This window comes from Mesorhizobium sp. M0615, from assembly GCF_040320805.1.
Taxonomy (GTDB): Bacteria; Pseudomonadota; Alphaproteobacteria; order Rhizobiales; family Rhizobiaceae; genus Mesorhizobium.
Genome location: NZ_JAMYQI010000001.1, coordinates 277,923 through 333,096, shown reverse-complemented (window position 1 = coordinate 333,096; position 55,174 = coordinate 277,923). Strand labels below are relative to the sequence as shown.

Genomic DNA, 55,174 nt, shown 5'->3' with positions numbered 1-55,174 from the left:
TGCCTGGTACGCCTTCCATCTTGGCGGGCGGCCGGCGACGGTGCGCCTCACCTACGGCTTCGGCCGAGTCAAGACGCTGGTTGCCTACACCAACGGCATTGCCATCTTCGCCATTGCGCTGTGGATCGTCTACGAAGCCTGGGGCCGGCTGATGACGCCGGCGCCGGTGCTGGGCGGGCCGATGCTGGTGGTGGCGATCGCCGGCCTTCTGGTAAACTTCGCCTCGTTCTTCGTGCTGCATGGCGGCGACCACGACAGCCTCAACATGCGCGGCGCCATCCTGCATGTGCTGGGCGACCTGCTCGGTTCGGCGGCGGCGATCGTGGCGGCGCTGGTCATCCTGGCCACCGGCTGGACGCCGATCGATCCGATCCTGTCGGTGCTGGTCTCCCTGCTGATCCTGTCCACCGCATGGTCGCTGATGCGCGAAGCCGCCCATGTGCTGCTCGAAGGCGTGCCGGCAAGGCTCGACCGCGATCTCATCGCCAAGGATATTGCCGGTACGATCAAGGGCGTGCGCGAGGTGCACCATATGCATGTCTGGTCGCTGGACGGGTCGAGCAACATGGCGACGCTGCATGCCTGCCTCAACGATGGCGTCGATCCGCACCAGGCGGTCAGCGCCATCAAGAAGCGGCTCGCCGCCGAACACGGCATCAGCCACGCGACGGTCGAACCGGAATTCGGCCAGTGCGCCGACAGCCATGACGAGCACGATCATGACCACGACCATGGTGCGCCACCGCATCACGGCCATTATCACTGACAGGGAATTTCATGGCATTGGCATCCGAGTTGACGAGTTCCCGCTGTGGCGGGACGGCATGATGGATCGCGACACGCGAAACGCGCTGATTGCCGCAGCCTGGATCATGCTGCTGTTCGGCATCGCGGCGTTCTATCTGCCGACCGTGATGCTGGCCGTCGGCAATGTCTCGACCGTACTTGCCGGCATCGTCGGCATCGCCTTCGTGCTGGCATTCTTTCTGGTGTTCTGGTTGCGGGGCCGCAGCCAGAACAAGGGCAAATAAGAGGCTTTGAAATGCGCATCCTGATTACTGGCGCCGCCGGCATGGTCGGCCGCAAACTTGTCGACCGGCTGGCCAAGGACGGCACGCTCAACGGCCGCAAGATCACCGGGCTCGACCTGCACGACATCGTGCCGCCGCAGGCGCCCGCGATGGATGGCGTCAGCATCGCCACGCATACGGGCGACCTTGCCGACGCCGGTGCTGCCGAGAGCCTGGTGGCGTCACGCCCCGACGTCATGTTCCATCTCGCCGGCATCGTGTCGGGTGAGGCGGAGGCGAATTTCGATCTCGGCTACCGCGTCAACCTCGACGGCACACGGGCGCTGTTCGACGCCGTGCGGCTGGCAGACTTTGCGCCGCGCCTCGTCTTCACCTCGTCGATCGCCGTGTTCGGCGCGCCGTTCCCCGATGTCATCCCGGACGACTTTCATCCGACGCCGCTGACCTCCTACGGCACGCAGAAGCAGATGAGCGAAGCGCTGCTGGCCGACTATTCCAGGCGCGGCTTCTTCGACGGCATCGGCATAAGGCTGCCGACCATCTGCGTGCGGCCCGGCAAGCCGAACAAGGCGGCGTCAGGTTTCTTCTCCGGCATCATCCGCGAGCCGCTGAGCGGCCACGAGGCGATCCTGCCGGTGCCGCGCTCGGTGCTGCACACCCATGCCAGCCCGCGCTCTGCGGTCGGTTTCCTGATCCATGCCGCCGGGCTCGACGGTGCCGCTGTCGGGCCGCGCCGCAACCTCACCATGCCCGGCGTTGCCGTCACCGTCGGCGAGCAGATCGAGGCGCTGGAGCGCACTGCAGGCGCCGAGGTGGCGAGCCTGATCCGTGAGGAGCCCGACGAGACGATCTGGGCGATCGTCAAGGGTTGGCCGACGCGCTTCGAGGCGCGCCGTGCAAGGGACCTCGGCTTCAGCGCCGAAAACAGTTTCGATGAAATCATCCGCGCTCATATCGAGGATGAGCTGGGCGGAATGATCGCGGGTCAGGCCTGACCCGCCGAGGTCACACAGCTCCGGACAGGCTCGCCGACAACAGCAACAGCCCGAACAGGAAGACGAAGGCGGCGCCGCCGATTTCGACGACTGTGTGGATGCGGTTGCCCATGCGGCCGTCGCCGGCGAAATAGACCGCCCAGTTCTTGGCGGTGACTGCGATCGTTGCCAGCGCCGAGACTGTGATGGCGGTTCCAATCGACATCGCCAGCACCGACAGCAGGCCGCCGAGCCACAGGCCGTTGAGCAAAGCGAAGCTCAGCACAATCAGCGCGCCGGAGCAGGGGCGGATGCCGACGGCGGCTACAGCCGACCAGGCCGTGCGCCAGTCGAAGCGGTCGCCCGACAGCAGCGCCGGATCGGGCGCATGTGAGTGGCCGCACGTATCACAGACCTCGCCGGCTGGGTGATCGTGAGCGGCGTGATCGTGATGAGCGTGGTCGTGATGGGAACGATCGTGTGTGTCGTGGTCGTGCGCAGCGTGATCGTGATGATCATGCGAATGGTCGTGATGCACATGCAAGGCATGCGAATGCGCATGCGCCGCGTGGCTGTGAGCGGCATGCGAATGGCCGCCATGGGAATGACCGGCGTGGGCTGCCGACAGGCTGTAGGCGGGCGCCTTGCCGAACCAGCGCAGGACCGTAGGCCCGAGCTTGCGCCACAGCAGCCAGGCGCCGAACAAAGTGACGAAGACATAGCTCATGATCTCCATGAACCAGGCTGCGTCGGTCATCGAGATGGCGGTGCCGCGCAGGACGAAATAGGCAAGCAGCATCACCAGGATCGCGGTCAGGCCCTGCAGCAGCGCCGAGACGAAGGACAGCAGGATACCGCGCCTGAGCGCCACTTCATTGGCCACCATGTAGGACGAGATCACCGCCTTGCCGTGGCCGGGGCCGGCGGCGTGGAAAATGCCGTAGGCGAAGGACAGGCCGATCAGCAGCCACATCTTGCTGCCGTCCTCGCGCATTGCTTTCATCGCCGTAGCCAATGCGCGGTAGAATTCCTGCTGGCGCAGATTGATCCACATCAGGATGTGGGCGAACGGGCCGGTGGTGGGCGCCATGCCGTCATTGACACCGATGCCGAGTGAGCTCTGGGCATGGGCCTGCCCGAGAAAGTGCGTCATCAGCAGGGCAGCGGCCACGAGGCCGAATGCCAAACGCAGGGACGGTTTCATCACCGGATATATCCTTCTGGCGGGCAATTCAGTTCGAGCTTGGTGGCGAAGATCTTGCTCATGTCGGTGCCTGTCGGGTCGTTGAAGAACGCGTCCGTCAGGGTCTTCTGGTTTTCCTTGATCGCCTCGTCCGGGTCGGGCCGGATGACGCTCTTGGTGCAGTTCGAGGGCAGGCCTTCCACCGTGATGTTGCTATCCTCGGTGAAGTCGATCGCCGTATAGAAGGTTGGATCGTAGACGCCGAAATCGATCTTGCCGGCGAGCTTGATCGGCATCTTGGGTTCGGATTCGAACAGGATGATCAGCTGGTCGTTTTCGAAATTGGCCATAAGATGCGGTGGCGGCGTCATCGGCACGTCCTTGCCGTCGACGGTGACGAGCTGGAAATAATTGAACTCGGCCAGCGAGGCATGAACGGTGTCGGCGACATCCTTCAGCTCCTTGTCGTCAAGCTTCAGGTCGGAGTTCTTGTCGAACTCCATCATCACCGTACTCGAAAACAGATCATCGAAACGCCAGAGGTGACGCAGCGCTTTCACACTTTGGTGATCCGGAGAGAGGATCACGTCGAGGCGGGCCTCGGCGAAGACATGAGGATGCGCGCCAGCCGCTCCGACGGCGGCAAAAGGCGCCGCCAAGGCCGAAGCCAGCATGATTGCGTGCCGTTTCAGATGCATTCTCGGTCGCTGTTCCATCGGCCTCGGAGAGATGTCGAGAGGTTACCAGAAACGGGGCGAAATTGGGACCGCGGCACGGCAAGACCGGGTCAGGCGCTCTCGCGGTTCTTGAACCACTGCACCAGGAAATCGACGAAGACACGGACCTTGGCCGGCAGATAGCGACGGTGCGGGTAGACGGCGAAAATCCCGCTGCCCGACTGGATGCGGTCGTCGAGCAACGACACCAGCAGCCCGGATGCGAGGTCGGGGGCGGCGATGAAATCGGGCAGGATGGTGAAGCCCAGGCCGGACACGGCGGCGGCTCGCGCTGCCATCGGGCTGTTGACCTCGATGGGACCCGATACGTTGACGCTGACTGACTCCTCGCCATCGCCCCTGAAGCGCCAGTTGGCGAGCGAGCGGCCATTGGTGTCGACGATGCAGGGCAAGTTGGCGAGATCCTGCGGGCGCGTCGGCTTGCCGTGCTTGGCGATCAGCTCCGGCGAGGCGCAAAGCTTGATCGAAAACGGCCCCAGGCGGCGGGCGATCAGCGATGAGTTCTCCAGCCGCGAGATGCGCACGGCAAGATCGAAACCTTCCTCGACCAGATCGACAAAGCGGTCGTCGAGATGGATGTCGAGGACGATGTCGGGATGCTGCTTGGCGAAGTCGATGAGCGACTGGCCAATCGGCGCATCGGCGAAGGTGCGCGCCGCCGACAGCTTGATCCTGCCGCGCACGTCGCCGGAGGATTCGCGCACGGCGTCGGCCAGGCTGTCGACCTCGCGCACGATTTCCGAAGCGCGGCTGTAATAGGTATGGCCGGCCTCGGTCAACGAGAACTGCCGCGTGGTGCGGTTGAGCAGCAGCGCGCCGAGTTCGTCCTCGAGTTCGCGCACATATTTCGACAGCAGCGCCTTGGAGCGACCGATCTTGCGCGCGGCCGCCGAAAAGCCTTCGGCCTCGACGACGTCGATGAAGGCGCGCATGCGGGTCAGTGTATCCATCATCAGGCCTTTCGTGCCGCATCGAGAATTCGCCGGCCGAGCCGTATCAGGGCAATGTCGCTGCCGGGAGGGCCGAGCAGCGAGAGGCCGAAAGGGGCACCGTCAACCGAGCCCAGCGGCAGGGTGATTTGCGGAAAGCCTGAAAGACCCGAAAGGCACAAAAGATGCAAGGCCCTTTCGCGGTAGGCCTGGAGCTGCTGCGGCTCGCTTTTGACCAGAGGTGCGGGGCCTGGAACGGTGGGCAGGACAAGAAACCCGTCCTGGCCGAGCAGCGCGGCTAGCTCGGAGCGGAACGTCAGGCGGCGCACCGCCTCGGCCCGCGCGGTCTTTTCGTCGATCGTGCGGCCAAAACCAAAGCGCTCCTCGACGCCCGGCCCGAGATCGCGCTCGCCAGAAATGATCCAGGCGCCATGCTGCTGCCATGCCTCGGCGGCCTGGAGGCGGCGAAAGCACCAGTAGAGCTCGTCGGGGAAGGAGGCGAAGCTGTACTCTACCGGCGCCGGCTCACCGATAAGACTGGCGGCCAGCGCTCTCATCCTGGCATATTCGGCTGCCTCAGCGGGGCCGGCCACGAAAGCGTCCAGCCAGCGGATCGAAAGCGGCCGGGTGAGCGGATACGGATGCGGGTCGCGGCCGAGCAGCAATTTGCCGATTGTCTCATAGGTCTCGATGTCGTCGGCGAACCAGCCGAATGTGTCGAAGCTCGGCGCCAGCTTCATCGTGCCTTCGAGCGAAATGCGGCCATGCGTGGTGCGCAGCCCGATCAACCCGCAAAAGCTCGCCGGGGCACGGATCGAGCCGCCGGTGTCGGAGCCGGTGGCGATATCGGCAAGCTTGCCGGCCACCGCCGCCGCCGAGCCTGACGAGGAACCGCCGGTGACGCGATCGGGAGCGGCCGGGTTCACCGGAAACGGAAAATGCGCGTTCTGGCCCATCAGCGAGAAAGCGAACTCGTCGGTCTGCGTCTTGCCGATGAAGCGCGCGCCGGCGTCGAGAATCATCTGCACGGCCGGTGCCGTGCTGGACGCGGCATGCGCCTCGTCGAACTTCACCGGATTGCCGCAACCGGTGCGGTAGCCGGCGACGTCGTAAATGTCCTTTACCGCCAGCCTGAGCCCGGCCAGCGGCCCCAGTTCCGCATTGGCGACCGGCATGCGGCGCAGGTCAAGAAAGGCGTTGAGCGGGCCGTGCGTGCCTGGCATCGTTCGATATCCGTATACAGTAGGCCCAGCATTGTTCGATGCCGGAAATTTTACAACCTGGGATACGATTTTTATTGATTGTGAAATCTTTCGATCTTATATCGCGCTTGCCCAAAGTCGCACGTGCCTGTGGGTGTCCGCCGATCCTCGAATGGTGAGGGAAATCGGTAAGGTAACTGGAGCTAACCCCTCCAGTCGGTCTAGCGGCCAACCGCCAGCCCGAGGACACCTTGAAGCAACGACGGTGCGGGCCTTTCTGGTGTTCTGCCGGTCGTCCAAAGACCGGGGTTACTGAAGAGGCACACCTTCATTGCCGGCAGTGCGGACGGGTCTCCCATCCAAGCCAAGGCAGACAAAGCGAACCGAGGCCGGGCAAGGCCAAGGTTCACCGCCGCGAGACGGCGTTTCATGGTTCCGGGGTCTCCACCGGCTGGTTCCATGAATTTCCGTCCCGCCTTTGTTTGACCGCGCGTCGCGAGGCCGAGAGCCCGCGTCCGCAGCCTTATTGCGCGCCGCAAGGCGTTAATGGAGAGACCCCGATGGCCACTCAGCGCATCCTCGACTTCCTCGCCACCCGACGTCCGTCCGGCCCCTGCCTCGTCGTCGACCTCGATGTCGTGCGCGACAATTTTCGCGCCTTCGAAAAGGCGCTGCCCGATTCCCGGATCTACTATGCGGTGAAAGCAAATCCGGCGCCGGAAATCCTGCGCCTGCTTGCTGCGATGGGCTCATCCTTCGACACCGCTTCCGTTGCCGAGGTCGAGATGGCGATGGACGCCGGTGCGCCGGCGGACCGTATCTCCTTCGGCAACACCATCAAGAAGGAGCGTGACATTGCACGCGCCTACCAGCTCGGCATTCGGCTGTTTGCCGTCGATTGCGTCGAGGAAGTCGACAAGATCGCCCGCGTCGCTCCCGGCGCCCGCGTGTTCTGCCGCGTGCTGACCGACGGCGAAGGCGCCGAGTGGCCGCTGTCGCGCAAGTTCGGCTGCGTGCCGGCGATGGCCGTCGACGTGCTGCGCCATGCCAGGACGCTCGGCCTCGACGCCTATGGCGTGTCGTTCCATGTCGGCTCGCAGCAGACCGACCTGACGGCGTGGGACCGTGCGCTGGCCGACGCCAAGAAGGTGTTCGCCACGCTCGCCGATGAAGGCATCGTCCTCAAGATGGTCAACATGGGCGGCGGTTTCCCGACGCGCTATCTGCGTGACGTGCCGGCGGCCCAGGCCTATGGCCAGGCCATCTTCTCGGCGCTGCGCAAGCATTTCGGCAATGCGATCCCTGAGACCATCATCGAGCCGGGTCGCGGCATGGTCGGCAATGCCGGCGTCATCAAGTCGGAAGTCGTGCTGATCTCGAAGAAGGCCGAAAACGACAATGTGCGCTGGGTGTTCCTCGACATCGGCAAGTTCGGCGGTCTGGCCGAGACGATGGACGAGGCGATCCGCTATCCGATCGTCACCCGCCATGACGGTTCGGAGACCGCACCTTGCGTGCTCGCCGGCCCGACCTGCGATTCGGCCGACGTGATGTACGAGAAGACGCCGTATCCGCTGCCTCTGTCGCTGACCATCGGCGACGATGTGCTGATCGAAGGCACCGGCGCCTACACGACCACCTACTCGGCGGTCGCCTTCAACGGCTTCGAGCCTCTCCGATCCTACGTGATCTGACGGCTTCGGCCTTCAGATCACCCCAGGCGGACGTTTGCGTCCGCCCGGGTTCGCCTGTGGAACAAGCTCCGCTCGTGAAGGATCGCGGAAATGGACATTGTAAATTACATTGACGGCATTGGATTCTCCCCCCCCGAGGGGGAGATGGCCGGCGCCATTCCCATCGTCGCCGAAACTGCGGCAGACATTGGATCGCGTGAAGCGTTGCTCGATCGCGCCATGGGGCCGATGCGGCGCAAGAAATCGTCGGAGAAGCTGCGGCGTGGCCGCCGGCCTTCCGAAGGTCTCGCTTTTGTCGTGCGGGATGCCGCCGGCGCGGTTGCCGGCACGGTGCGGCTGTGGGACGTACGTCTGGGCGAGGGCGGCCCGGGAGCACTTCTGCTCGGACCGCTCGCCGTCGATCCGGCGCTGAAGAACGCCGGCATCGGCTCGGCGCTGATGCGCCATGCTTTGGCCGAGGCCGCGCGTCTCGGCCATGCCGCGGTGCTGCTGGTCGGCGATGCGCCTTATTACGGTCGCTTCGGCTTTTCGGCGGAGAAGACCGGCGCGCTAGCCATGCCTGGTCCGTACGAGCGGCACCGCCTGCTCGCGCTGGAACTGATCGATGGTGCGCTCGACGGCGCGCATGGCACGCTGAAGGCTGCAGGTCGCAAGCTCAAGACACAGAGGCTCTCGCTGGCCGCCTGATTGGTCACAAACAAACGCCGCCGGTCCTTTGCATTTCAGCGAGGGCGGCGTTTTGTTTTTGCGAAGGGCTCAGCCGATCAGCTGGCTGAGCGCCATGGCGACCGACATATCGCCTTCGACCTTTATCTTGCCGGACATGAACGCCATGGTCGGATTGAGGTCGCCGGCGATCAGCGAATCCAGATCGTCGAGCGACAGCTTGATGGTGCAGTTGGTCGGCGCATCGGTGTTTGAGACGGTCGCGCCATCGATGACGATGACGCCGTCGGTGCCGGTGTCGAACTTCACGGAATGTTCGAACCCGGCGCTCGCCACGCGCGACCTCATCTTCTCGGCAATGTCCTGAACGCTCATGACTGTTCTCCTGGTCTCGTTGCGTTTTGCCGCGCTTCAGTGACCGGCCTCCGCCGAAGTCGCTGTCTCGCGCGTACCGCGATCCTGGTCGCTTGGCGCATATAGCTTCGAGTTGACGTAAACGTCAACGCGCGATGCGTCATCTCGTTTCAGTCGGAAGGAATGCGGCAGAGACATTCACCCTGCGATGAAGGTTAGTGTTCAGCAGCGGACTTCGCCGCCTCGGCCTGGGCCGATTCCGCCGGGGCCGGTTCGGTCGGCGTGGCCGGATCCTTGCGGCGGCGCATGGCGTTGTCGCGGATTTCGTCCTTGGTCAGGAAGTTGACCTGGTCGATCAGCACTTCATGCACCAGGTCGGCGCCGACGCGCGCGTTGACGGTGTCGCGTATGGCCTTGCGGAAGGCATCGAGATCGATGGTTTCCTTCTTGGTGAAGTCGATCTGAGGATTGGAGTAGAGATAGGAATAGACCTGATCGGTCATCAGGGCTTCGGCCGGAATCGACATCTTCTTTATCTCGGCCGGCTCGACCGTGTAGACGAGCTTGGTGAGGAAATAGCCGTCGATCTTGGAATCGCGGATCAGCGGCACCGAGATGATGTCGGTCTTGACGTAGTCGAGGCCACCCAGCATCGGTTTCGGCGTCTCGCCGACGCCGCGCTCACCGGCCGACTGGAACGAATAGAACACGGCGCCCAGCGTGGCGGCGCAGATCCAGATCGCGGCGGCGATGAATTTGATCACCGGTTGTTCCCGCCTGGTGCCGAGATCATCAGCTCGCCCAACCGAATTCGCCGGCCGAATAGGTGCCGTCGGCTTCGGCGCGCTGAATGGCGTTCTTCAACAGCGTGGCGACTTCGTTGACCGCGTTGAGGTGGGCGAGGATTGCAGCCTCGTTTTTCGAGAGCTTCTGGCGCAGCCGCGCCAGACTGTCGCGATGCTGTTCCAGGAATTCGATCTCGTTGGCGCCCTTCATGGCGCGGGTCAGCTCATAGAGGTAGCGGCTCTTGCGGGCGTTGGAGGCCTTGAGGTCATAGCTGGTGTCGTTCTTCAAACCGGCCGTCTCTTCCTCGACCGCTTCCTCGATGCGGCCGATGATGGCGGCAAGGTTGCCCGGCCGTGCAAACGGGATCGGCGCTTCGGACGTACGCGCCGGCAGGTTGGAAGAGTATTTTGAAAAATCGGCCATTGAAAATCCTGGTCTAGATCTTGATTTCGGTTTTGATGGTCGTCTCGTCGCCGGTCATCGACCGTGCGGCCTTGCGCTGCAATTCCTCGACCAGCGAGGTGGACAGCCGGGTCTGCTGGTCGATCTCGGTCTTGTGCGGCCCGGTTGACACCGGGCCGATCGGCACGGTGCGCTTGCCGTCCTTGTAGTGGTCGGCGAGCAGCGATTTGGCGATGCCGATCCCGCCGCGCTCGGCCATGACGTCGGCGACACGCTCGGCAAGCTGCGATTTCCACATGTCGCCGGCCAACCCCTTGCCGTAGACGCCCTCGGTGTCCTTGGGCAGCATGTTTTGGATGAAGGTCTGCAAGACCATCGCCTCGAACTTCTTGAACTTGCTGGCGGGATCGGCATTTGCGGCGGCCTTGTCGGCCGTGGCACGCGACAAGATCGAGCCGGTATCCACCGAAGCCGCCATGTCGACCAAAAAGGCGCCGCCAACGCCGTTGGCCCGCTTGGCCAGCGCGGCACGGGCAGCCTCGATATCCGTCGGGTCGACGGCTCGGGCAACATCGAGAACGATGTCGCTGGGTGGAGAAATCGCCAAGAAAGTCCGCCTCTTTGCCGGGTTTCCTGAGCGACCATGCCGCAGCAAGCTTGTGGCAGGCTTGCCGGCTCGAAATCCTTCGCCGGATGCTAGGCATTGCTATCAGCAGCGGCAACTCCGGCTGGGTCGATGCGATCTGGTCGTTTGCGGTGGGCGCTGCCGGCGTCGCCATGGTCAGATCGTAGGTGGCGTAGGCGCAGAGGCCGAACACGGCGCCGTACACCCAACACAGCCCGCCGCACGGAACGAAACCGAACGCCGTCCGCAGGTGACCCGGCTCTAACTTCCGATTATTCCTGCCCTCGCCTCTGCGCGACCAGATCGAGCCGGTCGCGGTCGGAGCGTTCGCGTTCGTCCTGTCGGCGCACGTCCTTGTAGGCGCGCTCGACCATGTTGGTGCGCGCCGTCGCAGTGGCGATGAGCGTGACCTCCTGCCTGGCGCTTTCCAAGCTCGCTTCCTGCCGGACCAGCGCATTGGCGATGCGGCGATGGTAGAGATCAGGGAACAGCACCGCCATCGACTGGTCGGCGTCGAAATGCTGGACAAGTTCCCTGGCCTCGGTTTCGGCGGTTGCCGCTGCCGCCAGGAAGGCCGCATGGCGCGTCTCGTGCAGGGCCTTCAACTGCTCCTGCACCTTGACCAGTTTCTTCAGCCGTTCCTTGCGCGTGCTCATCTCACCTCGCCAGCGTCAGGTCGACAAAGCCGTCGACGAACAGCGACAGCATGGTGCCGATGGCGAAGTAGAAGATGATCATGCCGCCGGCGATGACGAAAGGCAGTGAGATGAAGTAGACCGGAATCTGCGGCGTCAGCTTGTTGACGAAGCCGATCGTCAAATTGACCAGGATGGCATAGGCGATGAACGGGCTGCCGAGCCGGATGACCAGGAAGAAGGCGTCCGACACCGTGTCGGTGAGATCGACCAGGGCGGCCTGCGGATTGAAGAAGACGTTGACCGGCGCCACCGTGTAGGAGGCGACCAGAGCGCGGATGATCTCGTGGTCGAAATCGAAGACGAAGAGCAGCAGCAACGCTGAAAACGAGATGATGGCGGCGAGGGCCGCCTGCGGCTCTGGCTCCTCGATGGCGGGGCCGCCGGTGCCGCCATAGCCGATCAGCATGGCGATGGCCGAACCCATGAAGCGCAGCGCCTCCATGTAGAGCCTCGTCATCGCGCCGATCAGCCCGCCGACCAAAAGTTCGGAGATGATCATCGGCGCCAGCACCTGCGGACGCGCATCGACGAAGGGAAAGATCTTGTCCCACAGGAAGGCGAGCAGGCCACCGGTGGCGGCGATCGACACGAACAGCCGGACCTGGACCGGCACGCGAGCGCTGGACAGGCCCGGCATCAGCATGAAGCAGGCGCCGATGCGACAGAAGGCGAGGAAGGCGGCGATGACGACGCCTTGCGACAGTATGTTCACGAGATCGTCCCGAGCACCTTGATCTCGACGCCCTTGGCGATTTCGACATGGGAGAGAACGGGAAGCGTCGTGAACAGGCGCTCGATGATCATGCGCACATAGGGGCGAGCATCGGGCGCGGTGACGAGGACAAAACGCTCGCCGGCCTCGAGATGCTTGCGGATCGCCTTGGTCGCGTCCTGGCCGAATTCCTCCAACTGGCGCGGGTCGATGTCGAATTCGCGCACCTCGCCCTTGGCGTCGCGCTTGAGGCTCTGGTGGAAGGCGAGGTCCCAGCGGTTGCCGAGGCGCAGCACCTTGAGCATGCCGCCCTCGGAGAGATCGCCGCAGATCTGCTGGGCCATGCGGATGCGGACATGCTCGACGATCTGCTCGGTGCGGCGCACATGCGGCGCGATCTCGGCGATAGCCTCGATGATCAAATGCAGGTTGCGGATCGATACGCGTTCGGCCAGCAGCAATTTGAGCACCGCCTGCAGGCCGGGATAGGAGATGTGCGAGGTGCAGATCTCGTCGGCGAGCTTGCGGTATTCCGGATCCTGCCGCTCGAGCAGCGCCTTCATGTCCTTGTAGGACAGAAGCTGCGGCAGGTTGTTGCGGATCACCTCGGACAAATGCGTGAGCAGCACCGACATGTTGTCGGCAAAGGTATAGTTCTCGCGCTTCAGATCCTCGGCGAAGGTTTCCAGCACCGAGAAGGCGCGCATGCCGAAGGCCGGCTCGCGGATTTCCTCGCCGGGAACGTCGGGCAAATCCCGGTTGCCGAGCAGCACCATGATCTCGCCGACGCGCATCTGGTATTCGGCGACGACGGTGCCGTGGACCTTGATCTGATAACTCTTCGGCGGAATGCCGAAATCGTCGGCGACGCGCACTTCCGGCACGACGAAGCCATATTGCGTGGCAAACTTCTTGCGCATTTTGGCCATGCGGAACACCAGTTCCTGATGCGACACCAGCAGCCGCGTCGACAGCTGCTTGCCGATCAGAAGCTCGATCTCGGCGGTGGTCAGCGAAGCCTTGACCGAGTTCTTCTCTTCCTCGACCTTGTTCGCCTTCTCCAGATCCTTGATCGCTTCGGCGGCGGCAGCCTCGCGGTTGGCGCGCATCGGGATGACGTAGCCAAGGCCGGCCATGCCGGCGGCTAGCGTGAAGAACGGGAAGAACGGCAGGCCGGGCATCAGGCCGAGCAGGACGAGCAGCGAGGCCGCGACATAGAGCGCGCGCGGATGCGCGCCGAGCTGGCCGAACACCGCCTGGTTGGTCGAGCCGCGCGTGCCGCCCTTGGACACAAGCAGGCCGGCGGCGAGCGAAACGATCAGCGCCGGGATCTGGGTGACCAGGCCGTCGCCGACCGACAGTTTGATGAAGACATCGGCGGCTTCGCCCATGCCCATGCCGTGCCTGATGTAGCCGATGGCGATGCCGCCGACGATGTTGATTGCGGTGATGATGAGGCCGGCAATGGCATCGCCGCGCACGAATTTCGAGGCACCGTCCATCGAGCCGAAGAAGGAGGATTCCTCTTCCAACTCGCGGCGGCGCAGTTGCGCTGTCTTGTCGTCGATCATGCCGGCGGACAGGTCGGCGTCGATCGACATCTGCTTGCCGGGGATGGCGTCGAGGGTGAAGCGGGCGCCGACTTCGGCAATACGGGTGGCGCCCTTGGTGATGACGATGAAGTTGACCACAATCAGGATCATGAAGACGATCAGGCCGATGACGAAATCGCTGGCCATCACAAGTTTGGAGAAGCCGGCGATGACATAGCCGGCGGCGTGCGTGCCCTCATTGCCGTGCGACAGGATCATGCGCGTGGTGGCGATGTTGAGCGATAGCCGTAGCATGGTGGCGATCAGCAGCACGGTCGGGAAGGACGAGAAATCGAGCGGCCGCTGGATCCACAGCGCCACCATCAGGATCAGCACCGACAGTGCGATCGAGAAGGCGAGGCCGATGTCGATGAGGAAGGCCGGGATCGGCAGGAATAGCACGGCCAGGATGATGACGATGCCGATGGCGAAGAAGACATCGCGGCCGTTCTTGGCCACTGTTCCTGTCGCTAAGCTTTCGCTGACCGCCATGTCGTCCCCAATCACAAGCCTGCCGAGCACGCGACAGCCCTTCGAGCCTAACCGGTCAAGCTTGCGCGAGGGTGGGAGGACTGGTTAGTTGCCGGGACGACAGAGGCCTTGAGGAGAGAGATCATGCTGGTGATCATCGGCACCATTCGCTTGCCGGCGGAACGGCTCGACGAGGCAAGGCCGGCCATGCGGCGCATGATACTGGGCAGCTGGGCGGAGCCCGGCTGCATCGAATACTCCTACGCGCAGGACGTGCTCGACGCCGGGCTCATCCATGTAATCGAGGTGTGGAGCGACAGGGCCGCGCTCGACGCGCATTTCCGCTCGCCTCACATCGCCGATTGGCGGGCGAGCTGGGCATCGCTCGGCATAGGCGAGCGCAACCTCATGCTCTACGAGGCCGGCGAGCCGAAGCCGATCTGAGGACCGGGCAGAGTCAAGAAGGCGTAGGCCCAAGAAAGTCTAGCAGGCGTTGACCTGTCTGCAGGACCATCCGCCGCCATCGGTATCGTGGCAGTCTTCATAGCTGCCGTAGCAGGTGTTCGTCGAATTGCGATACCAAGGGTAGCCGCCAGGACAGCAAACATCTTGTTGTGCAGTCTGGATAAATTCCTTTGCCGGCCGGCTTTGGTTTTCCGGATTGCCTCCCGCCAAAAAAAGAGACATCGGGTGTGACACAACAGACCTAACCGGCATATCCATGCTTGAATTGCTCACCGCAGACGAGCTCAAAAAAATCATGCCAACAGCTAATGAAAAAAATCCCCGCGCACTCATCTTCTCCTCCTTGAGGGAAATGGAGACGGCCAAAAATAACACAGCTGCGTCGATTGCGTAAGCGATCGCTCATATACCTCGACACGCTCGCGGGGAATTGAAGCGGGGCGGCAAGCCTGACTGCGCCTCAGCGCCAGAATGGCGCCGCAAGCAGCCGGCATTATGTCGGCGTGCTGATCGTCGCCGAACTGCACAGCGATCCGTTCGATGGTGAGACGCCGGTGCTGGCGCCGGCCAAATTCCGGCATGCGGTGCTGGTGCCGACCATGAACGTCCAGTCCACCGCCGAAACCATCCAGCGCGCCGTCGCGGAGGAACTGGCGGTGGTCGAGAATTTCGACAACCGGGCCGTTGTCGGGCTTTTGACCGAGGGCCATCTGATACGGCGCTACGCCGAGGAACTCGACAAGGCGCGGCGCGACCTGTCGGGCGAAGACTAGGCCTCGGCCGGCATCTTAAATGTCCCTACTCGGCGCTTGCCACGTGTACAGTGTCACTGTACAAATTGTTCAGTGGGAGAAAAAGACGGGATGAGCACCGACCAGGCTCCGGTCAAGAATGGCGTCGCCTCGACGGCGACGCATGCCCATCAGATGCTGGGCCAGCGGCTGAAGAGCCTGCGTCTCGGCCGGCGGCTTTCGCTGCGCGAACTCGCCGAGCTGACCGGGACCAGCGCCAGCTTCATCAGCCAGCTCGAGCGCGGCCTGACCGGCGCCAGCACCGCCTCGCTCAACCAGATGGCCTCGGCGCTTGGGGTGAGCGTGGCGATGCTGTTCGAGGATAGTGCCGCCGGGCAGCGCGGGGTCTTGCTGCGCAGCGAGCGGCCGAGCCTGCCGCCCAGCGACGGCTGCCGCAAGATGCTGCTCTCGCGTCCCCCTTTAAGCGACATGGAAGTCTATGTCGGCGAGTTCGAAATCGGCGGCTCGACCGGCCCAGCGCTCTACACCCATGGCGACGCGCACGAGATGCTCGTCGTGCTGCGCGGCATCGTCGAGGTTTCGCTCGGCGATGTCAGGCATGTGCTGGAAGAGGGCGACAGCATCGAATACGCGACATCGACAGCACATCGCTCAGAGAACATCGGCAGTGGCCGAGCCGAGGTGATGTGGATCATTGCGCCACCGACTTCGGTGCGCGCCGAACTCGATCAATACAGGGCCTGGAAACCGCTCGCAGCCAGGTAGGTTCAATCCATGCGGGTCAAATGGGAGAACAATAATCATGCTGAAAACAAGACATCTTGGCCTTGGCGCCGTGCTGGCGCTCGGCGTTCTGGCAACCGCAGCGTTCGCGCAGGAAAAGCCTGTCGCGGGTGAGGTCAAGGAAGGCTCGCTCAAGGGCAAGACGCTGACGCTCGTCTCCTATGGCGGCATCTACCAGGACGGCCAGGCCGCCGCGCTCAAGGAGTTCGTCGAAAAGTCCGGCGCCACGCTGCTCAATGACGGGCCGACAGAGATCGCCAAGCTGCAGGCGCAGGTCGAATCCGGCAACGTCACCTGGGACGTCGTCGACACCGCCGACCTGCCGCCTTACGTCTATTGCGGCAAGCTGTTCCAGAAGCTTGATTTCAGCAAGCTTGACGTCTCCAAGGTGCCCGAGGGCCAGGTCGGCGAATGCTCGGTGCCGGCCATGAACTACGGCGTCGTGCTGATGTACAACAAGGAGAAGTATGGGGATAACCCGCCCAAGAACTGGGCCGATTTCTTCGACACGGCAAAATTCCCCGGCACGCGCGCGCTCGACGGTTCGGGCGACCCGACGGGCGGCCTGCTGGAGCAGGCGTTGAAGGCGTCTGGCGGCGACCCGAAGGCGATGACGGCGGCCGACATCGACAAGGCCATCGATGTCATCCGCAAGCTCGGTCCCGACACGATCTATTGGAAGACCGGCGCTGAGTCGCAGCAGCTTGCCGAATCTGGCGAAGCCGACATGCTGATGATGTGGACCGGACGTGCCATGACGGCGGTGAAGAACGGCGCCAAATATGCGCCGGCCTGGCAGGACTGGCTGGTGGTGATGGACCAGATGACCATTCCGGTCGGCGTCAAGGATACGGATGCGGCTTATGCGCTGCTCAATGCCTATCTCGGCAAGGGGGCGCAGGAGATCCTGGCGCAGCAGACCTCCTATACGCCGATCAACAATGACGCGCAGCCCAAGGTCGATGCGTCGGTCGCCGCCTTCCTGACCAACACGCCCGAGCGCCAGAAGCAGGGTTACAAGCAGAACATCAAGTTCTGGGTCGAGAACTTCCCGGTGGCGCAGGAGAAGTGGTCGGCGCTGATGGCAGGCAACTGAACAGCCAAGTGAGAGCCAGGCCGTGAGCGCGTCCGAACCCATCGCCCAACCCGCCGCCCATGCGCGGCCGGGTCGGGCATGGCGGCCGTTCGCGCTCACGGCGCCGGCGCTCATCCTGCTCGTCGCGGTGATCGGGTATCCGCTGCTCACCATCGTGCTGCGCAGCCTGTCGGAACCTGAGTGGGGGCTGCAGAACTATGCCTGGTTCTTCGGCGCGCCGGTCAACCTGACAGTGCTGCAGCGGACTTTCGTCATTTCGGCCTGGGTGACGCTGGTCTGCGTCATCGCGGCCTATCCCTATGCCTATCTGATGACCGCGGTCGGGCCGCGCGTCCGGCTGGTGCTTGTGCTTTGCGTGCTGATCCCGTTCTGGGTGAGTGGTGTGGTGCGAACGCTGTCATGGGTGATCCTGCTGCAGGATTCGGGCGTCATCAATTCGTTGCTGCGCTCGGTCGGGTTCGGCGGCGTCAAGCTGATCCGCACCCAGACCGGCGTGGTCATCGGCATGGCGCAGGTGCTGTTGCCGTTCATGATCCTGCCGCTCTATTCCGTGATGCAAGGCATCGACCTCAGGCTGATGCGTGCGGCGCAAAGCATCGGTGCGCGGCCGTCGCGCGCGTTCTTCACCGTCTATCTGCCGCTGTCGCTGCCCGGCGTCTATGCCGGCGCGATCATCGTCTTCATCCTGTCGCTCGGCTTCTACATCACGCCTGCTTTGCTCGGCGGCCCGCGCTCGACCATGCTGTCGACGCTGGTGCAGACGCAGGTGCTCAGCCTGCTGCAATGGGGCAGGGGCGGCGCCATGGGCGTCGTTCTGCTGGTCACCACCTTCGTGCTGCTGGCGCTGGCAGCACCTGTGATGCGGTCCAGTCATCGGGAAGCGGGGCGGCGCTGATGGAGATGAAGCCGCTCACCCGCGTTCTTCTCGGGCTCGTCTGCCTGCTGGTGGCGATATGGCTGGTGGCGCCGACGCTGGTCGTGGTGCCGATGTCGTTCAACGAAAACAAATCGCTGGCGTTTCCGCCGCAAGGCTTTTCCTGGCAGTGGTACCAGAATTTCGCCACCAATCCGGACTGGTCGAACAGCTTCCTGAACTCGCTGAAAGTCGCCTCCATCGTTGCCGTCCTGGCAACGGTGCTCGGCACGCTTGCCGCCTTCGGCCTCGACCGCATGAAGGCGCGGCCGGCGAACCTTTTGCGTATGCTGATGCTGACGCCGATGGTGGTGCCGGGCGTGGTGCTGGCGATCGGCATCTATGCCGTCTATCTCGACACGCAGCTCGTCGGCACGCTGCTCGGCTTCGTGCTGGCCCACACCATCCTTGCGCTGCCCTTCGTGCTGATCGCGGTCTCGGCCAGTCTCGAAGTGTTCGACCGCCGGCTGGAGACAGCCGCCGCGAGCCTGGGCGCCGGCGCACTGACCACGTTTCGCACGGTGACGCTGCCGCTGATCGCGCCGGGCGTGCTCTCAGGCCTGCTGTTCGCTTTCGCCACCTCGTTCGACGAGATTGTCGTGTCGCTGTTCATCACGAACCCCTATCTCAAGACATTGCCGGTGCAGATTTTTGCCTCGATCACGCGCGACGCCGATCCGACGGTGGCGGCTGTCGGCACGATCCTGCTTTTCGCGACCACGATCCTGATCGGCGGCGGCATGCTCCTTCTTGGCCGCGAGCGGAAAGGACGCCAATGAATCCGAAGCCGACAAGCAAGGGCGCGGCGATCGATCTCGAAGCGATCAGCAAGGCCTATGGCGGCTTCAAGGCGCTGGACGGCGTGTCGCTGCGCATCGAGCCCGGCGAGTTCATGACGCTGCTCGGCCCCAGCGGCTCGGGCAAGACGACGACGCTCAACGTGATTGCCGGTTTCACCGATGTCACCAGCGGCAAGCTTCTGGTCGGGGAAAAAAGCGTCGTCGGCGTGCCGGCGCACAAGCGCAACATCGGCGTCGTCTTCCAGCATTACGCGCTGTTCCCGCATATGAGCGTCGGCCGCAACGTCGCCTATCCGCTGACGCTTCGCGGCGTCGACCAGGCGACGAGGCAGACACGCGTGGCAAGGGCGCTCGACATGGTCAAGATGGGCGATTTCGCGCATCGCTATCCCAGCGAATTGTCGGGCGGCCAGCAGCAGCGCGTGGCGTTGGCACGCGCCATCGTCTTCGACCCGCCGCTGCTCCTGATGGACGAGCCGCTCGGCGCGCTCGACAAGAAGCTGCGCGAATGGCTTCAGCTCGAGATCAAGCGCATCCATCGCGAACTCGGCACCACCTTCGTCTATGTCACGCACGATCAGGAAGAGGCGCTGGTGCTGTCGGACCGCATCGCCGTGTTCAACCGCGGGCGCATCGAGCAGGTCGGCACCGGCCGCCAGCTCTATGACGAGCCGGCAACGCTGTTCGTCGGCCGCTTCATCGGCGATTCCACCGTGCTGCGCGGCAAGGCGCGCAGCGATGGCAACAGCACCGCGCTGAGCATCGCCGGCGAGACGGTGACGGTACCGCGTAAGCTGTCGGGAGAAGCCAGTCCGGTGATGCTGCTGCGTCCCGAAAAGCTCGCGATCCGAAGAGCCGGCCAAAGTGCTGCCAATGGCGCCAACCGCCTGTCGGGGACGATCGCGGAAGCCATCTATCTCGGCTCGGAATCGAAATACGAAGTTAAGCTCGCCGACGGCTCGGCCGCGATCGTGCGCTCACCACTGACCGGCGAGAGTTTTGGCCTCGGCGACAAGGTCGAGCTCTGCTTCGACGGCAGCGATGCCAAGCTGCTCGCGGACGACGCAAGCGCCGACACCACACTCACCTGATTCCATCTGGCCTGATCCCATCTGGCCTGATCCCATCTGAAAGTCATTCCATGCAAGCCAAGCGCAACGGCGACATATCGTTCTGGTATGCGGATCTGGGGGCGGTTCCCGTTCCGCGCCCGTCCTTGCCTGGAAACATCGAGGCCGATGTCGCCATTGTCGGCGCCGGCTATACCGGCCTGTGGACCGCCTACTATCTGAAAAAGGCGAAGCCATCGCTGCGCGTCGTGATCGTCGAGCGCGAATTTGCCGGCTTCGGCGCTTCGGGGCGCAATGGCGGCTGGCTGTCGGGCGGCTTCAGCTGGTCGCGCGAAAAATATCTCAAGACATCGAGCCGCCAAGGCGTGATGGCGATGCAGGCGGCGATGGCAGGCTGCGTTGATGAAGTGATCCGGGTCGCGACCGAGGAAGGCATCGACGCCGACATTCGCCGCGTCGACAATCTGACGGTGGCCACCAACGCAGCGCAGTTGGAGCGCGTGCGCGAAGAATGCGAGACGATCCGTTCCTGGGATGTCGACCCGAACCGCGTCGAGATGCTGGACGCCGCCTCAACGCGCACGCGCATCAACATCCGTAACGTCATGGGCGGCTTCGTCGTCCATGGCCAGGCGCGGGTGCAGCCGGCCAAGCTGGTGCGCGGGCTTGCCGATGCCGTCGAGCGGCTGGGCGTGCCGATCTATGAGAAGACGACGGTGACAAGCATCGCCAAGGGCAGCGTGACGACAGACCGCGGTACGGTGCAGGCGGAGACGATCATCCGCGCGACCGAGGGTTTTACATCAGGCATCCCCGGCGAGGAGCGGACCTGGCTGGCGCTCAACAGCGCGCAGATCGTGACTGAGCCGCTGCCTGCCGACCTGTGGCGCGACATCGGTTGGGAAGGGCACGAACTGCTCGGCAATGCGGCGCATGCCTATTGCTATGCCCAGCGCACGCGTGAGGGACGCATCACGATGGGCGGACGCGGCGTGCCTTATCGCTACGGCTCGCGCACCGACGTCAACGGCCAGACGCAGCAGGCCACGATCGACCAGCTGCACACGATCCTGACGACGCTCTTGCCGCAGACCAAGGGATGCCGCATCGATCACGCCTGGTGCGGCGTGCTCGGCGTGCCGCGCGACTGGTGCACCACGGTCGGCCTCGATCCCGCGACCCGCATCGGCTGGGCCGGCGGCTATGTCGGCCTCGGCGTGTCCAGCTCCAACCTTTCGGGGCGCACGCTGGCTGACCTTGTTCTCGGGGCAAACACCGAGCTGACGAAGCTGCCCTGGGTCAACCGCAAGGTCAGGCCATGGGAACCGGAGCCCTTCCGCTGGCTGGGCGTGCATTCGATGTACCAGCTTTATCGCATTTCCGATGGCCGCGAGGCGGCAGGGCTTGCGCGCACCTCGAAGCTGGCCGCGTTGGCCGACAGCATCACCGGCCACTAAAGCCATTTGTTCTCACGCAATTCCGGGGCAGACCCCTTTCCTGGAATTGCTCTTATCCATGGAGCTAGACTTGATCGATCTTTCGACCTTCCACGATCTCGCCAAGGCCGAGATCGGCGCGTTCTCTCCTAAGCCAAGCTCGATTGAAGGCGATCAGGTCGAGGCCGTGCGCTCGTTCTTTCAATCGCCTGACGGGACTGTCGATGTCGGCATCTGGGAATGCACGCCCGGCCGCTTCACCGCCGATCGTTCGGACTCGTCGGAGATCTGCCACATCATTTCGGGGCGCGTGGAACTGAGCCGCATCGATGGCGAGGTGCGGGAACTCGGTCCGGGCGATCTCCTCGTCCTGCCGCAGGGCTGGAAGGGCGAGTGGCTGATACGCGAGACCACGCGCAAGCTCTACATGATCCAGAGCGCCGGCTGACCGGCGCTACGGCTATGGCGAGCTCAGTGATCGATCGGCCCCTTCGGCGAGACCAGCGCGGTGCCGGCGGTCGTCGGGCGCTCGATCAGGCGGCGCACGCGCGGCGGTTCGTCGCCGCTGTGCAGCGCCCGCACCCGCTCGCCGACGACGGCGTCGGCATGGGTGGCGCGCCGGTTGTGGCGGATGTATTCCAGCCAGGTCGGCGTGTGGTAGTGTTCGATCCAGACTGCGGGATTTTCTAGGTCCCGAGCCAGCGTCCAGTTGCGGGCGCCGTCGCGGCGGCGGATGCGCCCGCGCTCGGCCATGGTGGCGAGGAATTCGGGTACATCTTCGTCGCGGATAATGTACTCTATCATGATGGCGATGGGGCCGCTGCGCGGCTTCAGGTCGAGGCCGAGATGCGGCTCCTTGAAGCGGTTGAGCGGGTCGAGGTTGAGAGTCGTCTGCTGCGGCAGCGGCAGGAACAGGCCGATGGCGCCGCCAACAAGCATCGCGATGGCCGCCGCAATCAGCGCGGTTTCGGCGCCATGCGCATCGGCAACGACGCCCCAGATCCAGCTGCCCAGCGCAATGCCGCCGAAGGTCGCCGTCTGGTAGACCGACAGCACCCGGCCGACGACCCAGCGCGGCGTCGACATCTGCACCGTGACGTTGAAATGCGACAGCGCGATCACCCAGCAGGCGCCGCCGATGAGCAAACCCGCCGCAGTCTGCCAGGCATTGAGGCTGATGGCGGCATTGAAGGCGCAGACGGCAAAGCCGGCGAAGGCCATCCGCACCATCGTTTCGCTGGATAGCAATTGTCTGAGACGCACGCTTATCAGCGCGCCGCCGACGGCGCCGATGCCGAAGGCGCCGAGCATGATGCCGTAGGTCAAGGCATCGCCCTTGACGACGTCGCGCGCCACCAGCGGCAGCAGCGCCAAAACCGCGCCGGCGCTGAAGCCGAAGGCGGAGCCCCTGACCAGCACCTTGCCGATGTTGGGCGACATGGCGACATAGCGCAGGCCGGCGCCCATGGCGGCGCCCAGCGTCTCGCGCGGCAGCGTCGAGACCGGCAGCTCCGGCTTCCAGCGGAAGAGCACGATGATGAGACCTATATAGCTCAGCGCATTGGCGGCGAACGCAGCAGCCGCACCAGCGGCGGCAACGATGATGCCGCCGATCGCCGGGCCGACGCTGCGCGTCAGGTTGAAGCCCAGTGAATTGAGTGCAACCGCGGCCGGCAGCTTGTTGCGCGGCACCATGTCGCCGACCGATGCCTGCCAGGACGGGTTGTTGAGCGCCGTGCCGCTGTCGATCAGGAAGGTGAAGGCAAGCAGCGTCCACGGCGTCATCCAGCCGTTCCAGGTGAACAGCGTTAGAAGTGCAGAGACGACCAGCATGAAGATTTGGGCGATCAGCATCACCTTGCGCCGGTTGAAGCTGTCGGCGATGGCGCCGGCGACGAGTGCAAACAGCATGATCGGCAGAGTGGCCGAGGCCTGGACCAGCGCCACCTGATAGGGCGACGTGGCGATGGTGGTCATCATCCAGGCGGCGCCGACGCCCTGGATCAGGCCACCGAAATTCGACACCAGGCTGGCCGACCAGACGGCGCGGAAGATGCCGTGCCGGAACGGCGCCAGCGCCGAAACGCGTTCGCTGTCCGGCTCGTCATCGATCATCAGACCTGTCCCACCTTAACGTGCTGGTTTCGTCCGCCGGGACGACAATCATGGCATCCGTCTGAAATAGAGCACGACATCCAAAAGGGCGAACGCGTCTTCGAAAAAGATCATGGTCCAACAACAGGATAGCAAGGCGAAAATACGTCAGCCGGGAAGGGTCCGCTACCCAGAGCGATGTTCTCATTGGTCCACTGCGCGGGGCTGTCGGCCGCGCGCGAAGTCAGCTTCTGTCCCGGGCAGCGGCATGCAAGGCTTCGGTCAGCGTGCTTGGCGTCTCGCCGCCGGCGTGAAGGCGCAGGAAAAGCTCCATGCCGACAAGCCGCAGCCTGGATGGTTGCTCGCGCCGCGCCAACTGGACCATGTCCTCCAAATTCGCGGCGGGCCATTTCAAGGCATCGCGCAGGAAACCGCCGCGTAGCAAAGTCTCCGTGCCGGCCGAAAATTGCGACGACATCTCGAAGCCGATCTTGCGCGCATGGACGTTCTGGCCCGGAATATGCTTTTCAGCGACCTTTCGCAAAAGCCATTTTCCTGTCTTGTCGCGGTATTTCTGCCGCCTCGGCAAATGGATGGCGAAGTCGATCAGGCGGTTTTCCAGGAACGGGACCCGCAGTTCCACGGACGCCGCCATGCTCAGCCGGTCGTGCCGGTGCAGGATGTCCTGCAGATGCGAATAGAAGTCGTAGAGGCAACTACCGAGAAAGGCGCGATCCGCGGGCGGCGTCACCGGCTCCAGCCGGTCGAAGATCTCGGTTTGGAGGAAATTCAGCTCCGGCGACAAAGCACGCAGGACCATGCTGCGATCCATTTGTGAGTGGCTTCCAGCCGAGACCTTGTAGGGCGCATGACGCTGTTGCTCGAATCTCCGGTCGAGCGAGCGCTTCGAATGGACCAGGCGCCGGGGCCACGACCAGGAACGCCACTTCTTCATGCTCAAGGCCTGCAAGGGGTAGCCGCCAAACAATTCGTCTGCGCCTTCGCCGGTGAGCAGCACCTTGACGCCATCGGCCCGGCATCGTTCGGCAAGCGCCAGCAGTGCGACATGGCTGGCGTGCCAGCCATCGCTTTCAAGATGCCAGATTACCCTTGGCCAAAGTTCGAAAAACCGGTTCCTGTCGACCGGCACCCGGCGCAAGGGCACGCCGACATGGCGGCCGGTGCGTTCGGCGTCTTCGGCCTCGCTGTGGCCGAGCTGCGGGTCGACGACATAACCATGGACTTCCGGCCTGAACCGCTTGGCCAACGCCGTTATCAGGCCGGAATCGACACCGCTGCTGCAGGCCGTGGCAACGCTGGTATCGGCGATGCAGTGAAGCCCGACGCTCTCCTTGAGCGACGCCTCGAGCGTCGCCATGTGCTCAGCATCAGAGGATGCATCGTCGGTAATGCGCGCGGTCTCCAGCACGTCCAGCACATGCCAGAAGCGGCGCTTCTCGATACCGCCATCGGTGATCTTCCACAGGCCGGCGGGCGGCAGGCGCTCGATGCGGTCGAACAGGCTGTAGCTGGAATCGCGGCTCTGCCAGGCAAGCCGCAAGGTGATCTCGCGGCTGTCGATGTCGTGCGGAAAACCGTCGCAGGCGAGGATCGCCTTGTCCTCCGAGGCGAACAGGATTCGCTCCGGCGTGTCGGCCACCGACATCGGCTTGATTCCGAGACGGTCACGCGCAAGCCACAGCGCACTGTTGCGAGCGTCGAAATAGGCGAAGGAAAACATGCCGTCGAACAGCGGCACGGCTTTTTCGGGACCCCAGTGATGCAAGGCTTCGAGAACCACTTCGGCATCGCAGATGGTTCGAAAGACGACGCCTTGCGCCTGCAGCGTTTCGCGCAACGAGCGGTAATTGTAGACCTCGCCATTGTAGACGAGAACGCCATTGCCGGAAGAAGTCAGCATCGGCTCACGGGCGGCGGGCGAGGGATCGATGATGGTCAGTCGGCGGTGACCGAGGGCCAGCCGATTGTTGTGCCAGCTGTCATGATCGTCGGGGCCGCGATGTACCAGCGCCTGCATCATGCTGGCGACATCCGACAGGTCGTTGGCGTCGATCGGGTTTCGTTTGCGCCAGACGCCGGCTATTCCGCACATGGCCTGCCGGTGAGTTCTTCCTGAGTCATGGCCTGCAATCTAGCCGGAACACAGCCGCCTGCAAGCGCTGCCTAGAACCCGTTTTCAATGCGCTCGAAGATGACGTTGGTGAAGGCCGAGATCTGGCTGCCGATGAACGGACCGGTCAGCGCCACGACCAGCATGATGGCGACGATCTTGGGCACGAAGGTCAGGGTGATTTCCTGGATCTGGGTCAGGGCCTGGATCAGGGCAATGCCGATGCCGACCACCATGGCGACCAGCACCACCGGCGCGGAAGCAACAAGCACCGTCCATACCGCGTACTGGACGATGTCGAGTGCGTCGGCCTCGTTCATGTGAGCGCGCCTCTATGGAACTGTCTAGCTGGCCGGCTTTATCGAAACGCCCGCGCCGACCGGCACTTCGGTGCCGTTCTGCAGCACGGCGATCACGCCGTTGCTTGCAAGCTTGACCGAGGCCACGACGCCGGTCGTCTTGCCGTCGGCCGAGGTGATCGAGCGGCCGATCAAGGCATCGGCCTGCGACAGCGCCGAGGACTGCATGATCTGGTCGAGCTTGGTGTTGGTCTGCACCGATTGCTCTACCTGCGAGAAGGTGGCGAGCTGGGCGACATACTGTGTCGAATCCATCGGTTTCGTCGGATCCTGGTTCTTCATCTCGGCGATCAACAGCTTCAGGAACGACTGGTAGTCGACCGCTGTCTTCGACGTCTGCTGGGTGCCCTGGTTGGCGCCCGTGGGGATCGTCGTCGTCATGTCCACATTCATCAGTATTGTGCTCCCACGGCCAGCGGGCGCTTCGCACCCTGAACATCGTCATTGCCGCCAAGTGCGCGGCGTTCGAGCGGATAAAGCGCACGGATAGCCTTCAGCGCTTCATAGATATGGTCTTCGCCGACCATGCGGTCGATCTGCTTCAGCGCGCCACTGATCTGCTCATCCTCGAAGCTTGCCAAAAGCAAGGGCAGCGAGCGGCGGAACATGGCGCGCGCCTCGATGGCGCCGGCCGGGTTCATCAGCATCACCTGCAGGATGAAATAGAGCTGCTTGAGCGGCGTCGAGGCATCGTCGGCCTGGATGACATGGTTCTCGAGCAGGAACTGTACGTCGTTCATTAGCTCGACGGTGACCTTGCGGTCGACGCGGATGACGGCGCCGTTGATGTAGATCTTCTCGTTCGGCTTCAGCGATATCTTCAGCGTGTTGGTCATTGAATGCCGTCCCGGATGATCTGGGACACTTCGATCAGCCCTTCGAAATTGTCGGTGCGGCCCTGGCGGATGTCCTCGGCCTCGCGCAGCAGCCACAGGCCGATGGAGATGAGGTTGGCGCGCAGTTCCTTGGGCAGGACATTGTCGCTGGAACCGAGATCCTCGACGAAGGTGGTCCAGACCCGGTTGGTGAAGTGCAGCGCTTCGACCGCCTCCATCGAGGTGTGGCCGACCGCCGCCGCCGCCGCCAGCATTTCGATCGAGCGGGTCAAAAGCTGCCGCTCGCGATCTTTCGCATCGGCAACGGAGTCGGTCTGGATGTCGGCGTAGGAGAATTGGTACATCGTTTGGCTCTACCGTTGCGGTTGAGATTGTCAGGTCAGGTAGTTCAGCAGGCTCATCTGCTGCAGCCGCGCGGTCAGCGCGAAGGACGTCTCGATATGCTGCGTCAGATCCGCGACGCGGGTGGCTGCCTCGGCGGGATCGACGCCTTCCAGATCGAGGATATGGCGCTCGAACAGGTCGACCTGCGTCTTCATGCGGTCGCTGGCGTCGGAGACCCGCTTCTCGGCAAGGCCGGTCTCGGCCTGCAGTTGCCCTAGCCCGCCCAGCGCCTCGCCGACCATAGCCTGGGCGCGGCCGACAACGGCGGTCTTCGCCGCCTGGCTGATATTGCCGGAGAGCAGGCCGGTGACCAGGGCGGAAGCCATGGCGAGCTTGCGGATGCTGTCTTCATTGGCGCTGGCCGAGGTCTGGGTGGTTTCGCCCAGCGAAATGCGGCTGACGATCTGCTGGTCGGTGGCGTTCGACCAGTTGGCCTGCCAGCCGGAGCCCATGAACTGCGGCAAGACATTGCTGGTGATGAAGCTATCCATCTGGGCGGCGGTGATGTTGGCAGCGAGCGGATCGGCCTGCGTGAAGCCGAAATAAGACGAGAAGGAAGCGTCGAACGCCGCCTTGGCCGGCGAGCCGGCGGCAGTGAAGTCATCGATCGGCTTGACGTCGGTGTTGGTGCCGGCAAACAGATATTCGCCGTTGACGCTGGCGTTGAGGATAGAGGTCATCTGCTGCACGGCGGCCTTGCCGGCTTGCTGCGTGATGGTGCTCGAGGAATTGCCGGCGGCGGTCAGCGCGGTCAGCAAATTCTGCGCAGTGTCGGAAAGCTGGCCAAGCGCAGCCTGCGTCGAGGACAGCCGAGCGGTGACCAGCGAATTGGAATCGATGATGACGTTCAACCGGTCGAGGTCGCGCGAGAAGGTGACCGCCTGCGAGGTGCGCGCGCCGAGCGCCAGACCGACATCGGCGACGGTGCCGGTCGTCGATTCCTTGGTGGCTTTGACCAGTTCGCCCTGCATGCGCATCTGCTGATAGCGCGCGGCGTTGGAGAGAGCGGCCGAGGAGACGGATGTGGCTTTCATGGCTTATCCCACGGCATCGAGCAGGGCCGACAGCATGTCGTCGACGGTTTTCATCATGCGCGCCGAGGCCTGATAGGTGTGTTCGAGGTCGAGCAGCAGCGACATCTCCTGGTCGACATTGACGCCGGTGTCGTTGGACAGCGCCTCGGCGGTGCGCGATGCCAGCGCTTCCTTGGCGTCGGCGTTGCTCGAGGCCTGCTGGCGCTGGCCTTCGAACCAGCCAATGGCATTGGCGGCGTAGTCGAACACGCTGGACGTGACGGTGATGCCGGCCGCAGCGTCGAAAGGCATCGGCTTGTCGAGCTTGTCGCCATAGCCGATCAAGAGCTGCGAATAGGAGGCGTTGCCGGCAGTGTTGGCGATATAGGCCGCACCATTGGCGCCGCCGTCGCGCAGCAGCACCGGATTGCCGCCGACGCTCGAGTCCGTTGCGGCGTTGACCTTGATCGAGCCGGCAAGGCCGTCGATCAGCGTGCCGGCGGCCGGAATGGCGGGCGCACCCGACCAGGTGAACAGGCCGGTTCGGTCGGTCTGCGAAGGTGCTGTTTCGGCAAAGGCGGTGATGAGGCCGCGCGCGACTTCGTCGAGCTGGCTCTGCATCGTCGCCGCGACGCCGTCGCGCAAGGTGATGAGCCCGGCGAGCTTGCCGTCGGCGCTGGTGTTGCCGCCAGCCCCGGCGCTGACCGGCACATTGTCGATGTAGATGGTGTTGCCTGGTGTGCCGGCCGTGTAGCCCGCCGACGGGGTGAAACTTACCGAGCGCGGAATGGTCTCGAACAGTGTCGTGCCATCCTTGGTGGTGATGACCATGTCGTTGTCGCCACGCGTGAAGGTCGACACCGGCACATAGTCCGCGATCTTCTTCAGCAAAGCGTCGCGCTGGTCGAGCGCGTCGGATGCGTCGGTACCCGAACGGGTTGCGGAGATGACCGCCTTGTTGGCGTCCTGGAACTGACTAAGCAGCGAGTTGAGATCGTTAACCGCCGTTGATATCTCGCCATCGGCCTGGGTGCGGAAATCCTGGATCGCGTTGGTGCCGTCGTTCAGAGCGCGCACCACCTGCTGGGCCGCGTCGATGACGCTGGAGCCGAGGTTCTGGTTGGATGGCGTAGCGGCGTAAAGCTGCAGCGCGTTCTGCAGCTTGCCGATCGCGGTCGAGGCAGAGGAGGCGTTGTCGACGCCGTTGACGGCAACGGCGAGGCGGTCAATTCCGCTGTAAAGCGTGCTCTGGCCGCTCCATGCCGATTGCGCGCTAAGGTTCTGGCGAAACAGCAGGGCGTTGGTGGCGCGCTGGATCTCGACCGAGCGGGCGCCGGGCGCGCTGCTGACGACGACCGCCGTGCGGCGGGCATAGTCGGGGTTGCTGGCGTCGGCAATATTGCGGGAAAGGACGCTGGTCTGCTTCGATGTGGTCTGAAGCGACTGTTGGGCTATGGTCAATGCGGAAGTCAGCGACATGCGGGTCTTTCACGAGGCCAGTGGGGAGGGGATGACGTCTCTGCCCTGTCGGCGGCGTCGGCGTTCGGAAACCTGCAATTCCAGACCACCCCGGCCGGTTTGCCGGTGTGGCCTTGAATTCGAAATCCGCGCACCGCGCTGCTCTGGTTTGGGTTCATTCCCCTGGTGCCCGTCGTTTATCTCTTCAGGTTGACAAGGACATCCATGAGGTCGGAACCGGTCTGGAACACTTTCGAGTTAGCGGTGTAGCTGCGCTGCGCCGCGATCATGTTGGTCAATTCCTCGGCGATATCGACGTTGGAATTTTCCAACGCGCCGGAGATGATGCTGCCGAGCTTGCCTTCATTGGCGAAGCCGATGCGCACGGTGCCGGAGTCGGTGGACTGCGCATAGACATTGCCAGGCAGTGCGGTGAGGTTGTCGGCGCTCTGGACGTCGGCCAGTGGGATCTTGAACAGCGGCTTGGTCGAGCCGTCCTGATACTGGGCGTAAATGACTCCGTCCTCGCCGATCTGGATCTTTTCGATCGTGCTGGGCGCGTTGCCGTTGACCTTGGCTTCGGAGACCGTGAAGCCGGTGCCGAGCTGAGTCAGCTTGGACAAATCGAGGTCGAGCGACGCACCGCCCGGTACGGGGATGGTAATCGAATCGACGGCGCCGGTGAGTTTGCCGGTGGTGGTGTCGAAGGTCAGGTTGGCCGTGGCCAGCGCGCCGCCCATATAGGGAAAGGATGTGCCCGGCGTCGCCTGGGACTGGTCGAACACAGAGACCGACCAGGTGCCGGTCCCGGTGTTGGTGAAATAGAGGTCGAGCAGCTTCTTGTTGCCGAGATTGTCGTAGGTGACCATCGAGGATTTCGACGTGTATTCCGCCGTCGGGCTGTTGGTGGACGGCAGCGGACCGGCGGGCGGCGTGGCGCCGGCCGGCAGATTGGCGTTGAAGTTGCCCGCGGTGCTGGGCGTCGCGGTCATTTCCTGGTCGGAGATCTGGACCGGCACCAGCCCTTCGAAACCGTTGGCGGTGGCAGCCGGTGTGCCGTTGGCGTAGCTGTAGGCCATCAGCTGGTAGCCGGCGGCGTTGACCAGTCTGCCCTGAGCGTCGGGAACGAATGCGCCGGCGCGGGTGAGGAAAGGCGTTCCGCTGGGGTCCTGGACGACGAAGAAACCGTTGCCGTTGACCGCAAGGTCGGAAACCGAGGTCGTGTACTGCAGCACGCCCTGGGCGCTGATGGCCGAGCGGATGGTGGTGTTGACGCCGCCGGAATTATAGGCGCCGCCGACCTGCGGCATGATCAGCGTCGAAAACTCGGCCGAGGATCGCTTGTAGCCGGTGGTGTCGGAATTGGCGATGTTGTCGGCTGTGGCCGAAAGGCGGTTGGCCTGCGCGTTCATGCCGGAAACGCCGGTCCGCATCATTCCGTAAAGGCTCATCGAACGTCTCCTCAATGCCCAACATCGTTGGGCCCATCTGTGGTCGCGAGGATATAATTTCTGTCTTGCGCGAGGCTGGCGCAGACCGCCATCAGAACACCAGCCGGTAGCCAAGGAAGCGCTTGGAATCTATCGGGTCCTGGCCGAGCTTTTCGCGCAGCTTCTTGCGCAATTTGGAGATGTGGCTCTCGACGACGTTCTCCTCGACCTCTTCGTCGAAGATGCCGTAGATGGCGTTGAAGACCTGGGTCTTGGTGACGCGGCGTCCGCGGTTGCTCGCCAGATATTCGAGGATGCGGCGTTCGCGGCGCGGCAGAGGCAACGGCTGGCCATCGATCTCGGGATCGCGGCCGTCCATGAAGATGCGCATGGCGCCGATCTCGGTATAGCTGACGTCCTCATGGGCGCGGCGGCGGATGGCGGTGATGCGGGCCAGGATCTCCCGGATATGGACCGGCTTGCGGATGACGTCGTCGACACCGCTCTCGAACAGCCGCAGCGTATTTTCAAGCGAGTGCTGTTCGCTGAGCGCGATAACCGGAGCGCCGGTGCGGTCGCGGATCTGGCGTGGCGAGATGGCGCCTTCGCGGCAGTCGCCGATGAGGAAGGCTCGGACCGATCGCAAATCCGTGTCGGCGGCCGATGTCACCCACTCGCCGAATTCACCGGACGCGAAGCCTGCACAGGCGACGCCCTCACGATCGAAAAGTGAATTATAGCCTTCAGTTACGAGCTCACGCTCGTCAACGATTACAATCATCGGCCCCGCCTCCGAATCAGATCATCTGCCCCGTGGGAAGAGCCGTAACCGGTGCCGGGAATCCTGAACAACCATCATTTCTTGTAGCTATTTTCTTGGGAGTTATTTCGAGTTTCGAAATAACCGCAATCAGGAGGTTGTATCGTTGGTTGCCGAACGGGTGACGTGGCACGTCACCCGCCGGGCGTGGATTTGCAGCCGTTCGCAAGAGATGATTCACCTAATGGTTGCAGAAGTTGCGGGCGTTCGGGGTCCATTTGCCGAAGCCGGTGGCGACCATATTGGCGATGACGCGGCAGACATAGAATTTCTGCGCGGGGTCATTGTCGGGGCCGGCGTGGTAGCGGGCGACGGCCATCGACCAGCTGACATGACGCGCATGCAGGCTGGCCAGGAAGCGCGCGGCATAGTCGACATTCTGGCGCGGGTCCAGCATGTCGTCGACGCTGCGGAAATGCGCGGCGTGATAGTGATGGTTGATCTGCATGCAGCCGAGATCGATGAGTGTCTTGCCCTCGCGCCAGGCTGCTTCGAAGGCGGCCAGGGCCTCGGTGCGGTTCCTTGGAAATACCGCTTTCCCCTCTATATTCAACGCATTAGGCTGCAGGCTTCCCTTCTTGCCGGTCTCGGTCAGCCCGACCGCATAGAGGATGCCGGCGGGCACGCCATAGCGGTCGGCGGCACGCAAAATCTCGGGCTCGCAAGGGTTGGTGGCGGCGGTGGCCGGCTTGGTGGCGAGGCTAGATAAACATATCGTCGCCAGCGCGCTCGCCAGCAGGCGCGCCAGCGCGGCCGAATTCCTGGGCATCGTCATTGCGGTTTCTTCCCGACTGCTGGCCGCCCGAACCCGTATTGTTGCCGCTCGAGTTTCCGGGCTGAAAAGCGGACTGGTCGCGGCCTTGCGGCATTGGCTGCGAGTTCGCTGCATCGCTGCGGGCCGCTGCGTGGATCGCTATCGAGGGTTGCAGGATGGTGACCTTGTCGACATCGAAGCCGAGCCCGCGCAACGACTTCACGATGGCGTCGCTATCGGTGGCGAGACGGCGGTAAGCCTCATGGGTTTCGGGCTTCAATTCTATCGAAAGTTGTTCTCCGGAAAGCCTCAGACTGGCGGTGACCATGCCGAGCTCTGCCGGGTGAAGCTCGATCTTCAATATATGTGTCGGAACGGCAACAGAACCGCCCGTCTGGGCGGTCGTTGACGGCGTCGAAACGGCTGGCCGCAGGCCGTTGTCCGAAGCCAGCGCGACGATAAGCGCCGAAGTCGTTTGGTTTATCGGACTATGCGCCGGCGCGGGGAAGCTCTGTTCGGCGACAATGTCGACGCGCGCAGCGAATGGCGGCTGGTTTCCCTGTGTGTACGATGCCGCGGAATGGGCTCCATCGACGGACTTCGCCGACGGCGCGGACCGTTTTGCCTCGGGTGCCGAAACGTCGCTTGCCGTCTGGTCCGCCGGTAGAGGAGGCGTCGGACCATCCTGGTGCGGCAGTTTGCCGGACTGGAGCCCGATCGCGGGCAGCTTTTGCCCCTGATCCTGTGCGGAAACGCTGGTACCGGGCTTGGCCCGTTCCGATCGCGTCGTCGTGTCGAGTCTGTTGTCAATGCCGGACGCTGCGCGGTGTCTCTTCAGAGGCGACGTCTGTGCAGAAATGGCCTCGCCAGCGGGCGCCGGTTGCCCAGTCTGTCCATTCGTCGCGATGCCGTTCCCGCTTGTCCGGACCGTTGAGAAATGCCTGATATCGTGCAACGCCAGCACCAGTGGCAAATGATCCTGCAGCGATCCTGCATCCGCGTCTCGTCCGGCCACCTCAGCGTCCTTGGATGGTTTGTCCGGGCCACTATCGGCATGTTCTTTTGCGGCCTTGCCGGCAGCGGATTTCGTCCCCGTTTTGCCAGACTGGGTGTGTGGGATTTCGCTTTTGCCGGGACCGGCAGGGCTGCGTTTGGCCCAATGCAGCTCGTGCGACGCGGCCTCAATTGCTCCCTGGCCTATCGGTGTCGGCGCATCGTCGTCGCCGCGCACCATGTCGCCGAAGCTTTTGTCGCCGCCCTTGGCGTTTGAGGCCGACTGCTTCGATCCGGCGTGCGCGGGAGCCGGCAGGGCCTGGCCAACATTGGTGGTCATTTCGGGGCTGCTCCAAGCATCTGGTCGATCAAATCGAGCTGGTGACGCGTCCTCGCCATGGCGGCGTCGGTGGGATCGGCTGGCTCTACGGCGGCGGGGGCCGGCGCCGATGCCGGCACGACCGGAGCCGCATCGCTGGCGGAGGCGACTGCAGGCATTTCCGCCGCCTTTGGCTCGGGCGTGCTCGGTGCCTGCGCGGCCGGCTCACTTGCCGCCTTCGGTTGGTCGGTTGCGGGCTGTTCACTCGACGTTGTGGCGGCTGGCTGTTCCGGCATCGCGCCTTCGACCGGCGGCAGCTCTGGCTCGTCGGGTCTTTCCACGGCCGCGGTCTTGACCGGCTCCTGCCTGGCCGCGGCAGGTGCGGGCTTTTCGGCAGGCAGCGGCGCCGGCGGGGCGATGACTTCACCCGCCACGGCCTGCGCGGCATCGAGCAGGTCGCGGTCGCTTTGCGAAAGCTGGTTGCGATCGATCTTGTCCAGCTTGGCGCGGACCTCGCCGATGGTGCCGGACGTTACCGTGGACAGGCTGGAATAGAGCTGGGCGCGCGGATCGTCCGGATTGTGGATGCCGTCGCGGCCCCGTTCAGCCCTGGCCGAGGCAAAGGCGGAGAGATCGGCAAAGCCGTCGATCGCGGCGCGGCGGGCGATGCGCAGATAGATCACCTTCTCGCGTTCTGGATCCATCATTGCGGTGATGTCGGCGAGCTTGTCCTGGCTGATCGCCATGTGCAGCGTGATGACGCCGGAGACGAAGGCGTCGGCGAACTGGCTGGCATAGGGCGAATAGAGGTAGTCTTCGACGTATTGGGTTGAGGCAAGCGCGAAACGCGCACCGTCGCCTTGCGCGGCGGCGATGCCGACCGAGCGGCGCAGTGCTGCTTCCTCGACCAGCGTGCCGGGGCTGAGCAGGCGAGCATCGTCGAGCAGCGCAAGCGCGCTGACCGGTTGCTCGGTGGCGAGAAGCGAGCCCTTGACCAGCGCCAGAAAGGCACCGACATCGGGGGGCAGGGTCATCGGATCGATCGGCTTCAGCGCCTCGATCGCAGCCGCCTGCCGGCCGTTCAGATAATCGACAATGCCCTTGGCGATGGTCAGGCTTTGCGGGTCGGTCTTGGCGCGCGACACCGCCGCCTCGACGGTGACGGGGTTGCCGCCACTCATGCCATAGACCAGCAAGGCGCGAAAATTCTTCGGGTCGCTGAAATCATCTGCGTCCGCCGCGCGCAGCCTTGTGTCGGCCATTTCGAGCAGCTTGGCCTGCATCGGCAGCGCGGCGTGATCGCCGGCGGCGATGCGGTCCTGCACAAGCTGCAGCGAGCGCACCAGCTGATAGGGCTGCAAGCCGTCCTCGGCGAAGGCCGATGGCGGATGGACAGCGCTCAGCAGCAGCAGCCCGACGGCGCGGCCGATGATGGCGGCGCGCCTCATCCGTCGGTCGCCATCAGGATTTCGATGCGGCGGTTCGCGGCCGCCATCGGGTCGGCTGCAATTTTCGGCTCGCGATCGGCGAAGCCGGCGACCTCGGTGATGCGGCGCTCGTCGACGCCGCCGCGCACCAGCATGTAATAGGCGGAATGGGCGCGCGCCGTGGACAGCCGCCAATTGTCGTAAGTGTCGCTGCGGAACGGCCGCGCGTCGGTGTGGCCGTTGATGCTGATCGTGCCTTTCTGCTCGTTGACGATGCGGCCGATCTTTTCCATCGCCAGCACCAGTTCACGCCTAGGCACCGCCGATCCGATCTCGAACATGCCGAAATCGAACTGGTCCGTGATCGAAATGACGACACCCTTGTCGGTGGCTTCGACGGAGACGCCATTATGCAATTTGTCGCCTGGCTTGAAGGCCTCGGCCAGTTCCTGCTTGACCTGCGCCGCGGCTCTAACAGTGGCGGCCGTCGGCGCTTTTTCCGCGGCTTCGGGTTTGGGTGCGGGTTGTGCTTCGGCGGCTTCGGCCTTTGCAATTTCGGCCTTCGCTGCTTCAGCCTTGGCCTCTGCTTTGGCTTCAGCCTTGGTCAGCGGCTTATCGGAAACGGATTTCGCCAGCGGCTCGAGCGGCGCCGCGGCCACTGGCGGCGCGGCCGGCACGGCCTTCACCTCCGCCACTTGCGTCTGTGCCGCCTTGTCACCCGGCTTCAGGGGATCGCCTTCGATCTTGGTGCGTTCGGCGGTGGCTTCGGCGCCTGGTGCAGCCACCTGCTGCGACCAGAAATCCGGCGCGAACGGGTCGCGGTAGGATTGGCCGCCGGATGCGCCGGTAGCCGGGCCGGACGCCTGCGCGCCGCCATCGCCCTTCTCGCTGACATTTTGCATGACGCCGGTGTCGGTGGCGATTTCCGACAGCACCGCATAGGGATCGGCAAACAGATGCTCGTCGGAAAGATCCGTCTTTGGCGCCGATTCCTTCGATTGCTTCTTGTCGGAAGTACCGGCGCCGCCGACGCCGTCCTGTCCGGCCTTGCTGGTCTTGTCCCGCGGGTCGTCCGCCGTCAGCCCGACCTTGCTCGGGCCATCGCCGAGGTCTTCGAGGCCCTTGCGGCTGGCGTTGCGATCGACCAGCTTGACCGGATTGAAGTAGCTGGCGACGGCTGCCTTGGTCTGCTCGTTGGCGGCGTTGATCAGCCACATGACGAGGAAGAAGCACATCATGGCAGTCATGAAATCGGCAAAGGCGATCTTCCAGACGCCGCCATGGTGGGCGTCGTCGTGGTCGTCGTGGTTGCGCCGCACGATGATGATCTCATGCCTGGCGTCTGCGGCCTCGACAACGCTCATGACGTCCACTCGTTCGTAAGAGGGCCCTCGCTCATGACAGGGCCTCCGACAAGGCGGCCGACCATTCGGCAATGCGGGTTTCGAACACCGCCTCGTCAATGGCGACGGTAAGGTCGAAGCCGGGCGCCTCGACGAAATCGAGATTGGCCGCGCGTGGGCCGAGCGAAGCCTTCAGCGTCTCGAACAATGACAGCGGTCCGCGCACGGCGATGCGCACCGCCTCGCTGTCGCCGACGGCTTCGCGGATCGTGCCGGCAAGGGTTTCCAGCGAACGCTTCTGCAGATCGTCGCTGACAAGGCCGCCAATGATGCGCGCAATGGTGGCGCCGACGAGGTCGCTGACCTTGGCCTCCATGATCTCGATACGGGCAGTGACGACCGCGCCGAGATCGCCGCCGAAACTTTCTAGAAAGGCCTTTGCTTCATCGGCGTTGGCCTGTCTCTGCGCCTCGAGCGCTGCCTGGTGGGCGATGGCAAGGCGGGCTTCAAGGGCGGCTTCGGCATCGATGACCGCTTCGGCGATCAGCGCGCCGATGTCGGCCTGCGGCGCCGACGTCTCCGGCCTTGGCTCGGCCATGGCGGCGAGCGAGGGCTGGCCGGCACGCTGGCTGCGTGCGCCGAAATCCGGCAAAAGGTCGAAAAGCGCTGCCGAGGCCATGGTCTATACCGCTGCTTCCTGGGCCGCCCATTTGCGCAGGATCTGCGCGGTGCGCTCCTCATTGATGTCGACCATGCGGGCAAGCCGCTCCTGCGGCGCCGGCCTGATCTTCTGACGAAGATCGTCGAGTGGAGTCGGGCCTGGGCGGCTGCCGGGCAAGGCAGCCGGCGCCTGTTCGGCGCTGGCGGCTTCGGGTGTCGGCAGTGAACGCTGGACGTCGTCGAAGCTCGGACCGGCAAGTGCCGGCGTCGGCCGCGCGCTCAGCGCGGTGGCCATCGGCCTCAGGCCGAAGAAGGCGACCAGGAACACCACGACGATGAAAGCGCCGGCGTTGATCATCGTACCGGCATGGGTTCCGATCGACGCCATTATGCCCGGCTGTTCGACCGCCTCGCCGTCGAGCCCGTCGATGAACTCGACGGCCGAGACATCGATGATGTCGCCGCGCTTGTCGTCGAAGCCAGTGGCCGAAGCCACCATCTTCTGGATGTCGGCAACGCGCTTGGCGATCTGCTCGGGCGTTGCGTCCTTGCCGAGGATGGTCATCAGCCGCTGCTGATTGACGACGACGGCGATCGACATCTTGGTGACGGAATAGCCGTTCGAGACTGTGGCGATCTTCTTGGAGTTGATCTCGTAATTGGTGATCTCCTCCTTGCGATCATTCTCCGATGACGTCTGCGGACCATCGGTGCTGGTCGCCTGGGTCTCGGGCAGGTTCTGCTCGACGGTGGCCGGGGTCGAGGCCTGCCTCTGATTGCTGTTTTCGTTGGCGCGCACCGACTGCACGGAACGCTCCACGCGTGACTCCGGATCGAAGATCGTCTCTTCGGTCTGGCGGGTGTCGGTGTTGACATCGGCCTTGACGCTGGCGCGGAAATTGTCGGGGCCGAGATAAGGCGTCAGCGCGCGGCGGATGTTGTCGCCGATCTGCGCCTCGACGGTCTGCTCGACGCCGAGCGTGCGGGCAGCACTTGTGTTGGAGGGATCGTCGCCGGCGGCGAGAAGGTTGCCGTTGGAATCGAGCACGGTAACCTTGTCGGCCGACAGGCCCGGCACGGCGGCGGCGACGAGATGGCGGATCGACATGGCGCTCTTTTCGGCGTCGATGCCGGAATAGCGGATGACCACCGAGGCGGAGGGTTGCTGTTCGTCGCGGCGGAAATTGGCGCGCTCGGACATGACGATGTGAACGCGGGCGGCCTTGATGCCGGATATCGACTGGATGGTGCGGGCGATCTCGCCTTCCAGCGCGCGCACGCGGGTGATCTGCTGCATGAAGGAGGTCAGGCCAAGAGAACCGACATTGTCGAACAGTTCGTAGCCGGCATTGGCGCTGGTCGGCAGGCCCTTTTCGGCGAGCAGCATGCGCGCCTGCGCGGTGGTGCCGGCCGGCACCAGCACGGAGGTGCCGTCGGAGCCGACGTCGAAGCCGATGCCGGCTTCGCCGAGCACCAGGCCGATCTGGTTCACGTCGGAGCGATCGAGCCCGACATAGAGCGTCTCATAGGCCGGGCGGTTGAGATAGACCGAGCCGATGCCGATGACGGCCATCACCAATGCGGCAATGCCGGCCAGCATGGCAAGGCGCCTGACGCCAAATGCCCTGAGATTCGAGATGATGCTCTGGATCTGTTGCGGCACGATTCAAGCGCTCCCAGCATGATATTCCGTGGGAACACTAGACCGCGAAGCTTGTGCGAAGATGATAGAGCATGTCGCCCGGAAGTGTGCAGCGGTTCCGGGTCAACGACATGCGTCAAAACACACCCATACAGGAAAGGGCCGCGCTGTTGGCGCGGCCTATTCAAGGAAGAGAAAGCCGGGTCAGGCTTACTGCTTGAACAGCGCCAGGATCGACTGCGAGTTGCCGTTGGCGATCGACAGCGACTGGATGCCGAGCTGCTGCTGGACCTGGAGGGCCTGCAGCCGCGTGGATTCCTTGTTCATGTCGGCGTCGACCAGCGCGCCGACGCCCTTGTCGATGGAGTCCGAGAGGTTCGACAGGAAGCTCTTCTGGGTGTCGATGCGCGACTTGGCGGCGCCGAGATAGGCGGCACCCGTGGACAGCTTGGCAAGCGCCGTTTCAACGGCGCCGAGTGCGGTGTCGATGGCCGCCGGGAGGACCTGGGTGGTGCTGGGATCGAAGAAGGTCGTCGCCAGCAGAGCGCCGACGATGCCGCCAGTGCCAGGAAGATCGAGAACCTGCGTGTCGGCCGCCTTGACGTCGATGGTGTCGATGGCGACGGTCGTGCCGGTGCGGTTATAGGACGCGACGATCTTCAGGTCGGAGGTCGCAGCAGCGTCGTTCTGCAGCAGGTTCGAGCCGGCATAGGAGGCGTTGGTGACCGACGACTTGATCTGGTCCTGGATGGCCTTGATTTCGGTCGCGATCTTCTGCTGGTCGTCCTTGCTGGCGCTGCGTGCAGTGACCAGCTTGGCCTTGATCAGGTCGACCTGGTCCTTGATGTCGGTGATGGCGGTGTAGGCGGTATCGACCTTGCCGGCGCCGAGGCCAAGCGCGTCCTGAACGGCCGAAAGCGCCTTGTTGTCGGACTTCATCGTGGTGGCGATCGACCAGTAGGCGGCGTTGTCGCTGGCGGTGGCGACGCGGTAGCCGGTCGAAATGCGTGACTGGGTGGTTTCAAGCTGCTTGTTGGTGTTGTTCAGGCTCTGCAGCGCGGTCAGAGCCGAAGCGTTCGTCATGATGCTAGCCAAGATATTTACCCCTTTTCAAACACTGGCGTGTCCCGAACACGCCGGATCAACTTCATCAAGGGGGTAGGCATAAGCCCATCGACCGTATGGTCTGCCCGCCATGGAATGGTTAACCATGACTACCGGGATATGGTTAACGGCCTGTTAAACCAAGCCATTCAGGGCGCTGGCCAAGAGCAAAAATCGGCAGCCATTCAGCAAGACAATCAACAGCCGCAAAAGAAATCGGGCCGCGCTGTTGGCGCGGCCCGACGGATGGTGTCAGTCGTAATGTCGAGAGATCAGCCGCGGAAGAGCGACAGGATCGACTGCGAGTTGCCGTTGGCGATCGACAGCGCCTGGATGCCGAGCTGCTGCTGGACCTGCAGGGCCTGCAGCCGCGTCGATTCCTTGTTCATGTCGGCGTCGACCAGCGCGCCGACGCCCTTGTCGATCGAGTCCGACAGGTTCGACAGGAAGCTCTTCTGGGTGTCAATGCGCGACTTGGCGGCGCCGAGCGAGGCAGCGCCGGTGGACAGCTTGGCAAGCGCGGTTTCAACAGTGCCGAGCGCGGTGTCGATGGCGGCGGGGGTAACCGCCGTGGTGCTCGGGTCGAAGAAGGCAGCGGCGAGCAGGCCGCCGACGATGCCGCCCGTGCCGGCGACATCGAGAACCTGCGTATCGGCTGCCTTGACGTCGATGGTGTCGATGGTGACGGTCGCGCCGGTACGGTTGTAAGCCGCAACGATCTTCAGGTCGGACGCAGCGGCAGCGTCGTTCTGCAGCAGGTTCGAGCCGGCGAAGTTGGCGTTGGCGACCGAGGACTTGATCTGCGCCTGGATGGCGTTGATTTCGGTCGCGATCTTCTGCTGGTCTTCCTTCGAGGCGCTACGGGCAGTGACCAGCTTGGTCTTGATCAGGTCGACCTGGTCCTTGACGTCGTTGATGGCGGTGTAGGCGGTGTCAACCTTGCCGGCGCCGAGGCCGAGGGCGTCCTGCACGGCCGAGTTGGCCTTGTTGTCGGACTTCATCGAGGTCGCGATCGACCAGTAAGCGGCGTTGTCGGAAGCGGTGGCAACGCGGTAGCCGGTCGAGATGCGGGCCTGCGTCTGCTCGAGGGATTTGTTGGTGTTGTTCAGGCTCTGCAGCGCGGTCAGCGCCGAGGCGTTCGTCATGATACTGGACATGGCTACTCGTACCTTGATTTTTACAGGGTGTTTTTGACATACCGGCTTTTCCGGTATGACGGAGCGGCATCATGCCAATGATCGTGAGACCCGATCACCCGCCATCTGCGAGCAATATGCGGGCAAGTCCCTACCAAAGGGCTAAACGGGACGGTTAACCGGAAATATATTGCATAAAACTTTAGCAAGGCGCCAACGGCGCGCGGACGGTCAGGTGAAGGAGCGCACCAGGCTGCCGACAAGCAGGTTCCAGCCGTCGATGAGGACGAAGAACAGGATCTTGAAGGGCAGCGAAACGACGGTCGGCGGCAGCATCATCATGCCCATGGCCATGGTGATGGTGGCGACGATCAGGTCGATGACGAGGAACGGCAGCACGATCAGGAAGCCGATCTCGAAGCCGCGGCGGATTTCGGAGATCATGAAGGCCGGCACCAGGATGCGCAGGTCGACGGTGTCCCTGGCAACGACCTGGCCGCGTTCGCGGGCGAGATCGGCGAACAGGTCGAAGTCCTTGTCGCGGACATTGTGCAGCATGAAGGTGCGGAACGGGTCCGAAATCTTTTCGAACGCCTCGGTCTGGCTGATCTGGTTGTCCATCAGCGGCTTGACGCCGGTGTTCCAGGCCTGGTCGAAGGTCGGCGCCATGACGTAGAAGGTCATGAACAGCGACAGCGAGATCAGGATCAGATTGGCCGGCGTCGACTGCAGGCCGATGCCGGCGCGCAGGATCGAGAAGGCGATGACGAAGCGGGTGAAGCTCGTCACCATGATCAACAGGCCCGGCGCCACCGACAGCACGGTGATCAGACCGAACATCTGGATGATATAGCCGACGGTGGCGCCGTCGGCCTTGCCGATGCCGCCGAGATCGAGCTGCTGGGCGGCGGCGACAGAGGTGGCGGCGACGACGATCGCGGCGGCGAGGACGAGTTTTCTCATTCGAGCAGCAATGTCCTGATCAGAACCTGTTTGGCATGGCGACCGCTGCGGATTGCGGCGCGCTCCTCGAGGTCGGCTTTCAAATGCTGGTAGCCGCTGGCGCCTTCGATCTGATGCATCTTCAGGGTGCGGACCATGGCAAGCAGGTCCTGGTGAATGCTTTCGGTAAGTTCCGGCGGCTGCGGCGCATCGTAGACCACCGACGCTTCCAGCCTTATCCAGGTGTCGGCAGGCGAAGCCAGATTGGTGGTGATCGGCGCCAGCTGGACAAGCGTCGGCCCGGTGCCGGGCGCATGTTCGGCCGCCTTGCTCGGTTGCTCGGCGTTGGACTGGTTCTCGGGCGCGGCGGGCACCGGCACCGGTCCCCCGACGCCCTTCAGATAGCCGCCGGACATCCAGCCCATGCCGATCGCGGCGCCCGTCATCGCCAGCAGCATCGCAAGCTGGATGACAAGCGACGGGCCCTTTTTTTGCTGAACCTGTTCGACATTTGCCACGGCGCCGTTCTCCAGTCCTAAAAGGGGAGGACTTGGTCGAGGATCTGCTGACCGTAAGCGGGCTGCTGGATTTCGCTGACGCGGCCGCGGCCGCCATAGGAGATGCGCGCCTCGGCGATGCGTTCATAAGAGATGGTGTTTTCAGCGCCGATATCGGATGGACGCACCATGCCGGCGATGGTCAGCACCCTGAGCTCGTAATTGACGCGCACCTCCTGTGAGCCCCGGATCATCAGATTGCCGTTGGGCAGGACTTCGGTGACGACGGCGGCGACGTTGAGCTCGAGGTTCTCCGAGCGCTTGATTTCGCCGTCCGCATTGGTTTCGGTGGTGGAGCTCAGCCCCGCGTCGCCCTTGCCGCTGGTGGTGGCACCTTCCCATCCGAGGTTGACGTCATAGCCGAGCTTGCGCCCGGCGGTGCGGCTGCGGTCGTTCTGGTTCTTGAAGTTGGCCTTGTCGTTGAGCTTGATCCTGACGGTGAGGATGTCGCCATCGCGCAGCGCGCGTGGGTCGGTGAACAACCGGCTCTGGCGATCATCCCACAGCGAGAATTTCTTCACTGGCGCGGGTGGCGTTTCGGGATAGGAGTAGGGCGCATTGACGCTGCCGGTAATGCCGGCGCCAACCGGCGACAGCGCCGGCTCCCTGCCGATCTCCCTGGGGTCGGAGGCGCAGCCGGCAAGTGAAGCGGTGGCGACCAGGGCGAGTATATGCGACTTCATGACGGGTCTACCCTTCGCGCCGCGCTGGCCATAATGCCGGTGAGCGTGGCTGCCGCCTTCTGGTCCATTTCGTTGAGAATGACGCCGGCCTTGCGCGAATCGAGTTTCATCAGGATGGCGGCGGCGAGATCAGTGTTGACCATGGCCAGGCGCTCGGCCGCGGCATCCGGTTTCATGCCGGCATAGATCTTGACGACGCCATCCTCGGCGCGGGCCAGGAAAACTTCACGCCGCTTCAGCCATTGCTCGTATTCGGCGCGCTTGTCGTCCAGCGCCTTCATGCGCTGGTCGATGCCAGCCTGCAACTGCTTCAACTCTTCGGCCTGCAGCGCGTAACGGCGGTCGCGGGCGGCGTCGGCGATGTTGGAGCAGAAGCGCTGGATCTCGCTTTCATCGGGCACCTTCTCGCGGACCAGCTGCTGCATTGCCGCCGGCTGTTGCCCGCCAGCCAGAACCTGCCGCACCGCTTCTTCCGCGCGGACAGTGCCGCCGGCAAGGACGGTGGCGGCGATGACGCAAGCTGCCAAGGCCGCGCTTCGGCGGTGCTGCTTTTGGGAAAAGAAATCGATCATCGGCATGGCCTATTGGAGAACCAGATCGGCCTGCAAAGCGCCGGCCGACTTGATGCCTTGCAAAATGGCAATGATGCCGTCCGGCTTGACGCCGAGACGGTTGAGGCCCGACACCAGCGTTTCGAGGTTCGGTCCGTCGAGCACATTGACGCGGGCGTCAGGCCGCGTGGCATCGATGGTGGTGAAGGGTTCCTCCGCTGTCACGCCCTTGGAGAACGGTTCCGGCTGGACGATCTTCGGCTGTTCGGTGATGCGCACGGTGAGCGTGCCGTGGCTGATCGCCACCCGCGAGATCTTGACCTCGTTGCCGATGACGATGGTGCCGGTGCGTTCGTCGATGACGACGCGTGCCGGCGTGTCGGTCTCGACCACCAAATTCTCGATCTCGGCGTAGAAGCGCGCCGCCGAAACATTCTTCGGCCGCCTGATCTGCACGGTACGTGCATCGCGCTCCGCCGCCACGCGCATGCCGAAGCGTTGCGAGGTGTAGCCGTTGATGGCGTCGGCGATGCGAACGGCAGTGGAGAAATCGGGGTTGCGCAATTGCAAGGTGAGCAGCGCCTGGTCCTCGAATTCGGCGCGCACCGTGCGCTCGACGATGGCGCCGTTGGGCACGCGGCCGGCCGTCGGCACGCCCTGCGTCAGCTTTTCGGCATCGCCCTGGGCAGTGAAGCCGGAAACGATGACCGAGCCTTGCCCGACAGCATAGATTTCGCCATCGGCCGCCTTCAGTGGCGTCATTATCAGCGTGCCGCCGGCAAGCGATGTGGCGTCGCCCATCGAGGAGACGTCGATGTCGATGCGGGCGCCCGACTGCACGTAAGGCGGCATGTTGGCGGTGACGATGACGGCGGCGACGTTCTTGGCCCGCGCGCTGCCGCCTTCGGTGGCGATGCCGAGATTTTCGAGCATGGCGCGGATCGACTGTTCGGTGAAGGGCGAATTGCGCAGGCTGTCGCCCGATCCGGCGAGGCCGATGACGAGGCCGTAGCCGACGAGCTGGTTGTCGCGCGAAGCCTGCAGCTGCGCAATGTCCTTGATGCGCGATGCGACCTGGCCGGGTGGCAGAGAGCTTGGGCCGTTGGAGACCCTGAACATGCGGTTGGTGGTGGCCGGATCATATTCGGGATCGACAAAGGCGCCGCCATTCTGGCCGGCAAGATCGCGCTTTTGCTTCGGCGTAAGACCGTCGGCCAGCGCCGGCTGCAGGCCGACAACGGTCGCGAGCAGAAGGGCAGCTCCGCGTCTCATGACGCGCTGACCCGGACGGTGCCGTCCGCCATCACCGTGCCGGAAAAGATCTTGCCGCTGTCTGTGTTGCGGACCTTGATCAAATCGCCGGCGGCACCCGGCTGCAGCGACACCGCCGTAGCCGAAATGGTGAGGTCGCCGGCGATGAAATAGACCTGCACGGCGGCGCCCTGTTCGACCAGCCAGGCGTCGCGGATGGCGGCGGCCGGGATGTAGCGGCCGGGCAGCAGCGTGCGCTTGGCGACCTTGCCCTGGAGTTCCATGGCCTGCGTGGCGACCGCATCCGGCCTGTGCTTTCCGGGGAGCAGCGTCACCGGTTTCAGCACGCCGGTGTCGATCATCTCGCCGGGATAGATGACCCGGTTGGGGATCAGAACGATCTCGCCGGTTGCCTGACTGCTCGCGACGTGGGTGCTGGTCTGCTGGTCTGCGCTCTCCTGGGCAAACGCCGGCACACCGCCGGCTACCAGCGCGAGCATCAGCGCGGTGCGGCAAAGCGCGGAGCGGGAGGCCGGAGAGAGCATCAAACCTTACCTGATGTTCTTGGACACGACGGAGGCCATGTCGTCGGCGGCCTGGATGACCTTGGAGTTCATCTCATAGGCGCGCTGCGCCGAGATCAGCTCGGTGATTTCCTTGACCGGATCGACGTTGGAGGCCTCGAGATAACCCTGCTCGACTGAGGCGAAGCCGGGATCGCCGGGCACGCCGACATTGGCCGGGCCGGAGGCCGGCGTCTCCTGGAACAGATTTTCGCCGAGCGGCGCCAGGCCGGCTTCATTGGCAAAGTTGGCGAGCTGCAGCTGGCCCAGCAGCTGGAGGTCGGTCTGGCCGTCGATGCGGGCAAAGACCTGGCCGGTCTTGTTGACGACAACTTCGATGGCATCGGTCGGCACGGTGATGGCCGGGATGACATTGGCGCCGTCGACGGTCACCAGCTGGCCGGTGGCGTTGGTATTGAAGGCGCCGGCGCGGCTGTAGAGCGTGCCGCCGTCGCCGCCCTCGATCTGGAACCAGCCGCGGCCCGTCAGCGCCATGTCGAAACTGTTGCCGGTCGAGGTCAGTTCGCCCTGCGTATGGACGTTGCGCACCGCCGTCGTCTTGACGCCGAGGCCGATCGACACGCCTTCCGGCACAAGCGATGAATTGGAGCGGTTGGGCACGCCCTGCGTGCGGTCGACCTGGTAGAGCAGGTCGGAGAATTCGGCGCGCGCGCGCTTGTAGCCGGTGGTGTTGATGTTGGCGATGTTGTTGGCAATGACTTCCAGATTTGTCTGCTGGGCATTCATGCCGGTCGCTGCGATGGCGAGTGCTTTCACGGCAAGTTCTCCTCAGATGCCCATACGGCTGATTTCGAGATAGGCGGAGACGACCTTGTCGCGGATCGCGATCGTGGTCTGCAGGGCCTGCTGGGCGCTCATGACGGCGTCGACGACCTGACGGGTATCGGCGTCGCCCCTGAGTGCCTGGATCGACACCTGCTCGGCATTCTGCAAGGTGTTGACGGTCTTCGAGGCGGCCTGGCTCAGCGCCTCGGCAAAGGTGGTGCCGATTTCGCTGCCGGCCATCGGCGCCTTGGTGCCCTGGAACAGGTCGGTCGTGGTATCGGCGCCACCGATCTCCGGCTTGAGGGGAAGCGATCCGATACCGCCAATGCCGCTGATCATTACTGGTTCCTCATCAGGTCGATGGTCATGGAGATCAGATCACGCGCCTGCTTGATGACCTGAAGGTTGGCTTCGTAGGAGCGGTTGGCTTCGCTCATGTCGGCCATCTCGACCAGCACGTTGACATTGGGCATCTTGACGTAGCCCTTGTCGTCGGCGGCCTCGTTGCCGGGCTGGAATTCGACGGGAAAGTCGCTGGGGTCGCGGTCGATGGAGTTGACCTCAACCGTCGTGCCACCCGAGGCACGATCGAGTTCCGAGACGAAACTGATGGTCTTGCGGCGATAGGGGTCGGCGCCCGGGGTGTTGCCGGTCGACTGCGCGTTGGCAAGGTTTTCCGAAACGACGCGCAAACGGTCAGACTGGGCGCTGAGGCCGGACGCGGCGATCTTGAGGGCTGAGGTCAAAGCGTCCATGGTCAGCTCTTCACCGCCATCATCATCATCGAATGGAAGGCCTTGACGATCGCGGTGTTGAGTTCAAACGAGCGGCGGACCTCGCCGGCCTTCATCAGTTCGTTCTCGACCACCACCGTGTTCTTCGAGGGCATGATGGCGCCGGTCGTCTCTTCTGGCTTGACCGTGAAGCCGGCATTAGTGGCGGCAGTGCCGAGGTGGCCTGCCTGGGTGGCGGTCAGCGACACTGCCGTGCGGTCGAGCACCTTCTCGAACGGCTCGACATCGCCGGCGGTGTAGCCCGGCGTGTTGACGTTGGCGATGTTGCCGGCAATGGCCGACTGGCGCACCGACAGCCATTGCGACTGCTTGGCGGCGAGATCGAAAAGATTGATGGGCTCCATGGGGATCTCCAGGCTGGTACGTACAAGACTAGGCTGCCAGTCTTGCGCGGACCTTGCGCGGGCTAGGCGTAAGCCGGTGTGCCGCTATTTGGAGAGTTCGATCACCTGGTCGGTGCTGGTGACCATGACCCACTTGCCGCCGCGTTGCTCGATCGACGAGACGACGCTGGAGTCGGGCAGCTTCGAGCCGCGCTGGACAATCCACAGGCCGGCATCGTCCTCGATCATGGCGCGGCCATTGGCGACATGAACCATGCGAAATTTGGGATCCGCCGGGAAGGGCTGCTCGTCGACGCCGGGAGGCTGGGTCTTGTCCTCGGGGTCCTGCAGCGTGCCGGTGGCGAACAGGTCGACATCGGGAACATCGTTTGCCGTCAGCGGCTGACCGCTGTTTTCCATCTGCGAACCGCCGCTGACCCGCCCTGCATTGGTGCCGCTGCCGCCGAACTTGATCGCCTGCACGCCGAACTGGTCCTGATTGAAGAAGATATACCAGGGAAACAGCGCGCAGATCAGGCCGAGCGTGATGCCGAGCGCGGCAAAGACGATATCGCTGCGGCGGTCGGATTTCTTATCGAGCCTGGGATATTGCGGCCTTGGCGGCTGCGGCCATTCGGTGACCGGGAACAGCCCGTCGAGAAGCGAGTCGCGACTGGTCTCCATAGCTTCTTCGGGGCCGGCGCGAGGGGTCCTTGGCAATTCAGGCTTGACGACGCTGGGCAAGGCAGGCTCGGCCAAGCGAGGCACAGTGGACTCGACTACGCTGGCTACCCTGGGCAAGAATGGCCTGCCGGCCCTGGCCAGAATGGCCTCAGCCTTGGCGACCTTGTCGAGATCGGCCTTTGCCCTGACAGCTCTCGCTTCGTTGGCCCGGGCTTCCTCGGCGGCACTGGCCTCTGCGATCATCTCGCGCAAAAGCCGCTCGGTGTACTGAAGCTCAGTCTCCTGCATCGACACTTTGCTTGCCTTTCAGATGACGGGCGAGGTCGGAGAATGCGTCGCTCGAGGCGCGATCCCTGGGCGACTGCGTCAGCGCCTCGTAGATCAGCGGCACCTGGCGCACGGCAATATCGAGCTCGGCATCGGCGCCGCCCTGATAGGCGCCGAGCAGGCGGATGTCGCGCGTGTCCTCGAAGCGCGAGATCATCGACTTCAGCCTGGTCACCAGCATGCGTTGCTCGGGGCTCCATGCCTTGTCGGCGAGGCGCGAGATCGACGACAGCGGATTGACCGGGGGGTAGCGGCCCTGTTCGGCAATGGCGCGGTCGAGCACGACATGGCCGTCGAGGATGCCGCGTACCGAATCGGCGACCGGGTCGTTGTGGTCGTCGCCGTCGACCAGCACCGAGATGATGGCAGTGATTGATCCCTGTCCTTTGATACCGGGGCCTTCAGCGCCCGGGCCAGCGCGTTCGAGCAGCTTGGGCAGATCGGTGAAAACCGAAGCGGGATAGCCGCGGGCGACCGGCGGCTCGCCGGTGCCGGTCGCTACCTCGCGCAGCGCATGGGCAAAGCGGGTAATCGAATCCAGCACCAGCAGCACGCGATGGCCCTGGTCGCGAAAATGTTCGGCAACGCGCATGGCGGTATCCGGCGCGCGCCGGCGCATCATGGCGCTCTCGTCGCTGGTAGCGACGACGGCGACCGTCTTGGCCATGCTCTCTGCGCCGATCGTGTCTTCGAGGAATTCGCGTACCTCGCGGCCGCGCTCGCCGATCAGCGCCACGACCACGGTGTCGAAGGCGTCGGCGCCGGCCAGCATGGCGAGCAGCGTCGACTTGCCGACGCCGGAACCGGCAAAGACGCCGAGGCGCTGGCCGAGGCAGAGCGGCGTGAAGATGTCGATGACCTTGACCCCGGTCGTGAAGGCGGTGCCGACGCGCTGCCGCGCCATGGCGCCGGGCGTTGTGCCGTCGCCGCTCGCAGCCTCGCCGATCCTGATCAGCGGCGGGCCGCCGTCGATGACGCGGGTCAGCGCGTCGATGGCGCGCCCGCGCCACGAAGCATGCGGCGTTACCGTCAGCGGGCCGCGGCGAAACACGGCGTCGCCGATGCCGGCGTCGGCGCTGCGTTCGAAAGGGGCGATGACGACTTCGTCGCGGCCGATCCTGACGATCTCGCCGCGGCGCGTGCCGGCATTGCCGCGCTGCTCGACGAGGTCGCCAAGCCTGGCGACTTCAGACAGGCCGCGCACCTTGTAATGCGTTGGCGAAACCTCCGAAACACGGCCGCCGCGCCGCAGCAACGTCTCGGTGTCATCGAAGCGGCGCCAGATCCGCTCCAGCGCAGCCAGCCGGTTTTCCGGTGCTGTCTCCGGTTGCCGTTCAAGCGCGCGTATCGATGATTTGCTGCTCGACATGCTGCTACGACTTGGAGCCGAGCGTCTTGATGGCGTCGTCGGTCGAGGCGTCGGTCTGGCGCATCAGCGCAGCGGTGTTCTCGAAGGCGCGCTGGACCATGATCAGGCGCGTCATTTCGAGCACCGGATTGACGTTGGATTCCTCGACATAGCCTTGCGCGACGCCGAGATCGGAACGGTCCGTGACCGGCTCCGGCGCACGCGCGGGCACGATGCCAGAATTGCCGTAGCGGACGAAGTTCGGACCGGGGTCGAAATTGAACAGGCCGATGGCGCCGACAAGCTTGTCGCCTTGGCGCAGCGAGCCGTCGGCGCCCGCCTTGGGCGGACCGTCGCGCGGGTCAAGCTGGATCGGCGCGCCGCCGGCATCCAGCACCGGATGGCCCTCGAGCGACATCAGCTCGCCGTTCTCGTTCATCGAAAACCGCCCGTCGCGCGTCATCACGGTGCCGGCCGGAGTGTCGATGCCGAACCAGGCATCGCCCTGGACGGCGAAGTCGAACGGGTTGCCGGTCTGCGTCATCGCGCCATGGGCGCCGGACAAATAGGTCTTGCCGGAGGACGCGAAGGACACGGACTTGGGACCTGTGCCGGAGACGACATCCTCGAACTTCACCCCGGTGGCGCGAAAGCCGATGGTCGAGGCATTGGCGACATTGTCGGCGATGGTGTCGAGACGGCGCTCAAGCGCGATCTGCGAGGAAAGGGCGACGTAAAGGCTGTCCTGCATGGTGTTCTCAGAATCTCAGTTTCTGCATGGCCATCATCAGATCGGTCGAGATGCCGACGGTGGTCGGCTGCGCAAACAGCACACCGATCGATGTCTGGGCAGTCGAGGTCGGATGATTGATTTCCCAAAGGCTGGTGAAGCGGGTGAGGAATTTCTCGAGCTTGGCCGGGTCGGTGAAATCGGTGAGGTCGAGCTTTGCCTCGAAGGCCTGCGCCTGCTTGTCGATATCTGCGGCAGCGAAGGAATCGGGCAGGCCGATGGCGGTGCGTAGCACGCTGGCCAGGGCCGTGTCGGCCAGCACGTCGTACCAGTTGGTGATGGTCGAGGCCTTGCGCTCGAAATAGAGCGCCAACCGCACGCCCTCATTGGTCTTGCCGGCGTCTTCTTCCAGGGTCTGGCGCATGTATTTGTCGACCACCGGCTGCTGCGACGGGCTGCGGGTCGTTGCCGCTTCGCCGTAGGCCTCGAAATTCAACGAGGTGGCGAGCCTGGCATAGGCCTTGTTGGAGAGCTTGTTGGCGACACTGGCGGGATCGCGGACACCACCCTCAAGGACATCGCGGACGAGATCCTTGTTGGTGGTCGCAGGATCGAGCCCGCTGGCGGACAGAGCATACTTATAAAGGCGGCTGTCGGCCATCAGATCGTCGACGGATTTCACCTTGGTGATGTTGGCGAGGTAGTAGCTGGTCTCGGCCTGGACGGCGTCCGCATTCGGCTTGATGAGGCCAAGACTGGACTCGGTCGTGTAGAGCTTCGGCGTGGTCTTCAGCACCGCGTCGCGCGTGGTCGTCTGATCGCCATACTGGGCAAAATCAAAGGCGCTGACGAAGTTGGCGTAGCTCTTGTCGGTCAACAGGTTGGCGGGACTCAACGGATCGGTGACGCCGCCATTGACCATGGTGCGGATCTGCTTCGTCGTCTGGGTCGATGCATCAAGCCCATAGGCAGCCATGGCGAAGGTCAGCAGGCGCTTGTCCTTCAGCAGGTCTTCGATGGACTTCACCTTGGAGATGTTGGCTGCGTAGTAGTCGGCCTCGCCCTTGATGTATTGCGCGGTCGGCTTGACGAGCAACAGTCCGGTTCCGCCGATCACAGCCTTCGGCACCGCCTGCTGGACGGCGTCGCGCGCCGTAGCCTGGTCGCCATATTGGGCAAAGTCGAAAGCCGCGACGAAAGCCGCATAGCCCTTGTTTGTCGACGTGTTTGCGGGGCTGTTCGGGTCGGTGACGCCGCCTTCCAGCATGGCCCGCACGGTCGCAGCCGGCTCGGCGTCGGCGTCCAGGCCGAACGCGGCCATCGCATAGGTGAGCAGGCGATCGTTGCCCATCAGGTCGTCGATCGATTTTACGTTGGAAATGTTGCTCAGGTAGTACGAGGTTTCGCCCTTGTAATAGGTGAAGCCGTTCTGCGAAGGGCCGACCGAGACCTGGAGACCATAATTGTTGGTCACGCCCTGCTGCGCCGAATTGTAGCTCGTGGCATTAGGGCCCAGGGCGGCGAAATTGAAGGCCGACACGAACTCGGCATAACGCTTGTCGCTCAGTTTGTTGGCGAAGCTGTCGGAATCCGACACCCCTTCCTTCAGGGCTTTGACCATGAAGGCCTTGGCGTAAGCCATGTCGCCGAGACCGAAGGCCTTCATGGCATATTTGAACAGCCGGTCGTTCTTTACGAAATCGTCGATCGATTTCACGCTGCCGATGTTGGCGAGATAGTAGTCGGTGTCGCGCTTGGTGATCGGCTCCGCCTCGATGCGGTCGATCGCCTTGGGGATGTCCCTGGCGATGAGCTGGTAGCTGGTAAAAGTGCTCAACACGACATGCCTCCGGTCGCAGCTTCAAAAGCAAGAGTATGCGGACTTGCTTGCGCGAGGCTGAATCGCCTCACCTTGCATGATTCAAGCCTCACACAAGGCACGGGGGCTATCGGTTAGGCCTGACGTGATGCGGAAGGATCTGGCGTGGGCATTCTGATCGGACTTGTGGTGACGCTCGGCTGTGTTCTCGGCGGCTTCATGGCCATGGGCGGCCATCTGCATGTGCTGATGCAGCCTTGGGAAGCGGTGGTCATCTGTGGCGCCGCACTTGGCACCTTTCTCGTCGCCAACCCGATGAAGACGGTCAAGGACACCGGCAGGGGTATCCTCGAAGCGTTCAAGCAGGCGGTACCGAAAGAACGCGACTATCTGGAGACGCTGGGCGTGCTGCACAGCCTGATGCGCGAACTGCGCTCGAAGTCGCGCAGCGAGGTCGAGGCGCACATCGACAATCCGGAGGAGTCGGCGATCTTCCAGGCGTTCCCGACCGTGCTGAAGAACCACGACCTGACGAATTTCATCTGCGACTACTGCCGCATCATCATCATCGGCAATGCCCGCTCGCATGAGATCGAGGCGCTGATGGACGAGGAAATCCAGACCATCAAGTCCGACAAGATGAAGGCCTACCATGCGCTGGTGGCGGTGGGCGACGGTCTGCCTGCGCTCGGCATCGTCGCCGCCGTGCTCGGCGTGGTCAAGGCGATGGGCGCGCTCGACCAGTCGCCCGAAATCCTCGGCGGCCTGATCGGCGCCGCCCTTGTCGGAACCTTCCTCGGCATCTTCCTGTCTTATGCGGTGGTCGGACCGGTTGCCACCAAGATCAAGACGGTGCGCGAGAAGAAGAATCGCCTCTATATCATCGTCAAGCAGACGCTGCTTGCCTATATGAACGGCGCTCTGCCGCAGGTGGCGATCGAGTTCGGCCGCAAGACCATCTCGTCCTATGAGCGGCCGACGATCGATGCCGTCGAGCAAAGCACGATGAACACAGCTTCCGCCGAGAAGAAAGCGGCTTGAGCCATGCATGAAGACAGACAGGACCGCACGCCGTCATGACAAGTCCTGGCAGCCCCTCGCAAGCCCGCTCGCTGATCATCGAGCGTCTGGTCGGTGAAAGCGGTGAGGCCGCTCACGTCATCGGCACCGGGCGCTCGATGGGGGAGCGCGCACTGCCGCTGCTGCAGAAGAGCCTGGCCGGCGAGCTCGGTGCACCGGTCACCGTCGACCTGCGCACGGTCGAGATCAGCCGTGTTCCCGATGCCCGCACGAATGCCGGCGATGCCTTTGCCATGGCCATCATAGCATCGCCGACGTCTTCGGATGCGATGACGCTGGTGGCTGATGCGCCGGCCATCGCCGTGATGGTGTGCGCGCTGTTCGGCGGCGATCCGGATCAGCCGGTTTCGCCGATCGAGCGCGCTCTGTCGCAGATCGAGACCGATGTCGCGACCACGGTCTTCCAGGAAGTTGCGCAGGCGTTGAACGGATCAGGCCGGCGCTCGCTCGAGCTGCGGCTGCCGGTGCCGCGGGCACTTTCGGGCAGCGAAGCCAAGCGCCGCGTGCTGCGCGATGGCGCGGCGGTGCGCATCGTCTTCGGCATCTCGACGCCGACCGACAGCGGAACGGTCACGGTGATGATCCCGCAGCGCATCCTGCTGGCCACACGCGGTATCGCCGATGTCCACGACAGCGAAGGCACGACCTCCGACTGGCGGGCACGTTTTTCCGAAGAGGTGATGCGCTCGACGGTGACGCTCGAAGCGACCATGCCGTTGGCACGCCTGACGCTCGGCGACCTCGCCGGCTTCGAGCCGGGCCAGATCATCGAGTTCGAGGAAACCGCGCAGTCGCAGGCCAAGCTGAGCGCGCGCGACAAGACGCTGTTTGTCTGCGAGTTCGGTAAACTCGGGCAGAACTACACCGTCCGGATCAGGCATCCTTACGATGCCGGTCAGGATTTTATCGATGGGCTCATGCCGGGCTGACGCCGGGCAAGCCCAAGCATTTGGAGACGACTGATGGCCAAGACCAAGGTGGAAGCCAATATCGACCAGCCGGACGAACAGCTCGACCGCGCCATCGAGGAATTGCGCGGTGTCCTCCAGGAGGAGGAAAAGCGGCCCGACGCCGCCTTGCGGGCTGCCACGTCCGGCGCCAATTCCAACATCATCATGAGCATCCCGGTCGATGTGCAGATCATCCTCGGCAGTACGGAAATGCCGGTGTCGGACCTGATGGCGCTGCAGAAGGGCTCGACGGTGGCGCTCAACCGGCGCATCGGCGAACCGGTCGATGTCGTGGTCAACGGCCGCAAGATCGCGCGCGGCGAGATCACCGTGCTGGAAAGCGATCCGTCGCGCTTCGGCATCAGGCTGACCGAAATTATCGCGGCGACCAAGGGCGCTTGAGCAATGAATGACATGCGGTCTCAGCAGGAGCGGATGCCATGACGACGCCGGTGACGCTCACGCGCCCGCAAAAGGCCGCCGCCATCCTGGTGGCGATGGGCAAACCTTCG

At 63.8% G+C, this 55,174-nt stretch carries 62 protein-coding genes (2 of these 62 only partly in view); 18 read left to right on the top strand and 44 right to left on the bottom strand.

What is annotated here, in order from left to right:
• The 3 genes in view from NKI46_RS01690 to denD are tightly spaced (at most 58 nt apart) and all read left to right on the top strand, a layout consistent with a single transcriptional unit that may run on beyond the window.
• Positions 1–766: the 3' portion of a cation diffusion facilitator family transporter gene (locus NKI46_RS01690; protein WP_352744440.1), read on the top strand. It extends 206 nt beyond the left edge of the window; 766 of the gene's 972 nt are visible here — the last part of the coding sequence; its start codon lies off the left edge, out of view; its stop codon occupies positions 764–766.
• 58 nt (positions 767–824) lie between these two features.
• The gene (locus tag NKI46_RS01685) at positions 825–1,031 is read left to right on the top strand and encodes a hypothetical protein (protein ID WP_023686390.1); all 207 of its coding nucleotides are present in this window, start codon (positions 825–827) and stop codon (positions 1,029–1,031) included.
• Positions 1,032–1,042: 11 nt separating this feature from the next.
• Entirely contained in the window at positions 1,043–2,026 is a 984-nt protein-coding gene (denD, locus tag NKI46_RS01680; protein WP_023714026.1) for a D-erythronate dehydrogenase, read from the top strand.
• A gap of 10 nt (positions 2,027–2,036) precedes the next feature.
• Here denD and NKI46_RS01675 read toward each other — a convergent pair whose 3' ends face one another.
• From NKI46_RS01675 to NKI46_RS01660, 4 genes are all read right to left on the bottom strand, one after another.
• Positions 2,037–3,209, bottom strand: a complete 1,173-nt coding sequence (locus NKI46_RS01675) for a nickel/cobalt transporter (protein WP_352744641.1) — start codon at positions 3,207–3,209, stop codon at positions 2,037–2,039.
• Positions 3,209–3,886, bottom strand: a complete 678-nt coding sequence (locus NKI46_RS01670; RefSeq protein WP_023737661.1) for a DUF1007 family protein — start codon at positions 3,884–3,886, stop codon at positions 3,209–3,211. The genes NKI46_RS01675 and NKI46_RS01670 overlap by 1 nt, the downstream gene beginning before the upstream one ends.
• 89 nt (positions 3,887–3,975) lie before the next feature.
• Positions 3,976–4,875, bottom strand: a complete 900-nt coding sequence (locus tag NKI46_RS01665; RefSeq protein WP_023671925.1) for a LysR family transcriptional regulator — start codon at positions 4,873–4,875, stop codon at positions 3,976–3,978.
• Positions 4,876–4,877: 2 nt separating this feature from the next.
• Entirely contained in the window at positions 4,878–6,077 is a 1,200-nt protein-coding gene (locus NKI46_RS01660; protein ID WP_023737662.1) for an amidase, read from the bottom strand.
• 539 nt (positions 6,078–6,616) lie between these two features.
• Between NKI46_RS01660 and odc2 the strand changes: the two genes are divergently transcribed.
• Together odc2 and NKI46_RS01650 are read left to right on the top strand one after the other, a co-directional pair.
• Positions 6,617–7,750 carry an ornithine/lysine decarboxylase gene (gene odc2, locus NKI46_RS01655; protein ID WP_023671923.1) on the top strand — a complete coding sequence of 378 codons (1,134 nt, stop codon included), beginning with the start codon at positions 6,617–6,619 and terminating at the stop codon, positions 7,748–7,750.
• Between the two features lie 144 nt (positions 7,751–7,894).
• Positions 7,895–8,437: a GNAT family N-acetyltransferase gene (locus tag NKI46_RS01650; RefSeq protein WP_023814605.1), complete on the top strand. Its 543-nt coding sequence runs from the start codon at positions 7,895–7,897 to the stop codon at positions 8,435–8,437.
• Between the two features lie 69 nt (positions 8,438–8,506).
• Here NKI46_RS01650 and NKI46_RS01645 read toward each other — a convergent pair whose 3' ends face one another.
• The 7 genes from NKI46_RS01645 to flhA form a co-directional block, all read right to left on the bottom strand.
• The gene (locus NKI46_RS01645) at positions 8,507–8,791 is read right to left on the bottom strand and encodes an SCP2 sterol-binding domain-containing protein (RefSeq protein ID WP_352744437.1); all 285 of its coding nucleotides are present in this window, start codon (positions 8,789–8,791) and stop codon (positions 8,507–8,509) included.
• 194 nt (positions 8,792–8,985) lie between these two features.
• Positions 8,986–9,534, bottom strand: coding sequence for a hypothetical protein (locus NKI46_RS01640; RefSeq protein ID WP_352744435.1), 549 nt, complete (start codon positions 9,532–9,534; stop codon positions 8,986–8,988).
• Positions 9,535–9,562: 28 nt separating this feature from the next.
• Positions 9,563–9,979, bottom strand: coding sequence for a hypothetical protein (locus tag NKI46_RS01635; RefSeq protein WP_023686384.1), 417 nt, complete (start codon positions 9,977–9,979; stop codon positions 9,563–9,565).
• Positions 9,980–9,992: 13 nt separating this feature from the next.
• Positions 9,993–10,565, bottom strand: coding sequence for a rod-binding protein (locus NKI46_RS01630; protein ID WP_352744432.1), 573 nt, complete (start codon positions 10,563–10,565; stop codon positions 9,993–9,995).
• Between the two features lie 290 nt (positions 10,566–10,855).
• Complete coding sequence (locus NKI46_RS01625; protein WP_023817282.1) at positions 10,856–11,239, bottom strand: hypothetical protein; 384 nt, start codon at positions 11,237–11,239, stop codon at positions 10,856–10,858.
• 1 nt (position 11,240) lies between these two features.
• The gene (gene fliR, locus NKI46_RS01620; protein WP_023691740.1) at positions 11,241–11,993 is read right to left on the bottom strand and encodes a flagellar biosynthetic protein FliR; all 753 of its coding nucleotides are present in this window, start codon (positions 11,991–11,993) and stop codon (positions 11,241–11,243) included.
• On the bottom strand, positions 11,990–14,077 hold the full coding sequence (gene flhA / locus NKI46_RS01615) for a flagellar biosynthesis protein FlhA (RefSeq protein WP_023671908.1): 2,088 nt from the start codon (positions 14,075–14,077) through the stop codon (positions 11,990–11,992). The genes fliR and flhA overlap by 4 nt, the downstream gene beginning before the upstream one ends.
• Before the next feature lie 123 nt (positions 14,078–14,200).
• On the opposite strand from flhA, the gene NKI46_RS01610 reads away from it, so the two are divergent.
• Entirely contained in the window at positions 14,201–14,500 is a 300-nt protein-coding gene (locus NKI46_RS01610) for a putative quinol monooxygenase (protein ID WP_023691739.1), read from the top strand.
• A gap of 39 nt (positions 14,501–14,539) precedes the next feature.
• Here the strand turns inward: NKI46_RS01610 and NKI46_RS01605 are convergent, their stop codons facing one another.
• Entirely contained in the window at positions 14,540–14,854 is a 315-nt protein-coding gene (locus NKI46_RS01605) for a hypothetical protein (protein WP_155921527.1), read from the bottom strand.
• A 170-nt stretch (positions 14,855–15,024) separates the two neighbouring features.
• Here NKI46_RS01605 and NKI46_RS01600 point away from each other — a divergent pair, with 170 nt between their 5' ends.
• The 8 genes from NKI46_RS01600 to NKI46_RS01565 all read left to right on the top strand — a co-directional run bounded on the left by NKI46_RS01600 (position 15,025) and on the right by NKI46_RS01565 (position 21,819).
• Positions 15,025–15,294, top strand: coding sequence for a hypothetical protein (locus tag NKI46_RS01600; RefSeq protein WP_023740977.1), 270 nt, complete (start codon positions 15,025–15,027; stop codon positions 15,292–15,294).
• A gap of 90 nt (positions 15,295–15,384) precedes the next feature.
• Complete coding sequence (locus tag NKI46_RS01595; RefSeq protein WP_027049833.1) at positions 15,385–16,038, top strand: helix-turn-helix domain-containing protein; 654 nt, start codon at positions 15,385–15,387, stop codon at positions 16,036–16,038.
• Between the two features lie 37 nt (positions 16,039–16,075).
• On the top strand, positions 16,076–17,152 hold the full coding sequence (locus tag NKI46_RS01590) for an extracellular solute-binding protein (protein ID WP_023728389.1): 1,077 nt from the start codon (positions 16,076–16,078) through the stop codon (positions 17,150–17,152).
• A 22-nt stretch (positions 17,153–17,174) separates the two neighbouring features.
• A complete protein-coding gene (locus NKI46_RS01585) occupies positions 17,175–18,047 on the top strand; it encodes an ABC transporter permease (protein ID WP_352744429.1) in 873 nt (290 codons plus the stop codon).
• Positions 18,047–18,844 (top strand): ABC transporter permease, encoded by a 798-nt coding sequence (locus NKI46_RS01580; protein ID WP_023695739.1) that lies wholly within the window; start codon positions 18,047–18,049, stop codon positions 18,842–18,844. The genes NKI46_RS01585 and NKI46_RS01580 overlap by 1 nt, the downstream gene beginning before the upstream one ends.
• Complete coding sequence (locus tag NKI46_RS01575; protein ID WP_023686365.1) at positions 18,841–19,956, top strand: ABC transporter ATP-binding protein; 1,116 nt, start codon at positions 18,841–18,843, stop codon at positions 19,954–19,956. The genes NKI46_RS01580 and NKI46_RS01575 overlap by 4 nt, the downstream gene beginning before the upstream one ends.
• 50 nt (positions 19,957–20,006) lie before the next feature.
• Positions 20,007–21,392 carry an NAD(P)/FAD-dependent oxidoreductase gene (locus NKI46_RS01570; RefSeq protein WP_352744426.1) on the top strand — a complete coding sequence of 462 codons (1,386 nt, stop codon included), beginning with the start codon at positions 20,007–20,009 and terminating at the stop codon, positions 21,390–21,392.
• Between the two features lie 58 nt (positions 21,393–21,450).
• Complete coding sequence (locus NKI46_RS01565) at positions 21,451–21,819, top strand: cupin domain-containing protein (protein WP_081725355.1); 369 nt, start codon at positions 21,451–21,453, stop codon at positions 21,817–21,819.
• A gap of 23 nt (positions 21,820–21,842) precedes the next feature.
• Here the strand turns inward: NKI46_RS01565 and NKI46_RS01560 are convergent, their stop codons facing one another.
• The 32 genes from NKI46_RS01560 to NKI46_RS01405 form a co-directional block, all read right to left on the bottom strand.
• Positions 21,843–23,486, bottom strand: a complete 1,644-nt coding sequence (locus NKI46_RS01560) for an MFS transporter (RefSeq protein WP_023671898.1) — start codon at positions 23,484–23,486, stop codon at positions 21,843–21,845.
• Between the two features lie 223 nt (positions 23,487–23,709).
• Positions 23,710–25,578: an asparagine synthase (glutamine-hydrolyzing) gene (asnB, locus tag NKI46_RS01555; protein ID WP_352744424.1), complete on the bottom strand. Its 1,869-nt coding sequence runs from the start codon at positions 25,576–25,578 to the stop codon at positions 23,710–23,712.
• 71 nt (positions 25,579–25,649) lie between these two features.
• Positions 25,650–25,916: a flagellar biosynthesis protein FliQ gene (fliQ, locus tag NKI46_RS01550; RefSeq protein ID WP_023671896.1), complete on the bottom strand. Its 267-nt coding sequence runs from the start codon at positions 25,914–25,916 to the stop codon at positions 25,650–25,652.
• Between the two features lie 24 nt (positions 25,917–25,940).
• On the bottom strand, positions 25,941–26,348 hold the full coding sequence (gene flgD, locus NKI46_RS01545; protein ID WP_023671895.1) for a flagellar hook assembly protein FlgD: 408 nt from the start codon (positions 26,346–26,348) through the stop codon (positions 25,941–25,943).
• The gene (gene flbT / locus NKI46_RS01540; protein WP_023683290.1) at positions 26,348–26,791 is read right to left on the bottom strand and encodes a flagellar biosynthesis repressor FlbT; all 444 of its coding nucleotides are present in this window, start codon (positions 26,789–26,791) and stop codon (positions 26,348–26,350) included. Before flbT ends, flgD begins: the two co-directional genes overlap by 1 nt.
• Positions 26,788–27,135 (bottom strand): flagellar biosynthesis regulator FlaF, encoded by a 348-nt coding sequence (gene flaF / locus NKI46_RS01535; RefSeq protein WP_023671893.1) that lies wholly within the window; start codon positions 27,133–27,135, stop codon positions 26,788–26,790. The genes flbT and flaF overlap by 4 nt, the downstream gene beginning before the upstream one ends.
• A gap of 30 nt (positions 27,136–27,165) precedes the next feature.
• Positions 27,166–28,209 (bottom strand): flagellar hook-associated family protein, encoded by a 1,044-nt coding sequence (locus NKI46_RS01530; protein WP_352744421.1) that lies wholly within the window; start codon positions 28,207–28,209, stop codon positions 27,166–27,168.
• A 3-nt stretch (positions 28,210–28,212) separates the two neighbouring features.
• Positions 28,213–29,667, bottom strand: a complete 1,455-nt coding sequence (gene flgK, locus NKI46_RS01525) for a flagellar hook-associated protein FlgK (protein WP_352744418.1) — start codon at positions 29,665–29,667, stop codon at positions 28,213–28,215.
• Between the two features lie 176 nt (positions 29,668–29,843).
• Positions 29,844–31,097 carry a flagellar hook protein FlgE gene (locus NKI46_RS01520; RefSeq protein ID WP_352744415.1) on the bottom strand — a complete coding sequence of 418 codons (1,254 nt, stop codon included), beginning with the start codon at positions 31,095–31,097 and terminating at the stop codon, positions 29,844–29,846.
• Between the two features lie 91 nt (positions 31,098–31,188).
• A complete protein-coding gene (locus NKI46_RS01515; RefSeq protein ID WP_023683295.1) occupies positions 31,189–31,857 on the bottom strand; it encodes a response regulator transcription factor in 669 nt (222 codons plus the stop codon).
• Between the two features lie 220 nt (positions 31,858–32,077).
• A complete protein-coding gene (locus NKI46_RS01510) occupies positions 32,078–32,665 on the bottom strand; it encodes a transglycosylase SLT domain-containing protein (protein WP_502896785.1) in 588 nt (195 codons plus the stop codon).
• Entirely contained in the window at positions 32,598–33,884 is a 1,287-nt protein-coding gene (gene fliK / locus NKI46_RS01505) for a flagellar hook-length control protein FliK (protein WP_352744410.1), read from the bottom strand. The genes NKI46_RS01510 and fliK overlap by 68 nt, the downstream gene beginning before the upstream one ends.
• Before the next feature lie 95 nt (positions 33,885–33,979).
• On the bottom strand, positions 33,980–35,410 hold the full coding sequence (locus tag NKI46_RS01500) for a MotC family chemotaxis protein (protein ID WP_352744407.1): 1,431 nt from the start codon (positions 35,408–35,410) through the stop codon (positions 33,980–33,982).
• Positions 35,407–36,753 (bottom strand): MotB family protein, encoded by a 1,347-nt coding sequence (locus tag NKI46_RS01495; protein WP_023686352.1) that lies wholly within the window; start codon positions 36,751–36,753, stop codon positions 35,407–35,409. The genes NKI46_RS01500 and NKI46_RS01495 overlap by 4 nt, the downstream gene beginning before the upstream one ends.
• A gap of 31 nt (positions 36,754–36,784) precedes the next feature.
• Positions 36,785–37,411 (bottom strand): hypothetical protein, encoded by a 627-nt coding sequence (locus NKI46_RS01490; RefSeq protein ID WP_023686351.1) that lies wholly within the window; start codon positions 37,409–37,411, stop codon positions 36,785–36,787.
• Positions 37,412–37,414: 3 nt separating this feature from the next.
• The gene (gene fliF / locus NKI46_RS01485) at positions 37,415–39,055 is read right to left on the bottom strand and encodes a flagellar basal-body MS-ring/collar protein FliF (RefSeq protein ID WP_023686350.1); all 1,641 of its coding nucleotides are present in this window, start codon (positions 39,053–39,055) and stop codon (positions 37,415–37,417) included.
• Positions 39,056–39,244: 189 nt separating this feature from the next.
• Positions 39,245–40,129, bottom strand: coding sequence for a flagellin N-terminal helical domain-containing protein (locus tag NKI46_RS01480; RefSeq protein ID WP_023683302.1), 885 nt, complete (start codon positions 40,127–40,129; stop codon positions 39,245–39,247).
• A gap of 281 nt (positions 40,130–40,410) precedes the next feature.
• On the bottom strand, positions 40,411–41,295 hold the full coding sequence (locus NKI46_RS01475) for a flagellin N-terminal helical domain-containing protein (protein WP_023683303.1): 885 nt from the start codon (positions 41,293–41,295) through the stop codon (positions 40,411–40,413).
• Between the two features lie 210 nt (positions 41,296–41,505).
• Positions 41,506–42,237, bottom strand: a complete 732-nt coding sequence (fliP, locus tag NKI46_RS01470; RefSeq protein ID WP_023686348.1) for a flagellar type III secretion system pore protein FliP — start codon at positions 42,235–42,237, stop codon at positions 41,506–41,508.
• A complete protein-coding gene (locus NKI46_RS01465) occupies positions 42,234–42,734 on the bottom strand; it encodes a flagellar basal body-associated FliL family protein (protein ID WP_352744405.1) in 501 nt (166 codons plus the stop codon). The genes fliP and NKI46_RS01465 overlap by 4 nt, the downstream gene beginning before the upstream one ends.
• Positions 42,735–42,751: 17 nt before the next feature.
• The gene (gene flgH, locus NKI46_RS01460; RefSeq protein WP_023686346.1) at positions 42,752–43,456 is read right to left on the bottom strand and encodes a flagellar basal body L-ring protein FlgH; all 705 of its coding nucleotides are present in this window, start codon (positions 43,454–43,456) and stop codon (positions 42,752–42,754) included.
• Positions 43,453–44,034, bottom strand: coding sequence for a MotE family protein (locus tag NKI46_RS01455; RefSeq protein WP_352744402.1), 582 nt, complete (start codon positions 44,032–44,034; stop codon positions 43,453–43,455). Before NKI46_RS01455 ends, flgH begins: the two co-directional genes overlap by 4 nt.
• Positions 44,035–44,037: 3 nt before the next feature.
• Positions 44,038–45,279: a flagellar basal body P-ring protein FlgI gene (locus tag NKI46_RS01450; protein WP_023683306.1), complete on the bottom strand. Its 1,242-nt coding sequence runs from the start codon at positions 45,277–45,279 to the stop codon at positions 44,038–44,040.
• Positions 45,276–45,803, bottom strand: a complete 528-nt coding sequence (gene flgA, locus NKI46_RS01445; protein ID WP_023686344.1) for a flagellar basal body P-ring formation chaperone FlgA — start codon at positions 45,801–45,803, stop codon at positions 45,276–45,278. Before flgA ends, NKI46_RS01450 begins: the two co-directional genes overlap by 4 nt.
• Before the next feature lie 6 nt (positions 45,804–45,809).
• On the bottom strand, positions 45,810–46,598 hold the full coding sequence (gene flgG, locus NKI46_RS01440; protein ID WP_023737679.1) for a flagellar basal-body rod protein FlgG: 789 nt from the start codon (positions 46,596–46,598) through the stop codon (positions 45,810–45,812).
• 12 nt (positions 46,599–46,610) lie between these two features.
• Positions 46,611–46,946, bottom strand: a complete 336-nt coding sequence (gene fliE / locus NKI46_RS01435) for a flagellar hook-basal body complex protein FliE (RefSeq protein WP_023737680.1) — start codon at positions 46,944–46,946, stop codon at positions 46,611–46,613.
• Positions 46,946–47,362, bottom strand: coding sequence for a flagellar basal body rod protein FlgC (gene flgC / locus NKI46_RS01430; RefSeq protein ID WP_023686341.1), 417 nt, complete (start codon positions 47,360–47,362; stop codon positions 46,946–46,948). The genes fliE and flgC overlap by 1 nt, the downstream gene beginning before the upstream one ends.
• A gap of 2 nt (positions 47,363–47,364) precedes the next feature.
• Positions 47,365–47,745, bottom strand: coding sequence for a flagellar basal body rod protein FlgB (gene flgB, locus NKI46_RS01425; protein WP_023691724.1), 381 nt, complete (start codon positions 47,743–47,745; stop codon positions 47,365–47,367).
• Positions 47,746–47,829: 84 nt separating this feature from the next.
• Positions 47,830–48,702, bottom strand: a complete 873-nt coding sequence (locus NKI46_RS01420; RefSeq protein WP_023737681.1) for a hypothetical protein — start codon at positions 48,700–48,702, stop codon at positions 47,830–47,832.
• Positions 48,683–50,104 (bottom strand): flagellar protein export ATPase FliI, encoded by a 1,422-nt coding sequence (gene fliI, locus NKI46_RS01415; RefSeq protein ID WP_023710976.1) that lies wholly within the window; start codon positions 50,102–50,104, stop codon positions 48,683–48,685. Before fliI ends, NKI46_RS01420 begins: the two co-directional genes overlap by 20 nt.
• Positions 50,105–50,108: 4 nt before the next feature.
• Positions 50,109–50,834 carry a flagellar basal-body rod protein FlgF gene (gene flgF, locus NKI46_RS01410; RefSeq protein ID WP_023691721.1) on the bottom strand — a complete coding sequence of 242 codons (726 nt, stop codon included), beginning with the start codon at positions 50,832–50,834 and terminating at the stop codon, positions 50,109–50,111.
• 7 nt (positions 50,835–50,841) lie between these two features.
• A complete protein-coding gene (locus NKI46_RS01405; RefSeq protein WP_023737682.1) occupies positions 50,842–52,653 on the bottom strand; it encodes a DUF1217 domain-containing protein in 1,812 nt (603 codons plus the stop codon).
• A gap of 144 nt (positions 52,654–52,797) precedes the next feature.
• Here NKI46_RS01405 and motA point away from each other — a divergent pair, with 144 nt between their 5' ends.
• The 4 genes in view from motA to NKI46_RS01385 are tightly spaced (at most 38 nt apart) and all read left to right on the top strand, a layout consistent with a single transcriptional unit that may run on beyond the window.
• Positions 52,798–53,673, top strand: a complete 876-nt coding sequence (motA, locus tag NKI46_RS01400) for a flagellar motor stator protein MotA (RefSeq protein ID WP_023671751.1) — start codon at positions 52,798–52,800, stop codon at positions 53,671–53,673.
• Positions 53,674–53,708: 35 nt separating this feature from the next.
• The gene (locus NKI46_RS01395; protein WP_023737683.1) at positions 53,709–54,641 is read left to right on the top strand and encodes a FliM/FliN family flagellar motor switch protein; all 933 of its coding nucleotides are present in this window, start codon (positions 53,709–53,711) and stop codon (positions 54,639–54,641) included.
• A 33-nt stretch (positions 54,642–54,674) separates the two neighbouring features.
• Positions 54,675–55,064, top strand: a complete 390-nt coding sequence (gene fliN, locus NKI46_RS01390; RefSeq protein ID WP_023683477.1) for a flagellar motor switch protein FliN — start codon at positions 54,675–54,677, stop codon at positions 55,062–55,064.
• A gap of 38 nt (positions 55,065–55,102) precedes the next feature.
• Positions 55,103–55,174, top strand: the 5' end (the start) of a protein-coding gene (locus tag NKI46_RS01385) for a flagellar motor switch protein FliG (protein WP_023737684.1). 945 nt of this gene lie beyond the right edge of the window; the window shows 72 of its 1,017 coding nt (coding positions 1–72); its start codon is at positions 55,103–55,105; its stop codon lies beyond the right edge, outside the window.

What these genes read in the sequence shown, in the direction of transcription:
- NKI46_RS01685 (WP_023686390.1), top strand. Translation starts at nt 825, where the DNA reads ATGATGGATCGCGACACGCGAAACGCGCTGATTGCCGCAGCCTGGATC.
- denD (WP_023714026.1), top strand. Translation starts at nt 1,043, where the DNA reads ATGCGCATCCTGATTACTGGCGCCGCCGGCATGGTCGGCCGCAAACTT.
- NKI46_RS01675 (WP_352744641.1), bottom strand. Translation starts at nt 3,209, where the DNA reads ATGAAACCGTCCCTGCGTTTGGCATTCGGCCTCGTGGCCGCTGCCCTG.
- NKI46_RS01670 (WP_023737661.1), bottom strand. Translation starts at nt 3,886, where the DNA reads ATGCATCTGAAACGGCACGCAATCATGCTGGCTTCGGCCTTGGCGGCG.
- NKI46_RS01665 (WP_023671925.1), bottom strand. Translation starts at nt 4,875, where the DNA reads ATGGATACACTGACCCGCATGCGCGCCTTCATCGACGTCGTCGAGGCC.
- NKI46_RS01660 (WP_023737662.1), bottom strand. Translation starts at nt 6,077, where the DNA reads ATGCCAGGCACGCACGGCCCGCTCAACGCCTTTCTTGACCTGCGCCGC.
- odc2 (WP_023671923.1), top strand. Translation starts at nt 6,617, where the DNA reads ATGGCCACTCAGCGCATCCTCGACTTCCTCGCCACCCGACGTCCGTCC.
- NKI46_RS01650 (WP_023814605.1), top strand. Translation starts at nt 7,895, where the DNA reads ATGGCCGGCGCCATTCCCATCGTCGCCGAAACTGCGGCAGACATTGGA.
- NKI46_RS01645 (WP_352744437.1), bottom strand. Translation starts at nt 8,791, where the DNA reads ATGAGCGTTCAGGACATTGCCGAGAAGATGAGGTCGCGCGTGGCGAGC.
- NKI46_RS01635 (WP_023686384.1), bottom strand. Translation starts at nt 9,979, where the DNA reads ATGGCCGATTTTTCAAAATACTCTTCCAACCTGCCGGCGCGTACGTCC.
- NKI46_RS01625 (WP_023817282.1), bottom strand. Translation starts at nt 11,239, where the DNA reads ATGAGCACGCGCAAGGAACGGCTGAAGAAACTGGTCAAGGTGCAGGAG.
- flhA (WP_023671908.1), bottom strand. Translation starts at nt 14,077, where the DNA reads ATGGCGGTCAGCGAAAGCTTAGCGACAGGAACAGTGGCCAAGAACGGC.
- NKI46_RS01610 (WP_023691739.1), top strand. Translation starts at nt 14,201, where the DNA reads ATGCTGGTGATCATCGGCACCATTCGCTTGCCGGCGGAACGGCTCGAC.
- NKI46_RS01605 (WP_155921527.1), bottom strand. Translation starts at nt 14,854, where the DNA reads ATGAGTGCGCGGGGATTTTTTTCATTAGCTGTTGGCATGATTTTTTTG.
- NKI46_RS01595 (WP_027049833.1), top strand. Translation starts at nt 15,385, where the DNA reads ATGAGCACCGACCAGGCTCCGGTCAAGAATGGCGTCGCCTCGACGGCG.
- NKI46_RS01590 (WP_023728389.1), top strand. Translation starts at nt 16,076, where the DNA reads ATGCTGAAAACAAGACATCTTGGCCTTGGCGCCGTGCTGGCGCTCGGC.
- NKI46_RS01580 (WP_023695739.1), top strand. Translation starts at nt 18,047, where the DNA reads ATGGAGATGAAGCCGCTCACCCGCGTTCTTCTCGGGCTCGTCTGCCTG.
- NKI46_RS01575 (WP_023686365.1), top strand. Translation starts at nt 18,841, where the DNA reads ATGAATCCGAAGCCGACAAGCAAGGGCGCGGCGATCGATCTCGAAGCG.
- NKI46_RS01570 (WP_352744426.1), top strand. Translation starts at nt 20,007, where the DNA reads ATGCAAGCCAAGCGCAACGGCGACATATCGTTCTGGTATGCGGATCTG.
- NKI46_RS01565 (WP_081725355.1), top strand. Translation starts at nt 21,451, where the DNA reads ATGGAGCTAGACTTGATCGATCTTTCGACCTTCCACGATCTCGCCAAG.
- NKI46_RS01560 (WP_023671898.1), bottom strand. Translation starts at nt 23,486, where the DNA reads ATGATCGATGACGAGCCGGACAGCGAACGCGTTTCGGCGCTGGCGCCG.
- asnB (WP_352744424.1), bottom strand. Translation starts at nt 25,578, where the DNA reads ATGTGCGGAATAGCCGGCGTCTGGCGCAAACGAAACCCGATCGACGCC.
- fliQ (WP_023671896.1), bottom strand. Translation starts at nt 25,916, where the DNA reads ATGAACGAGGCCGACGCACTCGACATCGTCCAGTACGCGGTATGGACG.
- flgD (WP_023671895.1), bottom strand. Translation starts at nt 26,348, where the DNA reads ATGAATGTGGACATGACGACGACGATCCCCACGGGCGCCAACCAGGGC.
- flbT (WP_023683290.1), bottom strand. Translation starts at nt 26,791, where the DNA reads ATGACCAACACGCTGAAGATATCGCTGAAGCCGAACGAGAAGATCTAC.
- flaF (WP_023671893.1), bottom strand. Translation starts at nt 27,135, where the DNA reads ATGTACCAATTCTCCTACGCCGACATCCAGACCGACTCCGTTGCCGAT.
- NKI46_RS01530 (WP_352744421.1), bottom strand. Translation starts at nt 28,209, where the DNA reads ATGAAAGCCACATCCGTCTCCTCGGCCGCTCTCTCCAACGCCGCGCGC.
- flgK (WP_352744418.1), bottom strand. Translation starts at nt 29,667, where the DNA reads ATGTCGCTGACTTCCGCATTGACCATAGCCCAACAGTCGCTTCAGACC.
- NKI46_RS01520 (WP_352744415.1), bottom strand. Translation starts at nt 31,097, where the DNA reads ATGAGCCTTTACGGAATGATGCGGACCGGCGTTTCCGGCATGAACGCG.
- NKI46_RS01515 (WP_023683295.1), bottom strand. Translation starts at nt 31,857, where the DNA reads ATGATTGTAATCGTTGACGAGCGTGAGCTCGTAACTGAAGGCTATAAT.
- NKI46_RS01510 (WP_502896785.1), bottom strand. Translation starts at nt 32,665, where the DNA reads ATGCCCAGGAATTCGGCCGCGCTGGCGCGCCTGCTGGCGAGCGCGCTG.
- fliK (WP_352744410.1), bottom strand. Translation starts at nt 33,884, where the DNA reads ATGGTGCGCGGCGACGACGATGCGCCGACACCGATAGGCCAGGGAGCA.
- NKI46_RS01500 (WP_352744407.1), bottom strand. Translation starts at nt 35,410, where the DNA reads ATGAGGCGCGCCGCCATCATCGGCCGCGCCGTCGGGCTGCTGCTGCTG.
- NKI46_RS01495 (WP_023686352.1), bottom strand. Translation starts at nt 36,753, where the DNA reads ATGAGCGTTGTCGAGGCCGCAGACGCCAGGCATGAGATCATCATCGTG.
- NKI46_RS01490 (WP_023686351.1), bottom strand. Translation starts at nt 37,411, where the DNA reads ATGGCCTCGGCAGCGCTTTTCGACCTTTTGCCGGATTTCGGCGCACGC.
- NKI46_RS01475 (WP_023683303.1), bottom strand. Translation starts at nt 41,295, where the DNA reads ATGTCCAGTATCATGACGAACGCCTCGGCGCTGACCGCGCTGCAGAGC.
- fliP (WP_023686348.1), bottom strand. Translation starts at nt 42,237, where the DNA reads ATGAGAAAACTCGTCCTCGCCGCCGCGATCGTCGTCGCCGCCACCTCT.
- flgH (WP_023686346.1), bottom strand. Translation starts at nt 43,456, where the DNA reads ATGAAGTCGCATATACTCGCCCTGGTCGCCACCGCTTCACTTGCCGGC.
- NKI46_RS01455 (WP_352744402.1), bottom strand. Translation starts at nt 44,034, where the DNA reads ATGCCGATGATCGATTTCTTTTCCCAAAAGCAGCACCGCCGAAGCGCG.
- NKI46_RS01450 (WP_023683306.1), bottom strand. Translation starts at nt 45,279, where the DNA reads ATGAGACGCGGAGCTGCCCTTCTGCTCGCGACCGTTGTCGGCCTGCAG.
- flgA (WP_023686344.1), bottom strand. Translation starts at nt 45,803, where the DNA reads ATGCTCTCTCCGGCCTCCCGCTCCGCGCTTTGCCGCACCGCGCTGATG.
- fliE (WP_023737680.1), bottom strand. Translation starts at nt 46,946, where the DNA reads ATGATCAGCGGCATTGGCGGTATCGGATCGCTTCCCCTCAAGCCGGAG.
- flgC (WP_023686341.1), bottom strand. Translation starts at nt 47,362, where the DNA reads ATGGACGCTTTGACCTCAGCCCTCAAGATCGCCGCGTCCGGCCTCAGC.
- flgB (WP_023691724.1), bottom strand. Translation starts at nt 47,745, where the DNA reads ATGGAGCCCATCAATCTTTTCGATCTCGCCGCCAAGCAGTCGCAATGG.
- fliI (WP_023710976.1), bottom strand. Translation starts at nt 50,104, where the DNA reads ATGTCGAGCAGCAAATCATCGATACGCGCGCTTGAACGGCAACCGGAG.
- flgF (WP_023691721.1), bottom strand. Translation starts at nt 50,834, where the DNA reads ATGCAGGACAGCCTTTACGTCGCCCTTTCCTCGCAGATCGCGCTTGAG.
- NKI46_RS01395 (WP_023737683.1), top strand. Translation starts at nt 53,709, where the DNA reads ATGACAAGTCCTGGCAGCCCCTCGCAAGCCCGCTCGCTGATCATCGAG.
- fliN (WP_023683477.1), top strand. Translation starts at nt 54,675, where the DNA reads ATGGCCAAGACCAAGGTGGAAGCCAATATCGACCAGCCGGACGAACAG.